At 69.6% G+C, this 56,399-nt stretch carries 54 protein-coding genes; 20 read left to right on the top strand and 34 right to left on the bottom strand.

Annotated features, from left to right (window positions below; translation table 11 throughout):
• The first annotated feature begins 171 nt into the window (after positions 1–171).
• The gene (locus BFN01_RS02430; protein ID WP_071641169.1) at positions 172–573 is read left to right on the top strand and encodes a phage holin family protein; all 402 of its coding nucleotides are present in this window, start codon (positions 172–174) and stop codon (positions 571–573) included.
• Between the two features lie 20 nt (positions 574–593).
• On the opposite strand, the gene BFN01_RS02435 is transcribed toward BFN01_RS02430, so the two are convergent.
• On the bottom strand, positions 594–1,898 hold the full coding sequence (locus tag BFN01_RS02435; RefSeq protein WP_071641171.1) for a hypothetical protein: 1,305 nt from the start codon (positions 1,896–1,898) through the stop codon (positions 594–596).
• Positions 1,895–2,155, bottom strand: a complete 261-nt coding sequence (locus BFN01_RS02440) for a hypothetical protein (RefSeq protein ID WP_071641173.1) — start codon at positions 2,153–2,155, stop codon at positions 1,895–1,897. Before BFN01_RS02440 ends, BFN01_RS02435 begins: the two co-directional genes overlap by 4 nt.
• A 113-nt stretch (positions 2,156–2,268) precedes the next feature.
• Between BFN01_RS02440 and BFN01_RS02445 the strand changes: the two genes are divergently transcribed.
• Positions 2,269–2,781, top strand: a complete 513-nt coding sequence (locus BFN01_RS02445; RefSeq protein ID WP_071641175.1) for a low molecular weight protein-tyrosine-phosphatase — start codon at positions 2,269–2,271, stop codon at positions 2,779–2,781.
• Between the two features lie 37 nt (positions 2,782–2,818).
• A complete protein-coding gene (purB, locus tag BFN01_RS02450; protein ID WP_071641177.1) occupies positions 2,819–4,192 on the top strand; it encodes an adenylosuccinate lyase in 1,374 nt (457 codons plus the stop codon).
• A 6-nt stretch (positions 4,193–4,198) separates the two neighbouring features.
• Here purB and BFN01_RS02455 read toward each other — a convergent pair whose 3' ends face one another.
• Positions 4,199–5,623, bottom strand: a complete 1,425-nt coding sequence (locus tag BFN01_RS02455) for an MFS transporter (RefSeq protein ID WP_071641179.1) — start codon at positions 5,621–5,623, stop codon at positions 4,199–4,201.
• Between the two features lie 102 nt (positions 5,624–5,725).
• Here BFN01_RS02455 and BFN01_RS02460 point away from each other — a divergent pair, with 102 nt between their 5' ends.
• Positions 5,726–6,811 carry a sorbosone dehydrogenase family protein gene (locus BFN01_RS02460; protein ID WP_071641181.1) on the top strand — a complete coding sequence of 362 codons (1,086 nt, stop codon included), beginning with the start codon at positions 5,726–5,728 and terminating at the stop codon, positions 6,809–6,811.
• A gap of 6 nt (positions 6,812–6,817) precedes the next feature.
• Here BFN01_RS02460 and BFN01_RS02465 read toward each other — a convergent pair whose 3' ends face one another.
• The 4 genes from BFN01_RS02465 to BFN01_RS02480 form a co-directional block, all read right to left on the bottom strand.
• Positions 6,818–7,213 carry a hypothetical protein gene (locus BFN01_RS02465; protein ID WP_071641183.1) on the bottom strand — a complete coding sequence of 132 codons (396 nt, stop codon included), beginning with the start codon at positions 7,211–7,213 and terminating at the stop codon, positions 6,818–6,820.
• Positions 7,210–7,881, bottom strand: a complete 672-nt coding sequence (locus BFN01_RS02470) for an acyl-CoA synthetase (protein ID WP_071641185.1) — start codon at positions 7,879–7,881, stop codon at positions 7,210–7,212. Before BFN01_RS02470 ends, BFN01_RS02465 begins: the two co-directional genes overlap by 4 nt.
• 199 nt (positions 7,882–8,080) lie before the next feature.
• Entirely contained in the window at positions 8,081–8,488 is a 408-nt protein-coding gene (locus BFN01_RS02475) for a hypothetical protein (protein WP_071641187.1), read from the bottom strand.
• 196 nt (positions 8,489–8,684) lie between these two features.
• On the bottom strand, positions 8,685–10,175 hold the full coding sequence (locus BFN01_RS02480; RefSeq protein WP_071641188.1) for an MATE family efflux transporter: 1,491 nt from the start codon (positions 10,173–10,175) through the stop codon (positions 8,685–8,687).
• A gap of 179 nt (positions 10,176–10,354) precedes the next feature.
• On the opposite strand from BFN01_RS02480, the gene BFN01_RS02485 reads away from it, so the two are divergent.
• Both BFN01_RS02485 and BFN01_RS02490 read left to right on the top strand, forming a co-directional pair.
• The gene (locus BFN01_RS02485; RefSeq protein WP_071641190.1) at positions 10,355–11,329 is read left to right on the top strand and encodes a DNA topoisomerase IB; all 975 of its coding nucleotides are present in this window, start codon (positions 10,355–10,357) and stop codon (positions 11,327–11,329) included.
• A 73-nt stretch (positions 11,330–11,402) separates the two neighbouring features.
• A complete protein-coding gene (locus BFN01_RS02490) occupies positions 11,403–12,170 on the top strand; it encodes an alpha/beta fold hydrolase (protein ID WP_071641302.1) in 768 nt (255 codons plus the stop codon).
• 3 nt (positions 12,171–12,173) lie between these two features.
• Here BFN01_RS02490 and BFN01_RS02495 read toward each other — a convergent pair whose 3' ends face one another.
• Entirely contained in the window at positions 12,174–12,362 is a 189-nt protein-coding gene (locus BFN01_RS02495) for a hypothetical protein (RefSeq protein ID WP_071641192.1), read from the bottom strand.
• A 32-nt stretch (positions 12,363–12,394) separates the two neighbouring features.
• On the opposite strand from BFN01_RS02495, the gene BFN01_RS02500 reads away from it, so the two are divergent.
• The 4 genes from BFN01_RS02500 to BFN01_RS02515 are packed head-to-tail and all read left to right on the top strand — an operon-like array spanning position 12,395 to position 15,857.
• The gene (locus tag BFN01_RS02500; RefSeq protein WP_071641194.1) at positions 12,395–13,312 is read left to right on the top strand and encodes a DnaJ domain-containing protein; all 918 of its coding nucleotides are present in this window, start codon (positions 12,395–12,397) and stop codon (positions 13,310–13,312) included.
• Positions 13,313–13,372: 60 nt separating this feature from the next.
• Positions 13,373–14,029, top strand: coding sequence for a histidine phosphatase family protein (locus BFN01_RS02505; RefSeq protein WP_071641196.1), 657 nt, complete (start codon positions 13,373–13,375; stop codon positions 14,027–14,029).
• 11 nt (positions 14,030–14,040) lie between these two features.
• Positions 14,041–15,327, top strand: coding sequence for an NAD(P)/FAD-dependent oxidoreductase (locus BFN01_RS02510; RefSeq protein ID WP_071641304.1), 1,287 nt, complete (start codon positions 14,041–14,043; stop codon positions 15,325–15,327).
• Positions 15,328–15,371: 44 nt separating this feature from the next.
• Positions 15,372–15,857: a MarR family winged helix-turn-helix transcriptional regulator gene (locus BFN01_RS02515; protein ID WP_071641198.1), complete on the top strand. Its 486-nt coding sequence runs from the start codon at positions 15,372–15,374 to the stop codon at positions 15,855–15,857.
• A 52-nt stretch (positions 15,858–15,909) separates the two neighbouring features.
• Here BFN01_RS02515 and BFN01_RS02520 read toward each other — a convergent pair whose 3' ends face one another.
• From BFN01_RS02520 to BFN01_RS02530, 3 genes are all read right to left on the bottom strand, one after another.
• On the bottom strand, positions 15,910–16,848 hold the full coding sequence (locus tag BFN01_RS02520; RefSeq protein WP_071641200.1) for a VOC family protein: 939 nt from the start codon (positions 16,846–16,848) through the stop codon (positions 15,910–15,912).
• 63 nt (positions 16,849–16,911) lie between these two features.
• Entirely contained in the window at positions 16,912–18,525 is a 1,614-nt protein-coding gene (locus BFN01_RS02525; RefSeq protein WP_071641202.1) for a DUF5671 domain-containing protein, read from the bottom strand.
• Entirely contained in the window at positions 18,522–19,004 is a 483-nt protein-coding gene (locus BFN01_RS02530) for a hypothetical protein (protein WP_071641203.1), read from the bottom strand. Before BFN01_RS02530 ends, BFN01_RS02525 begins: the two co-directional genes overlap by 4 nt.
• 54 nt (positions 19,005–19,058) lie before the next feature.
• On the opposite strand from BFN01_RS02530, the gene BFN01_RS02535 reads away from it, so the two are divergent.
• Positions 19,059–20,246, top strand: a complete 1,188-nt coding sequence (locus tag BFN01_RS02535; protein WP_071641205.1) for an AI-2E family transporter — start codon at positions 19,059–19,061, stop codon at positions 20,244–20,246.
• 40 nt (positions 20,247–20,286) lie between these two features.
• On the opposite strand, the gene BFN01_RS02540 is transcribed toward BFN01_RS02535, so the two are convergent.
• Positions 20,287–21,048: a YqjF family protein gene (locus BFN01_RS02540; protein WP_256221005.1), complete on the bottom strand. Its 762-nt coding sequence runs from the start codon at positions 21,046–21,048 to the stop codon at positions 20,287–20,289.
• An 87-nt stretch (positions 21,049–21,135) separates the two neighbouring features.
• On the opposite strand from BFN01_RS02540, the gene BFN01_RS02545 reads away from it, so the two are divergent.
• The gene (locus BFN01_RS02545) at positions 21,136–21,633 is read left to right on the top strand and encodes a DUF427 domain-containing protein (RefSeq protein ID WP_071641210.1); all 498 of its coding nucleotides are present in this window, start codon (positions 21,136–21,138) and stop codon (positions 21,631–21,633) included.
• A gap of 9 nt (positions 21,634–21,642) precedes the next feature.
• On the opposite strand, the gene BFN01_RS02550 is transcribed toward BFN01_RS02545, so the two are convergent.
• From BFN01_RS02550 to BFN01_RS02585, 8 genes are all read right to left on the bottom strand, one after another.
• The gene (locus BFN01_RS02550) at positions 21,643–22,290 is read right to left on the bottom strand and encodes an LON peptidase substrate-binding domain-containing protein (RefSeq protein WP_071641212.1); all 648 of its coding nucleotides are present in this window, start codon (positions 22,288–22,290) and stop codon (positions 21,643–21,645) included.
• 48 nt (positions 22,291–22,338) lie between these two features.
• A complete protein-coding gene (dnaB, locus tag BFN01_RS02555) occupies positions 22,339–23,733 on the bottom strand; it encodes a replicative DNA helicase (RefSeq protein WP_071641214.1) in 1,395 nt (464 codons plus the stop codon).
• 391 nt (positions 23,734–24,124) lie between these two features.
• Positions 24,125–25,153 (bottom strand): LacI family DNA-binding transcriptional regulator, encoded by a 1,029-nt coding sequence (locus BFN01_RS02560; RefSeq protein ID WP_071641306.1) that lies wholly within the window; start codon positions 25,151–25,153, stop codon positions 24,125–24,127.
• Between the two features lie 97 nt (positions 25,154–25,250).
• Positions 25,251–26,690: a GH1 family beta-glucosidase gene (locus tag BFN01_RS02565; RefSeq protein ID WP_083428599.1), complete on the bottom strand. Its 1,440-nt coding sequence runs from the start codon at positions 26,688–26,690 to the stop codon at positions 25,251–25,253.
• A gap of 1 nt (position 26,691) precedes the next feature.
• Positions 26,692–27,612, bottom strand: a complete 921-nt coding sequence (locus BFN01_RS02570) for a carbohydrate ABC transporter permease (protein WP_071641216.1) — start codon at positions 27,610–27,612, stop codon at positions 26,692–26,694.
• Complete coding sequence (locus BFN01_RS02575) at positions 27,609–28,631, bottom strand: carbohydrate ABC transporter permease (protein ID WP_071641218.1); 1,023 nt, start codon at positions 28,629–28,631, stop codon at positions 27,609–27,611. Before BFN01_RS02575 ends, BFN01_RS02570 begins: the two co-directional genes overlap by 4 nt.
• Before the next feature lie 77 nt (positions 28,632–28,708).
• Positions 28,709–30,004: an extracellular solute-binding protein gene (locus tag BFN01_RS02580; RefSeq protein ID WP_256221006.1), complete on the bottom strand. Its 1,296-nt coding sequence runs from the start codon at positions 30,002–30,004 to the stop codon at positions 28,709–28,711.
• A 210-nt stretch (positions 30,005–30,214) separates the two neighbouring features.
• Entirely contained in the window at positions 30,215–31,036 is an 822-nt protein-coding gene (locus BFN01_RS02585; protein ID WP_256221007.1) for a Gfo/Idh/MocA family protein, read from the bottom strand.
• Between the two features lie 323 nt (positions 31,037–31,359).
• Between BFN01_RS02585 and BFN01_RS02590 the strand changes: the two genes are divergently transcribed.
• Positions 31,360–32,376 (top strand): hypothetical protein, encoded by a 1,017-nt coding sequence (locus BFN01_RS02590; RefSeq protein WP_071641226.1) that lies wholly within the window; start codon positions 31,360–31,362, stop codon positions 32,374–32,376.
• A gap of 84 nt (positions 32,377–32,460) precedes the next feature.
• A complete protein-coding gene (locus tag BFN01_RS02595; RefSeq protein ID WP_071641228.1) occupies positions 32,461–33,879 on the top strand; it encodes a chaplin family protein in 1,419 nt (472 codons plus the stop codon).
• Positions 33,880–34,130: 251 nt separating this feature from the next.
• On the opposite strand, the gene rplI is transcribed toward BFN01_RS02595, so the two are convergent.
• From rplI to rpsF, 4 genes are all read right to left on the bottom strand, one after another.
• Positions 34,131–34,583 carry a 50S ribosomal protein L9 gene (gene rplI / locus BFN01_RS02600; protein WP_071641236.1) on the bottom strand — a complete coding sequence of 151 codons (453 nt, stop codon included), beginning with the start codon at positions 34,581–34,583 and terminating at the stop codon, positions 34,131–34,133.
• Positions 34,584–34,594: 11 nt separating this feature from the next.
• Positions 34,595–34,849 carry a 30S ribosomal protein S18 gene (rpsR, locus tag BFN01_RS02605; protein ID WP_071641238.1) on the bottom strand — a complete coding sequence of 85 codons (255 nt, stop codon included), beginning with the start codon at positions 34,847–34,849 and terminating at the stop codon, positions 34,595–34,597.
• Positions 34,850–34,910: 61 nt separating this feature from the next.
• Positions 34,911–35,405, bottom strand: coding sequence for a single-stranded DNA-binding protein (locus BFN01_RS02610; protein WP_071641239.1), 495 nt, complete (start codon positions 35,403–35,405; stop codon positions 34,911–34,913).
• 5 nt (positions 35,406–35,410) lie between these two features.
• Entirely contained in the window at positions 35,411–35,803 is a 393-nt protein-coding gene (gene rpsF / locus BFN01_RS02615) for a 30S ribosomal protein S6 (protein ID WP_071641240.1), read from the bottom strand.
• Between the two features lie 272 nt (positions 35,804–36,075).
• On the opposite strand from rpsF, the gene BFN01_RS02620 reads away from it, so the two are divergent.
• Positions 36,076–37,266, top strand: coding sequence for a hypothetical protein (locus BFN01_RS02620; RefSeq protein WP_071641242.1), 1,191 nt, complete (start codon positions 36,076–36,078; stop codon positions 37,264–37,266).
• A gap of 86 nt (positions 37,267–37,352) precedes the next feature.
• Here the strand turns inward: BFN01_RS02620 and BFN01_RS02625 are convergent, their stop codons facing one another.
• The 3 genes from BFN01_RS02625 to BFN01_RS02635 form a co-directional block, all read right to left on the bottom strand.
• On the bottom strand, positions 37,353–37,748 hold the full coding sequence (locus BFN01_RS02625; protein WP_083428600.1) for a DUF779 domain-containing protein: 396 nt from the start codon (positions 37,746–37,748) through the stop codon (positions 37,353–37,355).
• Between the two features lie 72 nt (positions 37,749–37,820).
• Positions 37,821–39,368, bottom strand: a complete 1,548-nt coding sequence (locus BFN01_RS02630) for an aldehyde dehydrogenase family protein (protein WP_071641244.1) — start codon at positions 39,366–39,368, stop codon at positions 37,821–37,823.
• A 191-nt stretch (positions 39,369–39,559) separates the two neighbouring features.
• The gene (locus tag BFN01_RS02635; RefSeq protein WP_071641250.1) at positions 39,560–40,894 is read right to left on the bottom strand and encodes a GAF domain-containing protein; all 1,335 of its coding nucleotides are present in this window, start codon (positions 40,892–40,894) and stop codon (positions 39,560–39,562) included.
• A 214-nt stretch (positions 40,895–41,108) separates the two neighbouring features.
• On the opposite strand from BFN01_RS02635, the gene BFN01_RS02640 reads away from it, so the two are divergent.
• On the top strand, positions 41,109–42,143 hold the full coding sequence (locus tag BFN01_RS02640) for an NAD(P)-dependent alcohol dehydrogenase (RefSeq protein WP_071641252.1): 1,035 nt from the start codon (positions 41,109–41,111) through the stop codon (positions 42,141–42,143).
• A gap of 28 nt (positions 42,144–42,171) precedes the next feature.
• Here BFN01_RS02640 and BFN01_RS02645 read toward each other — a convergent pair whose 3' ends face one another.
• The 3 genes from BFN01_RS02645 to BFN01_RS02655 all read right to left on the bottom strand — a co-directional run bounded on the left by BFN01_RS02645 (position 42,172) and on the right by BFN01_RS02655 (position 46,295).
• Complete coding sequence (locus BFN01_RS02645) at positions 42,172–43,599, bottom strand: CCA tRNA nucleotidyltransferase (RefSeq protein WP_071641254.1); 1,428 nt, start codon at positions 43,597–43,599, stop codon at positions 42,172–42,174.
• Between the two features lie 66 nt (positions 43,600–43,665).
• The gene (locus BFN01_RS02650) at positions 43,666–44,724 is read right to left on the bottom strand and encodes an LLM class flavin-dependent oxidoreductase (RefSeq protein WP_071641258.1); all 1,059 of its coding nucleotides are present in this window, start codon (positions 44,722–44,724) and stop codon (positions 43,666–43,668) included.
• Between the two features lie 29 nt (positions 44,725–44,753).
• Positions 44,754–46,295, bottom strand: a complete 1,542-nt coding sequence (locus BFN01_RS02655; protein WP_071641260.1) for a methyltransferase — start codon at positions 46,293–46,295, stop codon at positions 44,754–44,756.
• A 58-nt stretch (positions 46,296–46,353) separates the two neighbouring features.
• On the opposite strand from BFN01_RS02655, the gene BFN01_RS02660 reads away from it, so the two are divergent.
• From BFN01_RS02660 to trxA, 4 genes are all read left to right on the top strand, one after another.
• The gene (locus BFN01_RS02660) at positions 46,354–48,465 is read left to right on the top strand and encodes a DUF6049 family protein (RefSeq protein ID WP_071641263.1); all 2,112 of its coding nucleotides are present in this window, start codon (positions 46,354–46,356) and stop codon (positions 48,463–48,465) included.
• On the top strand, positions 48,462–50,084 hold the full coding sequence (gene murJ, locus BFN01_RS02665) for a murein biosynthesis integral membrane protein MurJ (RefSeq protein ID WP_071641265.1): 1,623 nt from the start codon (positions 48,462–48,464) through the stop codon (positions 50,082–50,084). Before BFN01_RS02660 ends, murJ begins: the two co-directional genes overlap by 4 nt.
• A gap of 155 nt (positions 50,085–50,239) precedes the next feature.
• On the top strand, positions 50,240–51,214 hold the full coding sequence (trxB, locus tag BFN01_RS02670; protein WP_071641266.1) for a thioredoxin-disulfide reductase: 975 nt from the start codon (positions 50,240–50,242) through the stop codon (positions 51,212–51,214).
• Between the two features lie 92 nt (positions 51,215–51,306).
• Entirely contained in the window at positions 51,307–51,630 is a 324-nt protein-coding gene (gene trxA / locus BFN01_RS02675; protein ID WP_071641267.1) for a thioredoxin, read from the top strand.
• An 82-nt stretch (positions 51,631–51,712) separates the two neighbouring features.
• Here the strand turns inward: trxA and BFN01_RS02680 are convergent, their stop codons facing one another.
• The 4 genes from BFN01_RS02680 to BFN01_RS02695 form a co-directional block, all read right to left on the bottom strand.
• On the bottom strand, positions 51,713–52,003 hold the full coding sequence (locus BFN01_RS02680) for a tryptophan synthase subunit alpha (RefSeq protein ID WP_177243789.1): 291 nt from the start codon (positions 52,001–52,003) through the stop codon (positions 51,713–51,715).
• A gap of 9 nt (positions 52,004–52,012) precedes the next feature.
• A complete protein-coding gene (locus tag BFN01_RS02685) occupies positions 52,013–53,476 on the bottom strand; it encodes a sugar porter family MFS transporter (RefSeq protein WP_083428601.1) in 1,464 nt (487 codons plus the stop codon).
• A gap of 193 nt (positions 53,477–53,669) precedes the next feature.
• Positions 53,670–54,653: a ParB/RepB/Spo0J family partition protein gene (locus BFN01_RS02690; protein ID WP_083428602.1), complete on the bottom strand. Its 984-nt coding sequence runs from the start codon at positions 54,651–54,653 to the stop codon at positions 53,670–53,672.
• Positions 54,653–55,534, bottom strand: a complete 882-nt coding sequence (locus BFN01_RS02695) for a ParA family protein (RefSeq protein ID WP_305728264.1) — start codon at positions 55,532–55,534, stop codon at positions 54,653–54,655. Before BFN01_RS02695 ends, BFN01_RS02690 begins: the two co-directional genes overlap by 1 nt.
• Between the last annotated feature and the right edge of the window lie 865 nt (positions 55,535–56,399).

Consider the following 56,399-nt stretch of genomic DNA (forward strand, 5'->3'; position numbering starts at 1 on the left):
GCGTCCGGCCCCGCCTGCTTGCCCTGGCGGTACGGCGGCAGGGCGGCGATCTCGGGACGGATGCGGGGCAGGGTCGGCTCGGTCACGGGATCAGTCTAAGAGCGGCCGTCGCCGTGCAACGCCGCCGTCCCGTCCCTTCGCGCAAGAGCGGATGCGTGACAGGATCAGCACATGCGATTCCTCATCCGCGTCGTCATCAACGCCTTCGCCGTCTGGGTCGTCACGCTGATCTCGGTTCTCGGAGTCGGCATCCGGCCGTTCGCCCCTGGCGGCGACCTGCAGGTCGCGCTGACCCTGCTCGCCGTCGGTGCGGTCTTCGCGCTGGTCAACTCGATCATCGGCACGGTGATCCGCATCGTGGCGTTCCCGCTGTACATCCTCACGCTCGGCCTGATCTCGTTCGTCATCAACGGCCTGCTGCTCTGGATCACCGCGTGGATCACCAGCGCGTTCAGCTGGGGGCTGACCGTCGAATCGTTCTGGTGGGGTGTGGTCGCGGCTTTCCTGATCTCGGTCATCAACGCGATCCTCGGCGGCATCCTGCGACCGCAGGAGAAGAAGAAGCGCCGCTGATCGGCGCACCCGCCCTGGGCTCACGGCCGCGTCGCCTGGAACTCCATACGCTCGACCGAGACGATGTCACCGGCCTCCGCCCGGAGACTCGCGTGCAGACTCCTCACGCGCGCGTCACCCGAGGCGTCCGCCCGGGAGATCGTCTCGTCGTAGGCATCGCGGAAGTGCGAAGGAACCGAGCTGAGCTCGTTCTTCGTCGCGTACTCGCGCGAGACGGTGATGCTCTGCGGCGATCCGGTCGCATGTGCCGGGCCGCCCGCGGTCAAGCCGGCGCCGACCGGGTCGTCGGTGTGGAAGATGCGGATGAGGGTCTGATCCGCGCCCAGTGACGGCACGGCAGGGCTCCCGACGATCATCACCCGGGGCGTCTGGTACATGCCGCTCATCGCCACGGCCCCGGCGATCGCCGCGCCCTGCGAGTATCCGACCAGGTCCACGCGCGCCCCCTCCTCCGCACCCGCCAGCCGGAGCGCCTCGACGGTCGCCGCGTACGCCGCGCTCTGCTCGCGGTCGACGTAGAGGTCCCAGTTCGATCCCATGTCCCACGGGTCGCTGCCGCCGCTGGTCATTCGGCGCGTGCCGTCGATGTAGGCGACGAATGAGACCGCACCACCGGCGTGGGTGCGCTTCTCGACGGCGACCTGTGCTGCGCCGCCGGGCAGACGCGTGACGAGCTGCGTGAGCGTCACGGCCGATCCCGTGACGGATGACGTCGACACCCGCCGGACGGCGACGGGCGGTGCGGCCCCCGTGATGACGGTGCCGCGCGGGACCGTTCCGGCCGCCGCCGTGCCGTCGCGGAGCATGCCGACGAGCATCCGCATCGGAAGCGCGGCGTGCATGCTGTAGGCGCCCCACGCGATCGAATCCAGCGACTGGTCGAAGAGGCCCGTCGTGGATGATGCCTGCCACGTCGAGGTGAGGGTGAGTGCCATGGTGTCCAGCTGCTCGTTCGAGGCGAGCAGCTCATCGATGCGGGTCTGCAGGCGGTCGGCTTCTGTCGGCCGCCTGATCGAGAGCATCTCCTGCTCGGCGCGCAGATCGGCCAGTTCGAAGGCATCCGCCATGATCGCCGTGCCCGCGGCATCGGCGGCGAGATCCGCACTCTCGTCTGCGAGCCTGTGCGCCGTCACCCACAGCGCCGACAGATCGATGCACGTCGGCGCGCTGCGCGTCGCGGCGAGCACCCGGTGCGCGCGGCGGACGCTCTCCCCGGCGTCGGCCAGCCGCGCGGCCACCGCGGCCATCCGATCGGACACCGCCCGCATCTGGTCGGGGTCGACGGCGATCGCTCCCCCGCCGGTGATCTGCAGGTCGCCGCTCATGTGATCCCCCGGAGGCAGTCATCGCGATGCGCGACGACCTCCGCGCTGTGCGCGTCGGCCTCGCGGCGTCGTTCGATGAGCGAGGCGCGCAGGATCTCGACGGCATCCGCTCGCCAGTGGGAGTCGGCGATCAGCCGCGACAGCTCGATGCGCACCTGCGTGAGCGTGTCGAACGCATCGTCGAGCAGGCGCACGCCGCCGAGGAGGGCGGCCATCTCGTCAGCCGACGATGCGCCGGGAGGGGTGATCGTGAGCATGTCTCCAGGGTGCGCGGCTCTGCGCGCCCTGACCCCCGCGAATCCCGGCAGCTGTGCACAAGTCGACAGGATCCGCGATTGGGGACGGAGGTGGTTGCGGGCACAATGGTGTGATGACCGACCCGGATCCCTTCCGCGTCATCTTCGTCTGCACAGGCAACATCTGTCGCTCCCCGATGGCCGAAGTGGTGCTTCGTGCGCTCTCCGCGCAGAACGGGCTCGGCGCGCGCGTCATCTCGCGCAGCGCCGGCACCGGCGACTGGCACGTGGGCGAGCGCGCGGACGGTCGCACGCTCGACGCCCTCAGTCGGCGCGGACTCGACGGGTCGCACCATCGCGCCAGGCAGTTCAGCGCTGCAGCCTTCTCGGAGAACGATCTGATCGTCGCGCTCGATCGCACCCACGAGCGCATTCTGCGGGCCTGGGCCCACAACGAGGACGATGAGGGCAAGGTCACTCTGCTGCGCGCGTTCGACCCGCACGCGTCGAGCATGGACGTGCCGGATCCTTACTACGCCGGCCCTGCGATGTTCGATTCGGTGCTCGGTATGATTGAGACCGCCACCCGCGGCCTCTTCGCCCAGCTCGAACCGGCTGTGCGGGCATCCCATCGCCGTCTCGCGTGACGCGGGACCCTGAGCAGGAGGACCTGCCCTGACTTCTCTGCCCTCGCTCCCGACCCAGCCGCTCAGCCCCCTCGACGGTCGCTATCAGGCCGCCGTCTCCGGCCTCGCCGACTACCTGTCCGAGGCAGGGCTCAACCGCGCCCGCGTCGAGGTCGAGGTGGAGTGGCTGATCGCGCTGACCGACCGGTCGCTGTTCGAGACGTCGCCGCTGGCGGATGCCGATAAGGAGCGACTGCGCGCGCTGTACCGCGACTTCGGTCAGGCCGAGATCGACTGGCTGGCCGAGAAGGAGGCCGTCACGCAGCACGATGTGAAGGCCATCGAGTACCTCGTGCGCGATCGCCTGCAGACGCTGGGCCTGGATGCCATCGCCGAGCTCACCCACTTCGCGTGCACCAGTGAGGACATCAACTCCGCCTCCTACGCCCTCACCGTCAAGCGCGCCGTCGAGCAGGTGTGGCTGCCCGCCCTCGACCTCGTGATCGCGAAGCTGCGCGAGCTGGCCGTCGAGCACGCCGACGCGGCCATGCTGTCGCGCACGCACGGACAGCCCGCGACCCCGTCGACCATGGGCAAGGAGCTCGCCGTCTTCGCATGGCGCCTCGAGCGCGTGCGCGGCCAGATCGCGGCATCCGACTACCTGGCGAAGTTCTCCGGCGCGACCGGCACGTGGTCGGCGCACCTGTCGGCCGATCCGGATGCCGACTGGCCCACGATCGCCCGCGAGTACATCGAGGGCATGGGCCTGGGGTTCAACGTGCTCACCACGCAGATCGAGTCGCACGACTGGCAGGTCGAGCTGTACGACCGGGTGCGCCACGCCGGCGGCATCCTGCACAACCTCGCCACCGACATCTGGACGTACATCTCGCTGGGCTACTTCGCGCAGATCCCCGTCGCCGGCGCGACCGGTTCGTCGACGATGCCGCACAAGATCAACCCGATCCGGTTCGAGAACGCCGAGGCCAACCTCGAGCTGTCGGGCGCGCTGCTGAACTCCCTCTCTCAGACCCTCGTCACGAGCCGTCTGCAGCGCGACCTCACCGACTCCACCACGCAGCGCAACATCGGCGTCGCGTTCGGGCACTCGCTGCTCGCGCTCGACAACCTGCGCCGCGGGCTGAACGCGATCTCGCTGCGCCGCGAGGTGCTGCTCGACGACCTCGACCACAACTGGGAGGTGCTCGCCGAGGCCATCCAGACCGTCATCCGCGCCGAGGTGGTCGCCGGCCGCTCGACGATCAGCGACCCGTATGCGCTGCTCAAGGAGCTCACCCGTGGTCACCGCGTGGGCGCGGCGGAGCTGGCGGAGTTCGTCGGGAAGCTCGAGATCGGGGATGCCGCGAAGCAGCGCCTGCTCGCGCTGACTCCGGCGACGTACACCGGCATCGCCGAGCGCCTGGCTCGCTGAGCCCGGTCACACCGCGTCGGGGTCGGGCACGCCGTCGCGGGGCATGAGGACCGCCGCGAGCAGGGTCAGCGCCGCGAAGACGGCAGCGCCGACGAACACCCACGTCGACGCCCAGACGACCGTGGCGGCGTCGCCCGCACCCTCGCCCGCGTCGAGCAGCGAGTTGGAGATGGCGCCGAGCACGGCCACGCCGACCGCGCTTCCGGCCGACCGGGCGAAGCCGTTCATTCCCGTGACGGCCGCCCGCTCTCCCCAGCCGACCGCGGCCTGAGCGCCGATCAGCGTCGGGGCGGCCGTCCACCCCAGCCCGAATCCGAGCACGAAGGCGACGACCGCGAACAGCAGCGGGTTCGGCCACGGCGCGATGAGCACCAGGCCGGCCGCCGCGACGGTTGTGATGGACATGCCGATCAGCACCGTGCGCCGGAATCCGATGCGCAGATACAGCCTGCCGACGAGGGATGCCGCGAGCGGCCAGCCCATGCTCAGTGCAGCGACCGCGAGGCCGGAGACCAGGGGGATGGCCCCGCCGGCGCCCTCGAGGTACGCGGGCCCGAAGGTCGTCACGCCGACGGTGAGCGCACCGACCCCGAAGGCGACAGCCGTGCAGGTGAGGATGAGCCGCCGGGTGATGAGCGCGAAGTCGATGATCGGCTCGGCTGCGCGCTTCTCGACGAAGGCGAAGACGACGAGCAGCAGCCCGCCCCCGATGAAGCAGATCGCACTCTGCCACGACAGCCATGCCCAGGCGCTGTCGCCCTCGAGCAGTCCGAGGATGATCCCCGTGAGGCCGAGCGTCAACAGCACCGCGCCGAGGTAGTCGATGCGGTGCCGGTGCCGTTCCACCTGCTCGTGATACCTCGTCACCAGCATCCATCCGGCCAGCAGGCACAGCGGCACGTTGATGAAGAAGATCCACCGCCAGGCATCCAGCTGGGCGAAGATGCCGCCGAGCGACGGGCCCACGACCGACGAGATCGCCCAGACACTGGCCATGTAGCCCTGCACCTTGGCCCGCTCGCCGACCGTGTAGATGTCACCCACGATCGTCATGGCCATCGGGCCCACGGCCCCGGCGCCGAGACCCTGCACGACACGGAACAGGATGAGCGTGACCATGCTCCACGCGAACCCGCAGAGCACCGATCCCGCCAGGAACAGGCCGATCCCGATCAGGATGATGGGCTTGCGACCGATGGTGTCGGCGAAGCGCGAGTAGATCGGCACGCTCACCGCCTGCGCGAGGAGGTAGACCGAGAACAGCCACGGGAACAGCTGGTAGTCGCCGAGATCTCGCACGACCGTGGGCACCGCGGTGGCCAGGATCGTCGTGTCGATCGCGATGAGCCCCGTGGCGAGCATGAGCGCACCGAGCACGGGCCCGCGCTCCGATCGCAGACCGACGGAGGCGCGATCGACGGAGACGGTCATGACAGGGCCAAGGCGCCGCGTGGCGGATGTATTCCCGCCGAGGGTGGATCGACGGCGCGAAGTGACGGATGCTGGAGGGCACACGCGTGAGAGGAGCGGCCGATGAGACGACGCGTCGCACCGGCGCTGGTGCTCGGCGCTCTCGTTCTCGCGGGCTGCTCGGCCCCCGGCATCCCGACCCCGCCCGCCGTCGACCCGACCGACACGGCGAACACCGAGCCGATCACGCTCGTGTCGGGGCTGGCGGCGCCGTGGTCGGTGGTGCGCCTCGACCGCGGCGGGGCGCTGATCTCGCAGCGCGACGGCGGCGAGGTGCTCGAGCTGACGGCATCCGGAGACCTGCGCGAGGCCGGGATCGTGCCCGGTGTCGTGTCGGGTGGCGAGTCGGGCCTGCACGGCCTCGCGCTGCTCGTCGATGGCGAGACGCGCTGGCTGTACGCCTATCACGGTGCGGCGGACGACAACCGGGTCGTGCGGATGCCGCTGACCGGCGAGCCCGGCTCGCTGACGCTGGACGTCGACGCGGCCGAGGTGGTGGTCGCCGACATCCCGCGGGCATCGAATCACGACGGCGGGCGGATCGCCTTCGGACCGGACGGGATGCTGTACATCGCCACCGGCGACGCGGGGCAGCGTGATCGTGCTCGGGATCGGGACTTCCTCGGCGGAAAGATCCTGCGGGTGACGCCGGAGGGCGAGCCGGCGCGCGGCAACCCGTTCGGCACAGCGGTGTACAGCCTCGGCCACCGCAACGTGCAGGGACTCGCGTGGGGTGATGACGGCACCCTGTGGGCGAGCGAGTTCGGGCAGGACACGTGGGACGAGCTGAACCGCATCGAGGCGGGCGGCGACTACGGCTGGCCCGACCACGAGGGGTTCGGGCGCGCCGACGACACGATCGATCCGGTCGCCGTGTGGGCGCCAGACGAAGCGAGCCCCAGCGGCATCGCCGTGATCGACGACGTCGTGTACGTCGCTGGTCTGCGCGGTGCGCGGCTCTGGCTGTACGACACGACGACACCGAGCATCGAACCCTGGGCGGTCTACACCGGCCGATTCGGCCGGCTCCGCGACGTGGTCGCCGGTCCCGGCGGCACCTTCTGGGTGCTGACGAACAACACCGACGGTCGGGGATCACCGGGGCGCGACGACGATCGGCTGCTGCAGCTCACGCTGCCGGAGGGATGAGGCGGGTCAGGATGCCGTGGCCGGACCGTCGCCGCCATCACGACGCTCGCCGCTCCGCGGTGCGCCGGTCTGGCCGCTCTCGGGGGCGGACGACGACGGGTCGTGGTCGAGGAGCACCGGGCGATCGATGGTCCTGGTGACGTCTGCGGGGTCGACCGCGAGCATGAGCATGGCGAGCCCGAGGAGGGTGACGATGAACGAGGCGCCGCCGATGACCAGTCCCAGGCCCAGCGGGGTGAGGCCCTCGTAGGTGCCCTTGGCGATGGAGAGGTTCACGCGCTCGGTGAACGCCCCGGTCGAGACGAGGGTCACGACGGTCGCGAAGACGCCGGCGGCGAGGGCGATGCCCACGAGGTGCAGCGGGCGCAGGATCTCTTTGCGCGTCGGCTTGTGGTCGGTCATGCCTCTCCTCCGTGGTCGGCCAGGCGGTCGGCCCCGGCAGTCGTCTCGCTCGTCGTCGCGGTGCTCGTCGCGGCGGGTGCGAGCCCCGCGATGCCGAGGAACACCGCCACGATCGCGGCGTAGCCGCCGAACAGTCCCACGCCGATGATGATGCCGGTGAGCGACATGGCGTGCCCCTCGACGGCGTAGTTCTGCACGAATCCGACGGGCACGATCAGCAGCAGCGCGGCGAGCAGAAGCCCCAGCCCGCCGACCGTGATCGCGTCGCGAGAGCCCTCCTGGCCCCGCGACCGGATGCCCGAGATCAGCTCGACGAGACCGGTCAGCGCCGCCCAGGTGATCACGAGCACGAAGAACAGCGCGTCCGTGCGCCAGGTCGGGATGCTCGCGGCCATGCCGAGGACCAGGGTGATCGCGCCCATCAGCACCGAGGGCCAGCGCTGGCCCGGGCCGTGGACGATGATCGCGGCGACGATCAGCACGAGGGACGTGACGATCGCGAAGCCGCCGAACACCGCCAGGCCGACGGCGGCGGAGTGATCGGGAGAGAACGTGATCATGAGGGCGGCGACGGCCGCCATCAGTGCGCGAGCGAGCTGCACGGTGCGCGCGGTGAACGGGCGCACCGCAGCGGGGCGCGCGGTGCGCGAGCGGGAAGCGGCGGGCATGACAGTCCTCAGATCGGTGACCCGACCAGTCTACGTCGCGCGACCCCTGCACCGCCTCGACGGTGGTGGGGCCGCCGCGCGGGCCGCGCCGCGGGCATCCGCGATGGCATCCGGGGTCACTTCGGTACGGCGACGCGTGCGAAACCGTGCCTGATCGACCTCGCAACGCCGAGTCGCCTCAGCGTCGACCGGGCCCGGATCAGGAGGCGACGCGGACGGTCTCGGCGCCCGCCCGAGCCGGTGCGCTGCGCCCCGTGATGCGCGCCGCGGCCGGCTTGGCCGTCCCCGGCACGGCATCTGCGGGGGCGGCTGCGGCGGCCGGCGCGGCGCGCGGCCTGCGCGCCGCCCGCAGCAGCACTCGCCCGAGCACGCCGACGACGAAGGCGGCGGCGAGCGCGCTCAGCGAGACGACCACCGGGGTCCACACCGTGGCGAACGATGCGCAGAGGCTCAGCAGCGCACCCAGGATCCAGACGCCGGCGGCGCCGCCCGCGAGCCCAGCCGACCCCCGTGCGAAGGCGAGAGCGAAGATGAGTGCGCAGACCACCGCCAGAACCGCGCCGGCGTTGCCGATGGGCACGAGCACGGATGCCAACATGTTGGCCACTGCAAGACTGGACATTCCCCGACCCCCCGGTCATCCGCACGCCGCATCGCGGCGTGCTCGTGTCAGCCAGGTTACGCGCGGAGATCCGGCTTGTGCGTCAGCCAGGGGAACGATTCGGCATCATCCTGAGGGATGACGCGTGAACGGCTCGTGACGGCCCGATTCCGCGCCGTCCGCACCTCTCGGCGGCGCGCGCTCAGCGCAGGCGGCGCCCCCTCCGGGGCAGGCGCAGCGAGCTCAACCGGCCCGAGACCACAGGCACGGGGGCGGTGAACACGGCATCCACCGTCCGCGACCCCTCCGACGGGCCGATCACCGGCATGGGCGTGGTCAGCGTGGTCTCGACCGGTTCGACGGGCAGCCTGCCGAACCCGCGATGGGCGGAGACGTACGCCGGCACGAGGATCACGACGGCACCGATCCAGGCGAGCGGATTGCTGAGGGCGACGCCCGCGAAGTCCCACACCGCGCCCAGCGCGACCGCGGCGATCACACGCGCGACCAGCTCGACCACACCGGTGATGGTGGGAATGGCGACCCGGCCGACACCCTGCAGCACGCCGCGCAGCACGAACAGCACACCGAGGGCGGCGTAGCTGACGCCGTTGATGATCAGCATCTGATGGGCGAGGTCGACGACCCGATCGGATCCGTCGCCGACGAACAGGCGCACCACCGACGCACCGAACGCGATCATGATCACGCCGAGCAGCACCGAGGTGATGATGGCCATCCACAGCGCCTGGACCGTGCCCCGGCGGATGCGGTCGGGGCGGCGGGCGCCCAGGTTCTGCGCGGCGTACATCGACGAGGCCAGCCCCAGCGAGGCGAGAAGGGCGACGGCGAGGCCGTCGATGCGGGATGCGGCGGTGTACGCGGCGACGGCGTCGGCGCCGAGCGTGTTCAGCGCCACCTGCACCGCGAGGGCGCCGATCGCGATGATGGATGCCTGGAATCCCATCGGCAGGCCGAGTCGCAGGTGCTCGAGCGCGTCGGCGCGGCGCACCTTCCAGTCATCGCGGTGCACGTGCAGCACGGGCAGCTTCCGCCACAGGTATCCGAGGCAGAGCAGAACCGAGACGGCCTGCGCGATCACCGTGGCCAGGGCCGCGCCGGCGACGCCCCAGCCCAGCGGGCCGACCATGAGGATCACGAGACCGACGTTCAATCCGCACGAGATGGTGAGGAACACCAGCGGCGTGGTCGAGTCGCCGATAGCGCGGATGATGGCCGCCAGGTAGTTGAAGAACATGATCGTGCTGCCGCCGATGAACGTCACCTGGGTGAAGGTCGTGGCCTCGGCGAGCAGCTCGGACGGCGTCTGCAGCAGCTCGAGGAACGGGCGCGCGATGAGCGGCCCGAGCACCGTGAGGATCAGGCTGGTGACAGCGGTGAGCAGGGTTCCCGTGGCGACCGAGCGGCTCACCCCGCGGGCATCCCCGGCGCCGAACGCCTGCGCGGTCGGGATAGCGAACCCGCTGGCGAGACCCCACGCGAAGCCGATGATGAGGAAGATCAGGCTGCCGGTCGCGCCGACCGCAGCGAGCGAGTCGACGCCGAGCTGTCGCCCGACGACGATCGTGTCGACGAACTGGTAGAGCTGCTGCACGACGTTGCCGATGAGCAGGGGCACGGAGAAGAGCAGGATGACGCGCCAAGGGCGCCCCGTGATGAGGGTGGTGGCCATGATGATCCGGGGGAACGAGGGATGCCGGCAAAAAGACGGCGGCACCGTGGATCGTCACGGCGCCGCTCGGACAGTCTATCGAATCGTTTCGAAACGGTCGAGCCGCAGCCGCATATTTCTTTCCCTCCGTCCACGCCAGGGGCTTGCCTGCGATCGGGCCGGTTGGGTAGTCCGGATGCATGACACGCCTACGTCGAAGCGACCCGCACGCCCCGGGCATCCGGCGGATGCGTCACGGTCGCGGCTACCGGTTCCTGACGGCGGACGGCACCCCGGTCGACGATCGGGCGATGCTCGAACGTCTGCGCGCCCTCGTCGTGCCGCCCGCGTGGACCGACGTGTGGATGTGCCCGCATGCCAACGGGCACATCCTGGCGACGGGAATCGATGCCGCGGGCCGACGGCAGTACATCTACCACCCCGCGTGGCATGAGCGGATGGCGCGCGAGAAGTTCGATCGCATGCTGCAGCTCGCCGAGGTGCTGCCGAGCGCCCGCCGTGGGGTGACCCACGATCTGCGCACCGACGGCTTCGGCCGGCCGCGACTGCTCGCGGGTGCGTTCCGGATGCTCGACTCGGCCCTGCTGCGAGTGGGATCGGAGCAGTACGCCAAGGCGCACGGCAGCATCGGGCTGGTCACCCTGCGCGGATCGCATGCCAGGGTGCGCGGCGGCCGGGTCGTCGAGCTGCGCTTTCCCGGCAAGAGCGGCCAGCCCTGGGAATCCGAGGTCGATGACGCCGACCTCGCGATGCTCATCTCCGGGTTGAAACGCCGCGGCAGTCGCTCGCTGCTGCTCAGCTGGCAGGACGACACGGCCCGTGCCGCCGCGTGGCACCCGCTCCGCGCCGCCGAGATCAACGACGACGTCCGGCTGCGCACCGGCGGCGATTTCACGGCGAAGGACTTCCGCACGCTGCACGGCACCATCTCGGCTGCCGTCGCCCTGGCGCAGATCGGCCTGAAGCCCACCGCGACTGCGCGCTCGCGCGCCGCCGCCCAGGCCGTGCGCGTGGCAGCATCCGCCCTGGGCAACACTCCCGCCGTGGCCCGTGCCAGCTACATCGACCCGCGCGTGTTCGACCTGTACGACGAGGGCGTCGTCGTCGACCCGGCGCGACGGGTGGAGGGCCAGCTGGTGACGCTGTTCGGCTGACGGTGAGGCGCCGGCATCGGTGCTGCAGGAGCATGATGGTGGTGTGGTCGACATCCTCTCCGCACTCACCGAGATGCCCGAGCCCCAGTACGTCGAGGTCGGCGACGGCGTCGCTCTCGCGACGTACTCGTGGGGTGACGCGAGCGGGCCGACGGTCGTGCTCGTGCACGGGTTCGCATCGAGCACGGCCGACACCTGGGTGCACACCGGCTGGGTGCGGATGCTCGAGCGCGAGGGCTTCCGGATCCTCGGCATCGACCAGCGCGGTCACGGCGCGAGCCAGAAACCGCACGACTCGGCCGGTTACACGGTGCGCAGCCTCGCGCGCGACGTCGAGTCGGTGCTCGACACGTTCCTCATCGACGAGGCCCTGTACGTGGGCTATTCCCTCGGTGCGCGGGTCGGCTGGCAGGTCGCGCTGGACCTCGGCGACCGCATTCCGCGCGCGGTGCTGGGCGGCGTGCCCGACGGCATCCCGCTGGATCGGCTCGACACCGACCAGGTGCGCCGATATGCCACGGACGGCACGCCCGTCGCCGATCCGGTGACGCAGAGCTACATCACGCTGGCCGAGCGGGTGGCGGGCAACGACATGCACGCCCTGCTCGCCCTGGCCGAGGGCATGCGCGATTCGCGGTCGATCGACCCGGATCCCGCGCACGCCCCGCAGCAGCCGGTGCTGTTCGCGACCGGAGCGCTGGACGGGGTGCTCGAGGGCTCGCGGCGGCTCGCCGAGGCAGCCCCGCAGGCCACGTTCTTCGAGATCCCCGGCAGACATCATTTCAACGCCCCGGGGGCGAAGGCGTTCCGCGTCGCGGCGCTGGAATTCCTGCGGGGCTGAGGCTCAGCGCCGCTCGCCGCGGGAGCGGGCCATGAGCGCGCGGATGACGACGAAGACGATCACCGCGACGACGGCGACGATCGCCAGCTTCGCGATGAACCAGATCAGCGAGAACAGCACGTTCACGATCCAGAACGCGATGACGACCGAGACGACGACGGCGACGATGGTCCACAGGGTGCTCTTGGTCATGCCTCCAGCCTAGAAGAAGCGTCTAACGTGTGATGGTGACCTTCGACGGCCCGCTCTCGGCATCCGCGTACGAGGTTCTCGGTGTCACGCCCCAGGTGAGCGACGACGACCTGCGCCGCGCCTACCGGCTGCGGCTGCGCCAGTCGCACCCCGACACCGGGGGCGACGCGGCCGTCTTCGTGCGCGTGCAGCGGGCCTGGGAGCTGGTCGGCACCTCGGCCGCGCGCGCCGCCTACGACCGCGGGAGGGGGACGACGTCCTGGGCTGCGCGTCCGTCGACTCCGGGCGCGACGGGCACCCGCCCGCGCGGGCGCTCGCACGGGCAGGCGGGCGCGTGGCGCCGTCGCCGCTACCGTGAGCTGCTCGCCGAGCAGCTCGGTCACGAGGCGACGGATGCCGAGGCCTACGACCCGCTCGTCGTGCACGCGGCATCGTGGCAGGCGCGTCGGATGCTGGCCGACGCGCTGGCGGAGGAGGCCACGGCCACGGCGATCGACGAGCTCGGCATCGGGTTCACGGCGTGGTATGACGTCGCCACCGGCGAGGACGAGGAGGGGAAGCTCGATCACGTCGTGCTCAGCCCGACCGGGTTGTACGGCCTCCGGTCGGAGGACTTCGGCGGACCGGTGCGGTTCCGTCAGGGCGAGGTCATCGGCAGCCACGTCGGCGGCGCCGCCCCCATCGGCGACCTGCTCGCCCGCATGCGGATCGTGGCGCGCGCTGCACGCGTGCGGTTCGGCGGGGCGATCCTCATCCTTCCCGATGACGACCTCGACGACGCGATCACGCCGCTCGGCTCCGTCAGGGGTGTGCCGGTCGTGGTCGTGCGTCGCAGCGCGCTGCGCTCGGTGCTGCGCGCCGGAGTGCCGGGAGCGCGCGTGCTCGGCGGCAACGAGGCGTTCGACGTGCGAAGCCGATTGACGCACACGGTCCGCGTGCTCTCGCCGTGAGGCGCGTGAGAAGCCGCGCGCGCCCGCGCCCGGGGCTGCAGCGAGGGTTACGGTGAGAGCGTGGATGCCACCGACCCGCTGCCCGATCGACCCGCGCCCGACGCCCCTCGGGGCAAGCTCGTGCTGCTGCGCCACGGCGAGACCGAATGGTCGCGCACCGGCAGGCACACGGGTCTGACCGACATCCCGTTGACCGCCCACGGTGAGGATCTCGCCCGTGCGGCCGGTGAGCTGGTGCAGGGGTACGACTTCCGCCTCGTGCTCAGCTCGCCGCTGCAGCGGGCGCGCCGCACGGCCGAGCTCGCGGGGCTGGATGCCGGCATCGACCCCCTGCTGGTCGAGTGGGACTACGGCGGGTACGAGGGGCGCACGACGAAGGAGATCCGCGCGGAGCTCGGCTACAGCTGGACGACGTTCACCCATGGGGTGATCCGCGGCGAGACGCCGGGCGAGACCGTCGAGGAGGTCGCCGCACGCGCGTCGCGTGTGCTGACCCGCGTGCTGCCGGCGATGGCATCCGGAGATGTCGCCCTCGTCGCGCACGGCCACTATCTGCGTATCCTCACGGCGGTGTTCCTGCGCCAGGCACCACGATTCGCCGCGTCGATCTCGCTCGACGCGGGCTCGGTGTCGGTGCTCGGATTCGCGCGCGAGCAGCCGGCGATCCTCGCCTGGAACCACGGGCCGCACCTGCCCATGGAGCCGGCGGAATCCTGATGCGAGAGCGGATGCCAGGAGCAGACCACGATGTCATCGTCGTAGGCGCGGGCCTCGCCGGCCTGCGGGCCGCGACGGTGCTGGCCGAGGCGGGTCTGGACGTGCTGGTGCTCGATGCCTCCGACGCCGTCGGCGGTCGGCAGCGCACCGACCGCGTCGATGGCTTCCTCCTCGATCGAGGGTTCCAGGTGCTGAACCCCGCCTATCCGTCGGTGCGGCGCTGGGCCGACGCGACGGCCCTGCGACTGCAGGCATTCCCGGTGGGGGTGCGGGTACGCCGCGACAGCGCAGCCGGAGTGGGCGGGTCGACGCTGGTGACCCTGGCCGATCCTCGCAGGCATCCGCTGTCGATCGGCGAGACTCTTCGCAGCGGACTGGTCCGCCCCGCGGACGTGATCGCGCTCGCACGCTGGGCGGCCCCGGCCCTGCTCGCACCGACGCGGCTGCGTCGCCGCGCGGCGGCCGGGCACGACACGTCTGCGCGCCAGAGCTGGGACAGTGCGGGGCTGCGCGGCCCGCTGCGCACAGAGGTGGTGGAGCCGTTCCTCAGCGGGGTCCTCGCCGACGCACGCTTCGACACCTCGAACGCCTTCACCCGGTGGCTGGTGCGCATGTTCCTGCTGGGCACGCCCGGACTGCCCGCCGAGGGTATCCAGGCGCTGCCGGAGCAGCTGGCGCGGAAGGCCCGCGCGGCGGGCGCCGAGATACGCCTCGGGCATCGCGTCGATCGCGTCCGCCCCGCATCGGATCACGTCGAGGTCGATGCGGCGGGCGCGGATGCCATGAGGGCCGCCGCCGTCATCGTCGCAGTGGGCCCCGAGCGCCTGACCGCCCTCACGGGCGTCGACGCGCCGCCCACCCGCGGGCTGCAGACCTGGTGGTTCGCGCCCGAGGCCGCGCCGGCGGCATCGGGCATGATCGCCGTCGATGGACGCCGATCAGGGCCCATCGTCAACACCGCGGTGATCTCGCACGCCGCCCCGAGCTACGCGCCCGCCGGCAGGCATCTGGTCCAAGCCACATGCCTCCTCGGCCCGCAGGTCGTGGCCGGGGAGGTCGAGGTGCGTCGACAGCTGGGCGAGATCTGGGGCACGGATGCGACGCGCTGGCCGCTGCTGCGACGCGACGACATCCACCACGCGCTGCCTGCCCAGCACCCGCCGTTGCGGGCCGAGCCCACGCGGGTGGTCGATCGCCTGTACGTCGCCGGCGATCACCGGCAGAGCCCCTCCATCGACGGGGCGCTGGTGTCGGGTGATCGCGCGGCGCGCGTCCTGCTGGCCGACCGCGGCGTGTGACGCGACATTATTGAAGCGTCAACTGCTCCCGGTACCATCGCCGCATGAGCACATCACGATCGTTCACCGACGAGGAGCGCCGCACCTGGGCACCGCTCACGGCGGTGCTGGAGCTGCTGCCCAGTCGGATCGACGCGCAGCTGCTGCGCGATGCGGGGCTCACGCACTTCGACTACGCGACCCTCTCGATGCTCGCGCTCGCTGACGGCCGCCGCATGCGCATGACCGCACTCGCGACCGGCGTGAACGCGTCGCTCTCGCGCCTCTCGCACGCCGTCAGCCGGCTCGAGAGCCGCGAGCTCGTGCGCCGCGTCGCGACCCCCGACGACGCCAGGGCGACCACCGTGGAGCTCACGCCGGACGGACGTCGCAAAGTGATCAGCGCGACGCCGGAGCACGTGAGCACGGTGCGCTCCCTCGTCTTCGACGCGCTCGATGACGAGCAGCGTCGCCAGCTGCATGAGATCACCGTCACGCTGCTGGCCCGACTCGACCCCGATCAGCGGATGCTGGCCAGCCGGATGAGCTGACCACGCCGACCGACTGAGGCTCGGGAGTCGGTGCGAGGCGCGCCTGTCGGAGTCATCGCGCGAGGACCTCGTCGACGTCGGCGCCGGGCAGCGCGAGGGTGACCTGCGTGCCCCACGGGTCGGAGACGATGACGGAGCGGCCGTCGTCGGCGAACGGCAGCCGGTGTTCGCGCAGCCGCGCGATGAGCGCATCGAGGTCGTCGCGCCCGGGAACGGTGATCGCCACGTCGCCGAGGCCGAGCCCGGCAGCGCGCGGTCCCGCACCGCCGCTGTTCCACGTGTTCATCGCGATGTGGTGGTGATAGCCACCTGCCGACGCGAACAGGGCTCCGGGATAGCTGGCGACCGTCGTCTCGAATCCCAGCGCGTCGATGTAGAAGGCGCGGGCCGTGGGGATGTCCCCGACCTGAAGGTGCACGTGGCCGACCCTGCCCGCGGTCATGGCCACGCTCCGCAGCGTGTCGTCGTCCAGGTGCTGCCGAAGGTAATCGTTCGGATCGAGGTGGAGGGTCGCCATCTGCAGCTCACCGTTCTCGTAGCGCCACTCGGAGCGATCCCGGTCGACGTAGAGCTCGATGCCGTTGCCCTCCGGGTCGGTGAAGTAGAACGCCTCGCTGACCAGGTGGTCGCTCGAGCCGGTGAAGGAGCCGCGCTGATCCTGGGCGGCGCGCAGCACGACCGCAGCGAGCGCGGGCGCATCGTCGAACAGGAACGCGGTGTGGAACAGCCCGGCCTGGCGAGGATCGACGGGCGGGAGGCCGGGCGTGCTGATCAGTCGGACCATCGCCACGCGGCCGCGACCGAGCACACGGTGCACCTCGGCGCCGCGGGTCCTCTCCTCGATCGGCTCCAGGGCGAGGGCGTTCGCGTAGTACGACGACATCGTCTCGAGATCGCCGACGCGCAGCGAGACGGCATCCATATCGGTTGCGGGGTCGAGCACGCGGCCCGCGGCGGACGCGTGCTCGGTGCGGGAATCGCTGGTGCTCATATCTGCCTCCGTGGGACTGTTGTTGAACCTACAACTAAACGCCCCGGCGATTCATTCCCGCGGTCAGCCCGCCGATCCCGCCAGCGGGATCACCCGCGGCGCCTGCCCGGCACCGGCGACGACGAGGGCTCGCGTCGCGGTGAGCGCGTGCAGCCGCCGCACGATCTCGTCGGCATCCGCCTCCGTGGCGGGAGTGCGATCGTCGGATGCCTCCCACAGCGTCACCCGCACGCCGCCCAGCTCGCGGATGCGCTGGGCGAGCTGCTCGGATCCGCGAGCGGCGACCAGCACCACGCGCTCGACGCGCGGTGCCCTGCTGGTGGGCGGCGCGATCGCTCGATCGCGTCGCCAGACGACGAAGTGGTAGATGAAGACGAGCACGGTCGCGCTGAGCAGCCCGAGCGGAGCGCGGATGCGCTCGATGAGTCCGCCCTGCATGCGGGAGGCGCCACCGGCCGCGAGCAGCACCTCGAACAGCCGGAAGCCGATGAGCAGCAGGGTCACCAGCGCGACCACGGCGCTGGCGCCGAAGACGACCACCAGGTAGACGCGGCGCGCGATGTCTCCGGACTGCTCTTCGGTCACCGCGCGACCAGGACGCCAGGTGCCCCACCACGCCGCCGTGCCCACCACGAGCGCACTGAGACCGCCCAGCAGCAGGGTGCGCGTGTCGTCGGCGAGCAGCGTCGCGTCGAGCTCGGCGAGGAGAGCGTTGACCACGACTCCGAAGCCGCTGGCCGCGCCGATGAGAGCTACCCCGGACACGGCCAGCCGCGCGGCGCCGCGAACCCGCGGACCGCGCGCAGACAGCATTCGCGCATGCGCGTCGCAGATGATCGCGCCCACCAGGGCGGCGCCGGCGGCCGCACCGAGCGGCGACAGGATCTCCGCCGCGGGATCGTCGTCGAACAGCAGCCGCAGCAGGGTGAGGAGCACGGTGCCGATCCCGAAGAGCGCGGCCCCGGCGGAGCCCGCCACCACGATCACCAGCAGCACGCGGGCGAGAGCATCGGGCGTGCCGGATGCCTGCTCCCGCGTCCAGTGCCACCACCACACCACCGCGCCGACGGCCGCCCAGACCAGCGGCTGCAGCACCGCGGTGTACCACGGTCGCGAATCGAGCAACACCGGCGCGACCGGCGCGAGCGCCTGTGAGATCAGCGCGGCCAGCGCGGAACCGGCGCCGACCGCCGCCACGACGAGACCGAACAGCGCCGACAGCTCGACGCTGAGCGCCGGCAGGCGCGTCGGCGCGGTGACCGGACTGCGACGCATCCGTCGATGCCACACCCACACACCTGCCCAGACGACTGCCCCGGCCGCCTCGCTCGGCCGCCACTCCCCCTCGATGCCCGCGGCGATGGCGGATGCCGCGAGCGCGACGGCGAAGATGAGCGATGTCAGCGTCATCGCCGCCAGGTACACGGACCACACGAGCGAGGAGCGCTCCAGCGGCTCGGCCAGTCGGCGGCGCTCCCAGCGCCAGACGAGCACCGCGAGCGGGGCACCGATCAGGACGAAGGCGAGTGCCCTGGCGAGCCCGGCGGTGTCGGTGACGAGCACGGAGCCGAGCCCGATCACCCGCTCGAGCAGACCCGCCACGCCGACCGCGGCGATCGAGACGAGCGCGAAGAGCAAGGCGAAGACGATGAGCCTCCGCACCACCGCGACGGTCATGGCTGCACCTTCTCGGCGCAGATCCGGAACTGCCAGGGCGTCGTCACGAGCTTCCAGTCGCCATCGACGCGTTCGAGGTCGAACACCTCCTGGTTCTGGTACTCGTCGGGCCCGAAGGGTCCGCCGCCGACGACCTCGGAGACGATCACCTCGACCCGTGCCGTCGTGTCGCGCTCCGTGCTGCGCAGCAGCGTGATGCGGTAGTCGGCCGCGCCGGTGTCCCACCGCTCGCACTCCTCGGCTGACTCGGGGACCAGATACGCCAGTGCGGCGGCGGAGTCGCCATCGACGACCGCCTGCGCGTACCGCTGCACGACGCCCTCCGGGGAGTCGGCGGGGTACACGCTGTCGCCGTCGCGGGTGAAGATCGCGACGAGCGCCACGGCGACCACGACGACCACGACCGCGATCAGGCCGAGCATCACCGGACTCCATCGCCTTGACTGAGATCGCGGGCTCGCCGCATCGACTTCGTTCATGTGCCCATGGTGGCGCATACGACCTCGGCGGTACAGGGACCTTAGGCTCATGGCATGAGCCTGTTCCGCAGAGAGCGATCGGCGCACGTCCAGCTCGATCAGCCGACGATCGAACCCCGCGCGACGCGTCCCCCCTGGAGCCTGTGGGCAGACGGGTTCGGTCGCCTCGGCATCCGCTCGATCCAGATCCTGCTGGTGGTCGCCGTCGCCGCAGGCATCGTGTTCGTCATCCGGTACCTGACGCTGGTGACCATCCCCCTGGCGATCGCGCTGATCCTCGCGTGCGCCTTCGCCCCGGCGATGAACTGGCTGCGCCGCCGCCGCGTACCCGACCTCGCCGCGACCATGATCACGCTCTTCTCGATCGTCGCGGTGCTGACGGGCCTGAGCTGGATGATCGTCTGGGCCGTGCGGGATCAGTGGGACGACCTGTACTCGCAGGCGCAGCAGGGCATCGACCATGTGATCGAGTGGACGGACACGCTGCCGTTCCAGCTGTTCACCCCGCAGCAGATCGAGGAGTGGACGAAGACGCTCACCGACTTCGTCACGAGCGCGCAGTTCGGCTCCGGCGCGCTCGCCGGTGTCAGCGCGGTCGCGAGCTTCGTCACCGGTTTCGTGCTGCTCGTCACCATCCTCTTCTTCTTCCTCAAGGACGGCCCGCAGATGTGGGAGTTCCTGCTGCGACCGTTCCACGGCGAGGGCGAGCGCCGCGCGCGCCGGATCGGACACAAGACCGTGGGCGTGCTCGGCTCCTACGTGCGGGGTACCGCGACGGTCGCCCTGGTCGACGCCGTCGGCATCCTGATCGGCCTGCTCATCCTGCAGGTGCCGCTCGCCGTGCCACTCGCCGTCCTCGTCTTCCTCCTCGCGTTCATCCCGATCGTCGGCGCGACGCTCGCCGGCGTGCTGGCGGCGCTCGTCGCCCTCGTCGCGAACGGCTGGGTGAGTGCCCTGCTCGTCGTCGCCGTCGTCGTGCTGGTCAATCAGCTCGAGGGCAACCTGCTGCAGCCGGTGCTGATGGGACGCACGATGAAGCTGCACGCGTTCGTCATCCTGGTGGCCCTGGCGGTGGGAACCGCCCTCAGCGGACTGATCGGCGCGGTGCTCGCCGTGCCGGTGACGGCCGCGGTGTGGGGCATCATCCAGGTGTGGGACGGTGAGAACCTGCCCGCGAAGTGGGCGCGGCGGAAGCCGCGAGAGCCCCGCGCCGCGCAGAGCACCGCGGTCGAGGTCGCCTGAGGGCGATCCCGCGCCACCCGGATCCGACGGCGAGCGCGGGTCACCGCCGGTCGGGTGGGACGCGGATCGTCGAACCCGCCGCGAAGCGGGCATCCACTCCGGGGCTGAACAGCACGGACTCGGGCGGGGCGTCGACGATGCCGGGAAGGCCGGCGGCCGCGCACAGCTCGTCTTCCAGATGGCGCACGCGGGCGGGATGCAGCGTCCAGGGTTCGTGCGTGTTCGGCAGCCACAGCGTGCGCCCGAACCGGGTCTGGAACAGCCCCCAGCGAGCGGTGAGGAAGGTCGACAGGTCGTCGCGCACCGTGCGGGAGGTGTCGACGTCGACCGTGAGGTCGAAGCCCGGGCCGCGCCCGCCGAGGCGCGCGGTGTGGCGCTGCGATGTGTATCGCAGGCTGAGACCGGAGCCCTCGAGACGCCGTTTGTCGGTATGCGCGAACATGTACGGCAGGGAGAACAGGGCACGCGCGCCGATGACGGCGGGCAGGCTGGCGGCCTCCAGGGAAGCGAACACCACGCCGTGACGGCCCTCGTCGTCTATGCCGTACAGGCGCACGTTGATCTCGGTGAAGGTGCCCCAGCGCCGCGCCGGCGGCAGCGGTCCGATGCGAGCGGCACCGAGCTCGAAGGCGATCAGTCCCACCCAGGACGACCCGTCGAAGACATCCGGTCGCACGCCGCGGGGCATGAGCGGGCGCACGACCTCGGGGTCGACCCGCCAGTGCACGAAGGCGACGTCGCGCCATGCCTGAGCCGCGACGGTGCGTCCGCGCAGCGGCGGGGGCGTGGCAGAGAGGTCCATGACGTCCATTCGCACGGTCGAGAGCGGGGGCTGCCATTCTCGCACTCGGCGGGTCCGACGGCGCCTCGCCGCGGGTATCCTCGCGGTATGCGAAGGCCCGAGCCCGAACCCGTCCGCGCCGGCGAGGAGTCGGTGTGGGACTATCCGCGGCCACCGCGCGTCGAGCCGGTGTCGCTGCGGATCACGATCCGCCTGGGCGGTGTGCTGATCGCCGACACCGTCGACGCGGTCCGCGTACTCGAGACCAGCCATCCGCCGGTCTACTACCTGCCCGCCGATTCGTTCCTCGAGGGTGCGCTCGTGCCGACGGAGGGGTCGTCGTTCTGCGAGTTCAAGGGCGGGGCGGCGTACTTCGACGTGCACGGTGGATCACGGATCGTCAGCCGGGCCGCGTGGACGTACCCGCAGCCTGCGCGCGGCTTCGAGTCGCTGCGCGGGCGGGTCGCGGTCTACGCAGGCGAGATGGATGCCTGCACCGTCGGCGACGAGCAGGTCACTCCGCAGCCGGGCCGGTTCTACGGCGGCTGGATCACCTCCCGCATCCGCGGTCCGTTCAAGGGGGAACCCGGGTCGATGGGGTGGTGACCCGGCGGGTCAGGCGGTGAGCCCGGATTCGCCGTCGTCGCGGCAGCCGTCGAACGTGGCGGTGAGGATCTGCTCGGCCTCGAGCGTGAGATCGATGAGGCGGGCGAGCAGACCGGCGAGGGAGCTCGAGCGCAGCAGCTCGAGCTGATCGATGGGCCCCAACGGCGCGATCGCGGCGAGCTGCCATGACGACTCCAGCGGATCGTCGGAGATCTCGATGTTCGGATCCCATCGACTGCCCGAGCTGAGCGCAGCGCGCGTGAGCACACGACGGACATGCTTCTCGGCTTCGGCGCGCAGCGGGGCGAGTGCCGGATCCCAGGTCAGTTCGGCGATCGTGTGCACCTCGGCGGTCGGGTACGCCTCGTCGTTCCACCACGCGCCCACTTCGATGCGCTCTCCCCCCACGACGAGCAGCTCGATGTCACGCTCGGTGGCCGCGACCTCGACGATCCGCGCCATCGTGCCGGTGTGGAACCGGGTGTCCCCTCCCCCGGCTTCTGACCCGCGCTCGATGAGCACCACCCCGAACGAGGGCTGGTGGGATTCGAGAGCTGCACCGAGCATCTTCAGATACCGCTCTTCGAAGACGCGCAGGGCGAGAGGTGTGTACGGGAACAGCACCGTCTCGAGCGGAAACATCGCCGTGGCTGCCATCGCGCCAGTAAACCACTCCGACGGGGCTGCGTCACCCGGCTGCGACGCTCAGTTGAAGTCGCCGCCCCCGCCACCGCCGAAGTCACCCGGCGCCATGTCCTTGAACCGCGAGTAGTGCCCCTGGAAGGCGACGGTGATCGTCGCGGTGGGGCCGTTGCGGTGCTTGGCGACGATCAAGTCGGCCTCGCCGGGGCGGATGTCCTTGTCGTACGCGGCCTCGCGGTGCAGCAGGATCACCATGTCGGCGTCCTGCTCGATCGAGCCGGACTCGCGCAGGTCGCTGATCGCGGGCTTCTTGTCGGAGCGCTGCTCGGCACCACGGTTCAGCTGCGACAGCGCGATCACCGGCACCTGCAGCTCTTTCGCGAGCAGCTTGAGCGCACGCGAGAACTCCGAGACCTCCTGCTGACGCGACTCGACGCGCTTGCCGCTCGTCATCAGCTGGAGGTAGTCGATGACCACCAGTCGCAGGCCTTCGCGCTGCTTGAGCCGACGGCACTTGGCACGGATCTCGACGAGGGTCATGTTCGGGCTGTCGTCGATGTACAGCGGGGCGTCGTTGATCCGTCCGCGGGTGGCCGCGACGGTCGTCCAGTCCCGCGGGTCGAGGGTTCCCTTGCGCATGTTCTGCAGCGGGATGGCGCCCTCGGCGCTGAGCAGGCGCATCGCGATCTCGCTCTTGCCCATCTCGAGCGAGAAGAAGATCGACGGCTCGTTGTGGCCGATGGCCGCAGCCCGGGCGAAATCCAGGGCGAGCGTTGATTTACCCATAGCGGGCCTCGCGGCGACGACGATCATCTGTCCGCCGTGCAGGCCGTTGGTCAGCTCGTCCAGCTCGCGGAACCCCGTCGGGATGCCGGTCATCGTGCCGTCACGGCCGTTGGCCGCCTCGATCTCCTCGACGGCCGCGTCGACGGCGACGGTGAGCGGCACGTAGTCCTCGGCCGTCTCGGAGCCGGTCACCGAGTAGATCTCGGCCTGGGCGTTGTTGACGATGTCGGCGGCGTCGCCCTCGCCCGCGTAGCCGAGCTGCACGATGCGGGTGCCCGCGTCGACCAGGCGCCGCAGGATGGCTCGCTCCGCGACGATGCCCGCGTAATAGCCGGCGTTCGCCGCGGTCGGCACGATCGAGGTGAGGGTGTGCAGGTAGTCGGCCCCGCCGGCGCGCCCCAGCTCGCCCGTCTTGATCAGCTCGTCGGTGACGGCGACGACGTCGGTGGGCTCGCCGTGCGAGTACAGCGAAAGGATCGCCTCGAAGATGAGCTCGTGCTTGGGCACGTAGAAGTCGGCGCCCTTGAGCATCTCGATCACATCGGCGACGGCATCCTTCGACAGCAGCATGCCGCCCAGTGCGCTCTGCTCTGCCAGGAGATCATGCGGCGGGGTGCGCTCGGGGCTGCGAGAGCCACCCAGACGCTCGTTCGAGATATCTGCGATCGACACCGTGCTCCTCCCGGCCGGCACGACTGGACACACGTCACCGGCGCTTGCGACCGGCGGGCAGTCGGCCTCGGGCACAAGAAGAACATGCACCACCGACATCCGGTCTCCCCCAAGGTAGAAGCCGGGTTATCCCCATGCAACCGGGGCTGTGGATAACTCTGTGGAGAGTGTGCGAAGAACTCTGGAGTGTCTGTGCAGAACGGGTGTGGACAACTCGGTGGAGAGATTTGATATCTCGGACTTTTCTCTAGGCTGATCAGGTTTTCTTCTATTCCCCAGCCTGTGGAGGAAATCCCGCTTCAACGTGAGATTGAAGGTTCCGGCGCGTCGCTCCTGATGTGCAGAACCTGGGGAAAGTCAAGCTCGATCCCGCCCGGGCGCGCCGCGCCCGTCAACAGCCTGTGGACTCGCGGACCACGAGGTCGAGCGGCAGCGCCGCTTCGGCATCCAGCTGCTCCCCGCGGATCAGCCGCACGACCGTCGCCATCATCGCCGCACCCTTCGCGGCGGTGTGCAGATCGACCGTCGTGAGCTGCGGAGACGCGCTCGTCGAGAAGACGTTGTTGTCGACGGTGGCGACGGCGACGTCGTCCGGAACCCGGATGCCGCGCTCCTTGAGCACACCCAGCGCGCCGGCAGCCATCTGTGCCGACGCGACGAACAGGGCGTCCATCTGCACCCCCGCGTCGAGCAGCCGACGCGCGGCCGCCGCTCCCCCACTCGGGGTGTAATCGCCCTCTTCACTGGCGATCTCCTCGAGACCCGCCGCCGAGACCGCGTCGCGCCACCCTTGCAGGCGCTCCTGCCCGGCCGTCGTGTCGAGCGGTCCGCTGATCGTGGCGATCCGCCGCCGACCGCGATCGATGAGGTGCTGGGTCGCGAGTGCACCGACCGCGGTGTTGTCGACGTCGACGACGTGGATCTCCTCGCCCGTCTCCCCCGGCGGGCGCACCCCGAAGACGACGGGCAGCGTGCGCGCCAGCTCGCGATACGACGAGGAGGCACTGTGGTGCGAGAGGATCAGCGCACCGTCGACGTTGCCGCGCCGAAGAAGCTGGTGCGTCTTCTCCGGGTCGTTCTCCGACTCGATCAGCAGGGTGAGGGAGTACTCGGTCGATGACGCGTACATCGCGGCGCCCTGGATCACCTCTGCGAAGTACGGGTCGGCGAAGAACTCCGCCGTGCGCTCGGGGATCATCATCGCGACGGTCTGCGTGCTGCGGCGCGCGAGGCTGCGCGCCGCGCGATTCGGCACGTATCCGACCTTCGCGATCGCCGCGTTCACGCGCGCGACGGTGCTCTCGGTGACCCGGGGCGATCCGTTGATGACCCGCGATGCGGTCGAACTCGACACTCCGGCTAGTGCCGCGACCTCCTCGAGGGTCGGCACCCAGGGCTGCGCGCTGCGAGACGCGTTCATCGTCACTCTTCGTCTCCTGCTGCGCATCCGGCGCGATCGTGAGCACCTCGCTGTCGAGGATGGATGTCTTCACCGTACGCCACGCCGGCGCGGCGTCTCACTCCGGGATCCGGCGCTCCTCGATGAGCCGCGCCAGCCACAGACCGCTGTCCTTCACGGTGCGCTCCTGCGTCTCGTAGTCGACGTGCACGATGCCGAAGCGCTTGCTGTAGCCGTAGCCCCACTCGAAGTTGTCGAACAGCGACCAGACCATGTACCCGCGCAGGTCGACGCCCTGCTGCAGAGCACGATGAGCCGCCGTGAAATGACGGCGCAGGTAGTCGAGCCTGGCGTCGTCGTGCACGCGATCGCCGCTGAGCTCGTCGTCGAAAGCCGCACCGTTCTCTGTGATGACGAGCGGGAGTCCCGGATGCTCGCGGCTGAGCCTCAGCAGCAGCTCCTCGAGTCCGTCGGGAGCGATGTTCCATCCCATCGCCGTGTACGGGCCGTCCTGCGTGAGGAACTCCACGTCGTCGCTGCCCGGCCAGGCCGAGCCGCCGACGTCCTTGTGCCCGTCCGCTCGCTGCCGCGGGGCGATGCCGTCCCACATCCGCACACGCGTCGTGGAGTAGTAGTTCACGCCGAGGAAGTCGATCGGCTGCCGGATGATCTCGGTGTCGCCGGGCCGCACGAACAGCCAGTCGGTGACCGCCGCGGTGTCGTCGATGAGATCGTCGGGATAGCCGCCGACGAGCATGGGATGCGTGAACGACCGGTTGGCGAGGGCGTCGATACGGCGCACGGCCTCGGAGTCCGGGCCGTCTGCTCCGCGGATCACGTGGAAGTTGAGCGTCACCGACACCCGCGCGTGCGGCACCACCTCTCGCAGCACCTGAACGGCGAGGCCGTGGGCGAGGTTCAGGTGGTGCACGGCCCGCAGTGCGGCGACGCCGTCGGTGCGGCCGGGAGCGTGCGCGCCCGACCCGTAGCCGAGGAACGCACTGCACCACGGCTCATTCAAGGTCGTCCAGACATGCACGCGCTCACCGAGCGCCTCCGCGACGTGACGGGTGTACTCGGCGAACCGGTAGGCGGTCTCGCGGTTGGTCCATCCACCGGCATCCTCGAGCGCCTGCGGCAGATCCCAGTGATAGAGAGTGGCGATCGGACGGATGCCGCGGGCGATCAGACCGTCGACGAGACGTTCATAGAACGCCAGGCCCGCCTCGTTCACCGGACCGGACCCCGTCGGCTGGATGCGCGGCCAGGAGATCGAGAACCGATACGCCTCGATCCCCAGGTCGGCCATGAGATCGAGATCGGCGTCGAGCCGGTTGTAGTGGTCGACGGCCACATCTCCCGTGTCGCCGTCGACGACCCTGCCCGGTGTCGCGCTGAAGGTGTCCCAGATCGACGGGCCTCGCCCGTCTGCGGTGGCCGCGCCCTCGATCTGGTACGCGGCGGTGGCCGCACCGATCAGGAACCCGGCGGGGAACTCCAGCCCGACATCCCGGTAATCGGGGCTGTCTCTGGTGTGCGCCTGCATCTCGATGGTCATGTCAGCCTTTCACTGCGCCTTGCATGATTCCGGTCACGAGCTGGCGGCCCGCGACGAAGAAGAGGATGAGGAGGGGGATCACCGAGAGCACGGCCCCGGCGAGCACGAGGGCGTTGTCCGGGTTCTGTCCCCCGGCTGCGCTCAGCGCCGCCAGCGCGGTCTGCACCGTGGGATTTCGCGGTGTGAGGGCGAGCAGCGGCCACAGGTAGTCCGTCCACGCGGCCATGAAGCTGAACAGACCGAGCACCGCCATGGCGGGACGCGCCGCGGGCAGCGCCACGTGCCAGAAGGTGCCCCACATGCTCGCACCGTCCATCCGCGCGGCTTCGATCAGCTCGTCCGGGATCACGTCGACGAGGTACTGCCGCATGAAGAACACCCCGAAGGCGGTGACCATGCCGGGAACGATGACCGCCTGCAGCGAGCCCACCCAGCGCCACTCCGCCATCAGCATGAACAGCGGGATGATGCCCAGCTGGGTGGGTATCGCCATGGTGGCGATCACTGCGACGAGCAGTCCGCTGCGGCCGCGGAAGCGCAGCTTCGCGAAGGCGTACCCGGCGAGGGTCGAGAAGAACACCACCGACAGGGTGATCGCGGCCGAGATCACCGCGCTGTTGATCAGCGACAGCAGGAACGGAACCGTCTCGAACACCTCGGCGGCGTGGGACAGGAAGTTCGGCCCCGGCAGGACCGCCGGCGGTACGAGGTTGGTGTCGGACGACTGACGGGACGAGATGACGAACGACCACCACAGCGGGAACGCCGAGCCGGCGAAGTACGCGATGAGCAGGGCGTACGTGAGCATCCCTGGGCGCTCGTAGGCGCGCACGCGGCGAGCGCGGCGCTCGGATGCCGTCGTGCGGCGCTCTGCCCTGGCATCCGTCTCCGGCGCCGGTGCGGGGGTGAGGAGGGCGGTCATGATGCTCCCTGCTGGGTGTGAGCCGGAACCGGCGTCTGCTTTCGGGACGGGACTCGCGTCTTGCGCACCGTGGAGGTCTTCTCGTCGGCGGTGCGGATCGCTCGGGTGATCATGAAGCTGAGCAGCCCGACGAGCATGATGACGAGGAACAGGATCCACGCCGTCGCGGACGCGCGGCCGAAGTCGCGCATGGGGAAGCCGAGCTGGTACAGGTAGAGCACGATCGTCTGGAACTGCCGGTCGCTGCCGCCGTAGGTGCGGCCGTCGAAGAGCTTCGGCTCGGTGAAGATCTGCAGCCCGCCGATGGTCGCCGTGATGACGACGAAGATCAGCGTCGGACGGATCAGCGGGAGGGTGATCGACCAGAACTGACGCAGCCTGCTGGCTCCGTCGATGGTGGCCGACTCGTACATGTCGCGCGGCACGGCCTGCATGGCCGCGAGCAGGAGCAGGGCGTTGTATCCGGTCCAGCGCCAGTTCACCATGGTGGCGATCGCGACGTGCGACGGGAAGACGTCGAACGACCAGCGGATCGGATCGAGACCGAGCAGCTCGAGCAGACCGGCGACAGGCCCGTGGTACTGGTTGAAGACCTGCAGGAAGATCACCGTCACCGCGACCGGTGCGACGATGTAGGGCAGCAGGATGCTCATCCGCCAGAACGTGCGACCGCGGATCGCCTGGTTCAGCAGCGCAGCGACGACCGTGGCGATGACGAGCTGCGGTATGGCCGAGAGCAGGAAGATGCTGAACGTGTTGCCGAACGCGTTCCAGAAGAACGGGTCGTTGAGGACGTCGACGTAGTTCTGCAGCCCCACGAAGTCGCCCTGGCCCTTCAGCAGATGCCAGTCGTAGAGCGACACGTTGAACGTGTAGACGATGGGGAAGACGCCGATCAGCGCGAACAGGATGAAGAACGGCGCGATGTACAGGTACGGGGAGAAGGTGTGGTCGAGACGACTGACCTTCTGACGGAACGTGAGTTCCGTGCGGGCGGCTCTGCCGGTTGTGCTGCTCATCGTTGAACCAATCGCGGGATCGAGTGCGGGGTGGATGCTCGGGCGGCTCGGCGACGTGCGTCGAGCCGCCCGGGCGGTCAGCTGGGGATCTGGTCGAGCAGTTCCATGGCGGCGTCCCAGGCCTTGTCGGGATCGGTGACCTCGCCCTGGCTGACGCGGTCGAAGATCGGCCCGAAGACGTTGTCCTGGATGTTGGAGTCCTCCGGTCCCTTGACCTGAGCGACGACACCCTTCGAGCGCTCGGCGAAGATCTGGCCGATCGGCGCGTCGTTGAAGAAGGGGCTGGTGGTGTCGGCGACGAGCTTCTGACCCTCGGTCGTGCTCGGGTACGGCCCCGCCTTCTCGAAGGCCGATGCCTGCTGCTCGGGCGATGCGAGCCAGAGCGCGAGCTTGGCGGCCTCCTCCTTGTGCTCCGACGAGGATGCGACGCCGAGGAACGCACCGCCCCAGTTGGCGGCGCCGCCGGGAAGCACGTTCGCGAAGTCCCAGCCGCTGTCGGTGGTGCCCTCGTCGTAGTAGCCCTGCACGATGCCGAGCATCCAGCTCGGGCACATGTAGACCGCGAAGTCGCCGGCCTTGGCCTCGGGCCCGACCTCCCAGCCGGGAAGGCCTGCGCCGAGCCCGGCCTTCTCAGCCTCGACGATCTTGGCGAAATGCTCCTTCAGCACATCGTTGTCCTCGATGTTGAGCGTCTCGCCGTCCTTCTTGTAGTAGCCCTCTTCCTGCTGGTTGACGAACGAGTTCCAGAAGAACCGCGGGCTGTGGTAGAAAGCCTTGCCTGTCTTGTCGACATACTCCTCGCCGACCTCGAAGAAGCGATCCCACGTGGCGTCCTCACCACCGAAGTAGGCGGCCACCTCTTCCCGTTCGCTGGGCAGGCCGGCGGCCTCGAACAGATCGCCGCGGTAGCACAGGCCCTGCGGCCCGATGTCGAGGCCGGCGCCGATGACCTGACCGTCGGCCGTGGTGCCCTGCTCGTACTTCCAGTCGAGCCAGGAGTCCTTGACGTCTTCGATGCCGTAGTCGCGCAGGTCGACGAACGCGTCGGACACCTCGGCGATCGTGCCGAGCCAGCCCTCCTCGATCGCGACGATGTCGCTGAGCCCGGTGCCTGCGGCGATCTTCGCGTAGGCGTCGTCGCGGGCTGCGCCGCCCCCCTCGAGGTTGGTCGCCTCGATCTTGATGTTCGGATTCTGCTTCATGTACTCGGCGTACTTCGCGTCGACGCCCATGGTGCCGAAGGTCGTGATCGACAGGGTGATCTGGTCGTCACTCGCTTCGGCGCCACCCCCCGTCGAGCATCCGGTGGCGATGAGGGCCACGGCGGCGACGCCGGCGACGGACGCGGCGATCTTGCTTCGTGCTGATTTCACGGTCACTCCCTTGTGTGCGCTTCGGGCGAAGCATGCAAGCGCTCCCATGATTTACGTGGGAGCGCTCCCAGCGGCTTCTGCGTTCACGATACGCCGGGTTTTTGCGACCTGTCAAGAGGTTCATGGGCGCGCTCCCACGGAAGACCCGCAACCGCACGCCGGAACGCCCGGGCCTAGCCGGTGTGCGCGCGGGAGACCTCGCAGGCCTCGTCAGGCTGTGATCGCCAGCCGGCGACGCGCCTCGTCGATGGTCGCCAGCACGTCGATCGAGGTCCGCAGCGGGTGCAGCGGAGACTCGCGAAGCCCGTCATCGATGTGCTGCGCGACGGCCGCGGCCTGCCAGGCCATCCCGTCGCGGTGGGTCAGACCGGAGACGTCGACGAAGCGGCCGCGTGCGTCGCCGTGCTCTGCCGAGAATCCCCCGGGGAAGACGAACGACGGATCGACCTGCAGTCCGCCGTGCGATCCCGAGACGGATGCCGAGCCGGGCGACGTCACCCGGATGCTCGTGCTCAGCAGCGCCTGAGCGCCCGACGCGTAGTCGAGAACGAGCGCGCTCTGCTGATCGACGCCCGAGGCGGTGAGGGTGCCGCGGGCCGTGACCGCGGTGGGCGCCCCCAGCCACAGGTGGCTGAGCCAGACGGGGTAGACGCCGAGGTCGAGCAGTGCGCCCCCGCCCAGCGCCGGATCGAAGAGACGTCCGCCGGCACGCGGGTCGGCGGCGAACCCGAGATCGGCGATGACCAGTCGCGGATCGCCGATGACGCCGTCCTCGTGCAGGTGCAGCATGACATCCGTCTGCGGAAGGAAGCGGGTCCACATCGCCTCCATCGCGAAGACACCGGCCGCGCGGGCAGCGGCGGCGATGTCGCGCGCCTCGTCGGCGGAGACGGCGATCGGCTTCTCGATGAGCACGTGCCTGCCGGCGGCGATCGCATCGAGCGCGAGGCGACGGTGCTCACTGTGCGGCGCCGCGATGTAGACGATCTGCACCTGCTCGTCGTCGTACAGCGCGGCGTAGTCCTCGTGCACGCGGGCGATGCTGTGCCGCCGCGCGATCGACCGATCGTGAGGCGACGGCGATCACCCGCTGGTCGGTGTGCGTGTGCAGGGCATGCACGAAGTCGGTGGCGATGCCGCCGGGCGCGATGACACCCCAGTTCAGAACCGGTCCGCCCCGAAGCGGTGCCGTTCGCGGAGTGGGCATGGTGAGCAGCGGCGCGGTCATGAGTCCCGAACCTAGTGCACGACGACGAGCGGGCTTCCCGGCCGACTCGAGGGGTGGACGGTTTCGAGGTGGTCGGGTATCGTCCTGGGCACGATCGGAGAATTCTCGGATTGCACGGGGGCTGAGCATGAACGTCGAGACGACAGGGGTCCGCAGAACTGCGGTGTACCTCTGGGGCGCGTTCTTCGTGCTCGCGTGGGCGCTTCTCAGCGCGGTGCTCTCCGGCAGCGAGGCTCGAGCGGATGACGAGACCCCGGCGCCCCTGTCAGGACTCACGTCGCTGGTGGGCGACACGCTGGGCGGTGTGGTCGCCCCGGTCGCGAAGGCGGCGACCTCGACCGTCGAGCAGGTGGCCGCTCCGGTCACTTCGACCGTCCAGCAGGTCGTGGAGAAGACGACGACGACCGTGGCCTCGGTTCCGGTCGTCGGCGCGCCCGCGGCGCAGGTGATCGCGCAGACCGGCGACACCGTGTCGACCGTGACGAAGACCGTCGAGGACGTCGCGGCGTCCGCTCCGGTCAGTGCGATCGTCACCCCGGTGACGGATGCTGTCCGCAGCGTCCCCGTGGTGGGTTCGGTCGTCGACGGACTCGGCGCGACCGACCTCGTGGACGAGGTGGCGACGGGCGTCGACAGCGTTCTCGAGATCGTTCCGCCTGTGATCGGCACCACGGTCGACCCCGTCGTCGGCGGGCTTCAGCCGGGCATCCCGAGCACCGACGATGCCGTGGTTCCCGACCTCGAGGTCCCGCTCGATGCCGACGGCTCCCCGGCGGATCCCGGCGCGGACAGCGGGTCGGGGTGGGCTGTCGAGCCTGCGTCGGTCGTCGCCGTGACGCCTGTGGCGCAGCCGTCGGCATCCGCCCTGCCCGCCGTGATGCGGGATGCCGGTGCGATACTCCCTCGTGATTCCCACGCTCAGCCGACCGTTCCGTCGGGAGAGCAGCCCGGTGCGCCCTCGAGCTCTCCCGGCGTCGCCGCTCCGACCTGCGCCGCCGGCGGCAGCGGGCCTGCGCCCGGTACGAGTTCCGACCGCCCTCCCTCCGCACGTCTCGATCTCGGGGCGTCTTCCCGGACGGGCATCCCCGTGGATGCTGCTCTGCCGGATTCTCCGGCGGGCAGCACCGACGTCTCTCCTGACTGACGAGAGGGCAGCCGATTCTGCATCGGCACGCCCGGATCACACGACCGTGTGATCTTCCTCTCGCACAGATCAGGAGTAATTCTCATGCGCACTATCGTCAAGCACGCCTTGTGGGGCGCGCTCATCGCCGGCGGCGTCTCGCTGCTCGGCGCCACGGCCGCGAACGCGGCCGAAACGAATGGGGAGGACGGTCTTCTCTCGGGGACGCAGATCCTCGCACCGGTCACCGCGCCGGTCGACGTGGTCGGGAACGCCGTATCGCTGCTCGGCGACGCGGCCGCCGGCTCGATGCCGGAAGCCGCGCCCGCGGCTCAGGCACCGGCTCCCGCTGCGGCTCCCGCGGCTCCCGCTGCTCCCGCTGAGACCAGCGGCGACAACGGCGTGGTCTCGGGCACTCAGGCGCTCATCGACGTGGCCGCACCGGTGACCGTGTCGGGGAACGCCGTGAGCTTCCTGGGCTCGTCCTCCGCTCAGTCGGATGCCGCAACGCCCGCAGGCGCACCTGCACCTGCACCTGCGGCGGTCAGCACGTCGGGGTCGGACGGGATCCTGTCGGGCACGCAGGGCCTCGTCTCGGTGACGGCACCCATCACGGTGACCGGCAACGGCATCTCCGTGCTCGGGGACGCCACCGGCGCCCAGGGATCGGACACCGCCTCGGAGCCCGCTTCGGCGCCGGTGACCGACGCCACCACGAGCGGAGACGACGGGATCGTCAGCGGCACGCAGGTGGTCGCACCCATCACCGCACCCATCACGATCGGCGGCAACGGCATCTCCCTGATCGGCGACGCCACGGCTGCAGACGGAACCACGGGCACATCGGCACCCACCGAGGCACCCGCGACCGACGCCACCACGAGCGGAGCCGACGGGATCCTCGGCGGCACGCAGGTGCTCGCACCCATCACCGCACCCATCACGGTGACCGGCAACGGCATCTCCGTCCTCGGCGACACCACGGCAGCCCAGGGATCGGACAGCATTCCGACGACCGGTGCGCCCGCAGCCGACCCCACCACAGATGGAAGCGGTGGGATCCTCGGCGGCACGCAGGTGCTGCTTCCGATCACCGCGCCCATCACGATCGGCGGCAACGGCATCTCTCTGATCGGCGACAGCACGGTGGAGGTCCCGGGAACCACTCCCGGCGACACCGATGCCGGTACCGACCCCGGTACTGATCCCGGGACTGACCCGGGAACCGATCCGGGGACCGAGCCGGGCACCGATCCCGGCACCGACACGGGCACTGACCCGGGGACCGTCCCCGGCACCGACCAGGGAAGCGAGCCCGGCGCCGACCAGGCGACGGATGCCGGCATCGTCCCCGCGGCCCTCGTGACGTCGCCGCGCGCTGCGTCCGTGATCCCCGCCGCGAGCGGCACCCGGGCGCTGGCCATGACCGGTGGTGGTGAGATGGCCCCGGCCCTTGCCCTGCTGGCCGGTCTGATGCTGTTCATCGGTGGCGCGCTGGTCCGACGCGCCCGCGCAGCGGCCTGACAACAGCCGGTGCGGCGGATGCGACATGACAGCGCATCCGCCGCACCGGCATGCCCACCGGCATCCGTCGACCGGCATCCGACGCTCCGACGCTCCGACGCTCCGACGGTGCGGGGTCGAAAACGCACGCGAGCGCCCGCGGAAGCGTACGTATTCGACCTCGCACCACCCGACAGGGGCGAACTCATCGGGCGCGCATGCAGAAGGCCCCCGGCATCCGGAGATGGCGGGGGCCTGCTGGTTCAGCGAGATTACTTCGCGGCGGTGACCTGAAGGGTGATCACGGCGGTGACGTCGTCGTGCAGACGAACCGTCGCCTCGTGCTCGCCCGTCGTCTTGATCGGCGAGGTGAAGTGCACCTTGCGCTTGTCGATCGAGCCGAGGCCCTCAGCGGCGACGGCGTCGGCCACGTCGGCCGTCTTCACCGAGCCGAACAGGCGACCCTCGGCGCCGGCCTTGACGGCCAGACGCACCTTGGTGCCCTCGAGCTTGTTCTTGAGTGCGGTCGCCTCGTCGAGGTCGTGGATCTGGCGGGCCTTGCGGGCTGCCTGGATCGATTCGACCTGCTTCTGGCCACCACGGGTCCACGCCACGGCGTAGCCCTTGGGGACGAGGTAGTTGCGGGCGTACCCGTTCTTGACCTCGATGACGTCTCCGGCGCTACCCAGCCCGGCGACCTCGTTCGTGAGAATCAGCTTTGCCATGTCCGTACCCCTCAGCGGCCAGCGCCGGCGTAGGGCAGGAGAGCCATCTCGCGAGCGTTCTTGATCGCCTTGGCGATCAGACGCTGCTCCTGCACGGAGACACCGGTGATACGACGGGCACGGATCTTGCCGCGCTCCGAGATGAACTTGCGAAGCGTCGCGACATCCTTGTAGTCGATGACGCCAACGCGGATGGACTTCGCGGGAGCGGTGGGCTTGCCACCCTTCCGCGGCTTGCGGCGATCGCCGCTCGACTTTCCAGCCATGTTTCTTCCTTAAGAGATGATCGGATGCCCGAGCCCTTCGACAGGCTCAGGGACCCGGAATTCAGAACGGGGTGTCGTCGCCGAAGCTGCCCGGAGTGCTCCAGGCGTCAGCGCTCGAGGAACCGGGGGTCGACCACGGCTCGTCCGAGACCTGCTGCTGCTGCGGACGCGACTGTCCACCGCCACCGTTGGATGCGGCCCGCGTGACCTGTGCCGTCGCGTATCGCAGCGACGGACCGATCTCGTCAACCTCCAGCTCGATCGAGGTGCGCTGGTTGCCTTCGCGGTCCTGGTAGGAGCGCTGACGCAGACGGCCCTGCGCGATGACGCGCATGCCCTTCGTCAGGGAACCTGCCACGTGCTCGGCGAACTCGCGCCACACCGACGCGCGGAGGAACAGAGCTTCGCCGTCCTTCCACTCGTTGGCCTGACGGTCGAACGTGCGCGGGGTCGAGGCGATGGTGAAGTTCGCCACCGGCAGTCCGTTCTGCGTGTAACGCAGCTCGGGGTCTGCGGTGAGGTTGCCCACCACGGTGATGACGGTTTCGCCGGCCATGAGCGTCAGGCCTTGGCTTCGGCAGGCTCAGCCCGGCGCGCGGCCGTCTTGGGCTTGCGAGCAGCCTTGTCGGCGGCGCGCTTGGCCTCGGCGGCGACCATGGCCTGTGCCTCTTCGGCACGCAGAACCTTGGTGCGGAACACGAGCTCGCTCAGCTTCAGCTGACGGTCGAGCTCGACCGTGGCCTCGCTGGTGGCGGTGAAGTTGACGACGGCGTAGATGCCCTCGTTCTTCTTGTTGATCTCGTAGGCGAAACGACGCTTGCCCCAGATGTCGACCTTGTCAATCGAGCCACCATCGTTGGTGATGACCTTCAGGAACTTGTCGAGGTTGGGGGCAACCTGGCGCTCGTCCAGCTCGGGGGTCAGAATGACCATGAGCTCGTACTGGTGCGTCACTTACCCACCTCCTTCGGACTAGAACGGCTCCCGGGACTTTCCCGGAAGCAGGAGGGTGTGTAGCACGTCGTCTGTCGCGGCTTCCCGAATGGATGCCGACGGGCAGACAACCACAACAGTCTACCGGATCGATGACGATGCCCCGGACCGGTCGCCGATCGGCTGCTTCAGCGCCTGCTTCATCGCCGGCTTCATCGACGGCGACATCGACGGCGACCAGGGGACGGGTAGCGTTCAGGTATGGAGTGGATCGCCGAGCGAGCGGAGGGTCGATGACGGCTCCTGCACCACAGCAGCACCCGTTCGAGACCAGGCCGTTGACAGAACCCGTCGACCCCCGAGCGGTGAACGAGTTCTGGCGTGCGGTCAAAGCGCAGAACCCGACATCCGGGACGCAGATCGTCATCGGTGTGATCTTCGCGGTGGTCTTCGGCCTGGTGTTCCTGCCGGTCATCGGCTTCGCGCTGTTCGGAATGATCTCGGGCCTGGCGTCGGGAGACCCCGGCGTCGGCGCGCTGTTCTCACTGCCGGCGCTGATCCCTGTGGTGCTCGCTGCGGTGGGCATCCCGCTGTTCATCGTCTCCCGTCGCCGCACGCGCGAGAGCACCTACCGGATCGCCCGGTTCGCCGAAGCCAACGCGATGACCTTCCGCCCGTTCGTGGCCGACCCGCCGCTTCCCGGCATGATCTTCCATCGAGGCGACGCACGGATGGCCTCGCAGCTCGTGCGCGGCCACCATCCGCGCTTCGTCGAATTCGGCAACTACACGTACACCACCGGTTCCGGGAAGAACAAGACCACGCACAGCTGGGGCTACGTCGCGGTGAAGCTCGACGTGCCGCTGCCCAACATCGTGCTCGACGCGCTGGGCAACAACTCCCTCGGCTCGAACCTGCCGTCCACCTTCTCGAAAGACCAGAGGCTCTCGCTCGAGGGGGACTTCGACCAGCACTTCACGCTGTACTGCCCGAGCGGATACGAAGCCGACGCCCTCTACCTCTTCACCCCCGACATCATGGCCAGGTTCATCGATCACGCGGCGCAGCTCGACGTGGAGATCGTCGACGACTGGATGTTCCTGTACATGCGCCGACCCGCCTCGACCACGGACGTGAGCACCTGGGCATGGCTGTTCGGCACGGTCGGTGCGCTGATGACGAAGTTCGACCAGTGGGCCCGCTGGCGCGATGACCGTCTGCGGTTCGCGCAGGGGGCGCCGGCGCAGCATCCGTCTGCCCAGACACCCGCGGCCGCGGGGCCGCACCACCCGCCGATGCCCCCGACGGCGCTGCCCTTCGCGCCGCCGGCCGGCATGCTGCGGCCACCACCCGGTGTCGCCCCTCAGGGTCGACGCCTGCGCACCGGCTTCTCGTGGGTGACGGTGGTGGTCATCGTCCTCATCGTCGGCGTCGCGATGCTGCCGCAGCTGTTCGGGCTGCTGTCGCTCCTCTTCATCCGCTGAGTCCGGGGCGCGCTGCCCGGGGTGGTCCCGTATGGCCGCCTCCACACGCCCGACGCGGCCACATGGGCCCACCCACGGGCCGGATGCTATGCCGGCGCCAACCCGAAGTACTCGAGCTCGGCGGCGTTCAGCATCCGGGATCTGATCAGGAACCGCATGCCGGTGGGGCCCTCGACACTGAACCCCGCACCGCGGCCCGGCACGACGTCGATCGTGAGGTGCGTGTACTTCCAGTACTCGAACTGCGACTCCGACATGAACACCTCGATCGGGTCGAGACCGTCGACCTCGAGCCGGCCCAGCAGCACGTCGCTGGGGCCGGTGATGAACATGCCGACCGGGTAGCACATGGGTGACGAGCCGTCGCAGCATCCGCCCGACTGATGGAACATCAGGGGTCCGTGCTGCGTCGTCAGCTCACGCAACAGCTCGGCGGCCGCATCCGATACATCCACCCGTTGGTATCTGCCGATACTCACCATCATCCGCTCCTCTCGAATCCGTCGGTCTCGGGCGGACGTCACGCGACGCCCGCCCGAGACCGTGGATGCCGATCAGAAGAAGCCCATCGGCCCTTCCGCGTACGACACGAGCAGATTCTTGGTCTGCTGGTAGTGATCGAGCATCATCTTGTGGTTCTCGCGACCGACGCCCGACTGCTTGTACCCGCCGAACGCGGCGTGCGCCGGGTACTGGTGGTACGTGTTCGTCCACACGCGACCCGCCTCGATGGCGCGTCCGGCGCGGTACGCGGTGTCTCCGCTGCGGCTCCAGACACCGGCGCCCAGGCCGTACAGCGTGTCGTTGGCGATCGAGATCGCGTCGTCGAAGTCGCTGAAGCTCGTGACCGACAGCACCGGACCGAAGATCTCCTCCTGGAAGATGCGCATGTCGTTCGTTCCCTCGAAGACCGTCGGCGCGACGTAGAAGCCCTCGCTGAGGTCGCCGCCGAGGTCGACCCGCTCGCCGCCGGTGAGCAGCTTCGCGCCCTCCTGCTTGCCGATGTCGATGTAGCTGAGGATCTTCTCGAGCTGGTCGTTCGACGCCTGAGCGCCGATCATCGTGGCGGGATCGAGCGGGTTGCCCTGCACGACCTTGCCGACACGTTCGAGCCCGTCGGCGAGGAATCCGTCGTAGATCGAGCGCTGGATGAGCGCGCGCGACGGACAGGTGCAGACCTCGCCCTGATTGAGCGCGAACATCGTGAATCCCTCGAGCGCCTTGTCGTAGTACGGGTCTTCGGCGCGGGCGACATCCTCGAAGAAGACGTTCGGCGACTTGCCGCCGAGCTCGAGGGTGACGGGGATGAGGTTCTGCGACGCGTACTGCATGATCAGCCGGCCCGTCGTGGTCTCACCGGTGAACGCGACCTTGCGGATGCGCTTGTGCTGAGCGAGCGGTGCGCCGGCCTCGATGCCGAACCCGTTGACGATGTTCACGACACCTGCGGGCAGCAGATCGCCGATGATCTCGAACAGGAACAGCAGCGACGCCGGAGTCTGCTCGGCCGGCTTGATGACCACGCAGTTGCCGGCGGCGAGAGCGGGGGCGAGCTTCCACGTGGCCATGAGGATCGGGAAGTTCCACGGGATGATCTGGCCGACGACTCCCAGCGGCTCGTGGAAGTGGTACGCGACGGTGTTCTCGTCGAGCTGGCTGATGCCGCCCTCCTGCCCGCGCAGCACGCCCGCGAAGTAGCGGAAGTGGTCGATCGCGAGCGGGATGTCGGCGGCGAGCGTCTCACGCACCGGCTTGCCGTTCTCCCACGTCTCGGCGACCGCGATCATCTCGAGGTTCTCCTCGATGCGGTCGGCGATCCTGTTGAGGATCACGGAGCGCTCGGCGGGCGAGGTGCGCCTCCACGACTCGAACGCCTTCCAGGCGACATCCACCGCGCGGTCGACGTCTTCCGCCGTGCCGCGGGCGACCTCGGTGAACGGCTTGCCGTTGACGGGGCTGATGTTCTCGAAGTACTGGCCCTTGGCCGGTTCGACGAACTCGCCGCCGATGTAGTGGCCGTAGCGGGCACGGTAGTTCGCGACCGCGCCGGGCTGGCCGGGGGCGGCGTAGGCGGTGGACACGTCTTCTTCGACGATGGTCATCGGTGACTCCTTCGACGGGCCGCGGCCTCGATGCTGCGCGGCTGTTGGATACGAAGGTAGGTCGCCGGACGTTGCACCCGGGTGCGCAACGTTGCAGTCGGTTGCGGCGGACCCTTCCGGCTTTCGAATCGCTCAACTGGCCGGAACGGGCGGCCGGCAGCGACAAGGTGAGCGATTCGAACGGATGTGGGTCACCCGGCGTCGAGACGCTCGATCCGCGCGACCAGGCCTGCACGTCGCGGCGAGCGGGCCGGCAGCATCTCGAGGCACAGCCGCAGCGCCTCGGCGTCGTTCTGCCCCTCGGGGATCTCCCCGTAGGCGAGGAGCACGTCGAGGCTGGCCTCGGTGACCATCGCCTCGTGCAGCGCCGCGCGCACGGTGTCGCGGAACTCCTCGACGCCGGGAGCCGTCGATTCGGGCAGCACCGCGCCGGTGTAGGCACTCAGGGCCACCCGGTGCGCCCCTCGGTCGAGGAGCGAGAGCACGTTCTGCGCGTCGGTCTCGAGCGGTGCCGTGAGCCGGTAGGGGCGTGACTGGGGCACGAGATCGGGTGAGACGCGCTCGAGGATCTTGCGCAGCCGCACCATCTCCGGCCGCAGCGTGTCGGCCGTCGCGGAGTCGCCGTAGACGAGCTCGGTGAGCCGTTCAGCCGAGAGCCCGTGGCGGTGCACGGCCAGCATGAGCAGGATCTCGGCGTGCCGCGCGCTGAGCTCCACGACCGTCTCGCCGTCATCGGCCATCAGCTCGAGCCGCGCGCGATCGCGGGCCAGCACCTGCAGCCGGGCGCGCCCGGTGGAGCGACGCACTCGCCCGGACGATCGCCCCGCCCCGCTGCGCCCCGCCCCGCTGCGCGCCCGCAGCCGGGCGACGAGCAGTTCGGATTCGACGGCTCGAGCCGTGGCATCCACCAGCATCCGCGCCTGCGGCGTGACCGCCTCCGCCCCACCCGTGACGTCGATCACACCGAGGACGCGCCGCGTCTCGGGGTCGAATACGGGCGCGGCCGTGCACGACCAGGGCTGCACGAGGCGGTTGTAGTGCTCGGCGTGGTGGATCTGCACCGACTCGCCGAGGGCGAGGGCGGTGCCAGGGGCCGAGGTGCCGACCATCTGCTCCGACCAGTTGGCGCCCTCGACGAATCCCATCTCGCCCGACAGCAGGCGCTGGCGCAGATCTCCCTCCACCCACAGCAGGCGCCCGGCGTGATCGCCGACGGCGACGACGACGCCGGAGTCCTCCGCGCTGCCTGGCAGCAGCAGCGAGCGGATGAGATCCATCACCGAGGCGAGCGGATGCCCGGAACGATACGCTTCCAGCGTCTCCTGACCGAGTTCCAGGGGCGGCCGGCCCTCGGCGCCCACGCGGCTCTGCCAGGCGCGCTCCCATGAGGCGCGCACCAGCGGTCGCACCTGCTGCAGGCGGGTGTCGTCGAGGTTGCCGGCGACGAGCTCCTCGTGCGCGCGCTCGATCAGAAGTCGCGACACCTCAGGGAAGGCATCGCGCGATGACGACCACGGTGAAGGCATGGACGCTCCGATCAGCGCTGACGGGTGTGCCCAGTGTAGATCGGATGCCCGGCGATCACACCCCTCGGTTGGCCCCGCGCGTGCACCATCGGACCCGGCTCGCGCACAGCGATATTCCCGGCCGGCCGGGGTTCCGGCGGGCCCGCCGATAGGGGATGCTGAAGACGCACACGGTCGCGATCGCCGCCGTGGTCTCACACGAAGGGGTAGCACGATGAAGGCCATCCAGTACCGCACGATCGGACAGGGACCAGAGCTGGTCGAGATCGAGACTCCCGAGCCCGGGCCGGGTCAGATACGCGTCAAGGTCACGGCCGCGGGCCTCTGCCATTCCGACTGGTTCGTGATGGGCCTGCCGGCCGAGCAGTACATCTACGGTCTGCCGCTCACGCTGGGGCACGAGGGGGTCGGCATCGCGGACAAGCTCGGCGACGGCGTGGAGGGCATCGAGCTCGGCGCCTCCTATGCCATCTACGGACCGTGGGGATGCGGGCAGTGTCACGCCTGCGCGCGCGGCGCAGAGAACTACTGCACGCGAGCTGCGGAGCTCGGCATCCAGCCTCCCGGGCTCGGCTCCCCGGGCGCGATGGCCGAGTACGTGATCATCGACGATGCCCGCCATCTCGTCCCGATCGGCGACATGGACCCGGTCGAGACCGTGTCGCTGACCGACGCGGGACTCACCCCGTACCACGCGATCATGTCGTCGAAGGACAAGCTCGTCGCCGGCACGACCGCCGTGGTCATCGGCACCGGCGGTCTGGGACACGTGGGCATCCAGGTGCTGCGCGCGGTCACCTCGGCGACCGTCATCGCCCTCGACATCGCCGACGAGAAGCTGGCGCTGGCTCGCGACGTCGGAGCCCATCACGCCCTGATGTCCGACGACTCGGCCGTCGACGAGATCCGGCGGCTCACGAACGGGCGAGGCGCCGAGGCGGTGTTCGACTTCACCGGCGTGCAGCCGACTCTCGACATCGCGCGCCAGGTCGTCGCCGTCGACGGCGACATCCAGATCGTCGGGATCGGTGGCGGGCTGCTGCCCACCGGGTTCTTCTCCACCCCCTTCGGCGCGTCGGTGCGGGCCCCGTACTGGGGCACGCGCAGCGAGCTGATGGAGGTGCTGTCCCTCGCGCAGACCGGTTCGGTGGGCGTGCACGTCGAGCGCTACTCGATGGAGCAGGCCGTGGACGCGTACACGCGACTGCACGACGGCAAGGTGCAGGGTCGCGCGGTGGTCGTGCCCTGACACCCGTGCGGTCCGGATGCCGCGCAGCTCAGCCGCGCGCGGCCCACCATTCGCGCAGACGCTGCTCCGCGGCATCCGGGCCGATCACACCCTCATCCAGCCGCACCTCGAGCAGGAAGCGGTACGCGTCGCCGACCTCGCGCCCCGGGGTGATGCCCAGGATCTGCTGGATCTGGTTGCCGTCGAGCTCGGGACGGATGCTGTCGAGCTCCTCCTGCTCGCGCAGCTCGACGATGCGCCGCTCGATGTCGTCGTAGGCGGAGGCCAGGCGAGCGGCCTTGCGCCGGTTGCGGGTGGTCACGTCGGCGCGCACGAGGATGTGCAGGCGCTCGACGACGTCGCCGGCGTCGCGGACGTATCGCCGCACGGCGGAATCGGTCCAGGCGCCCTCGGCGTAGCCGAAGAAGCGCAGGTGCAGCTCGATCAGCTTGGCGACCGCATCGGTCGTGGCGCTGTCGAAGCGCAGGGCCTGCAGGCGCTTTCGCGCCATGCGCGCACCGACCACGTCGTGATGGTGGAAGGTGACCCCTCCGCCGTTCTCGAGCTTGCGGGTGCGCGGCTTGCCGATGTCGTGCAGCAGAGCGGCCAGGCGCAGCGGCACGTCGGCTGCGGCGCCCGGGTTGCGGGACTTCTCGAGCTCGATCGCCTGACGCACCACGGTCAGCGAGTGCTCGTAGACGTCCTTGTGGTGGTGGTGCTCGTCGACCTCGAGTCGCAGCGCACTCACCTCGGGCAGGAACTCCTCGATCAGTCCGCTCTCGACCAGCACCCGGATGCCGCGGACCGGGTCGTCGGTCTGCATGAGCCGCACGAGTTCGCCCTGCACGCGCTCGGGGCTGACGATCGTCAGCGTCTCGCGCAGCTTCTCGACGGCGGCGAAGGTGGCATCCTCGATCGAGAAGCCGAGCTGGGCGCTGAAGCGCGCCGCCCGCAGCATCCGCAGCGGGTCGTCGCCGAAGCTGATCGCCGGGTCGATCGGCGTGCGCAGGATGCCAGAGACGAGGTCCTCGACGCCGCTCGTCGGATCGATCAGCTTGACCGCCGGAACCTGCAGCGCCATGGCGTTGACGGTGAAGTCGCGCCGCAGCAGGTCTCCGTCGATGGTGTCGCCGAACTCGACGACCGGCTTACGGGTGACGCCGTCGTAGCTGTCGGCACGGTACGTGGTGATCTCGACCTGCTCGCCCTGCACCCGCGCGCCGATGGTGCCGAAGGCGCGGCCGATGTCCCACTGGGTGCTGGAGATCGGGGTGACGATCCGGAGGATGTCGTCGGGGCGTGCGTTCGTCGTGAAGTCGAGGTCGTGCGTCTCGCGGCCGAGCAGCGCGTCGCGCACCGGACCGCCGACGACGGCGAGGTCGAAGCCCGCATCCGCGAAAACGGTCGCGAGGGTGCTGACGACGGGGTTCGCGGCGAGCGCGCCGAGTCGGGACAGGCCCTCGGCCATATTGAGCATGGATTCAAGGGTACCGGCGCCGCGCGCGCTCACCGGTTCCGCACGCGCCCGAGACGCGGACGGCGGTCAGCGAATCGGGTCGCCCTGCACCGGCCCCTCGGTGTTCGGCTTCCAGCCCAGCGCGGGGGCGACGTGCTCGGCGAAGGCCTGCAGCACGTGCAGGTTGTACTCCGGGCCGAGCTGATTCGGGATGGTGAGCATGAGCGTGTCCGCCGCCATCACGGCCTCGTCGGCCTTCAGCTGCTCGATCAGCTCGTCGGGCTCGGCCGCGTACGTCTTGCCGAACGTGGAGCGGTAGCCGTCGATGATGCCGACCTGGTCGCTGTTCTCGCGGGAGCGCAGACCGAAGTACGCCCGGTCGCGGTCGCTGACCAGCGGGAACACGCTGCGGCTCACCGACACCCGTGGTGCGCCGGTGTGGCCGGCATCCCGGTATGCGGCACGGAACAGGTCGATCTGCTCGCGCTGCAGCTCGTGGAACGGCTGGCCGGTCGCCTCGGTGAGCAGGGTCGAGCTCATCATGTTCAGGCCCATCCGCCCGGTGGCCTCGGCCGTCGCCCGCGAGCCGGCGCCCCACCAGATGTGCTCCCGCAGGGTGGGCGACTGCGGCTCGATGGCGAGGTAGTGACCTGCTCCGACCATGCGCGGGTCGCCCGGAGCGATGCGCTCGCCGTCGATCACCTTGAGGAAGAGGTCGAACTTCTCCCGCGCCAGCACGCTGCCGCGCTCGGTGTCCTCCTCATCGCGGAAGCCGAAGGTCTCGTAACCGCGCAGTGCCGTCTCGGGTGACCCGCGGCTCACACCGAGGGCGATGCGGCCGTCGGCGATGAGGTCGAGCGCGGCGGCCTCCTCGGCGAACTGGAACGGGTTCTCGTAGCGCATGTCGATCACACCGGTGCCGACCTCGATGCGCTTGGTGCGCGCGGCCATGGCCGACAGCAGCGGCATGGGCGAGGCCGCCTGGCGCGCCCAGTGGTGCACGCGCACGTAGGCGCCGTTGACGCCCATCTCATCGGCGCCCTCGGCGATCTCGATCGTCTGGCGCAGCATGTCGCCGGCGGTGCGGGTCAGGGAGCCGGGCACGTCTGCGTAGTGCCCGAAGGAGAGGAAGCCGAATGCCTTCATGTCGTATGCAAACGCATGAAAGACGGCGGCTATTCCCCCGCGGGAAGCAGCAGCCCGTCGATCACCAGGCGGCGGATGCGCGGCTCGATGTCGGCCCAGAGATCGGCGAGCGGCACGTCGAACAGATCGGAGAGCGCGGCCACGATCTGCCCCACGGTCAGCTCGCCGTCGCACGCTCCGACGAAACCGGCGAGCGCGCTGTCGACGCCGATCGTGCGCGCGAATCCGCCGCCCTGGCGCAGCTCGATGACGCTCGGGTCGTCCTCCCCTGGCATGAGGTGCCGCGCCTCGGTCACGTCGGGCGCGACGATCAGGCGGTCCGGGATGCCGTCGGCCAGCGCGTCGTGTGCGGCGAGACCCGCCCCGAGCGCGCGGCCCAGGTTCGACACGGGCTGCGAGATGCTCTCGAAGCGGCGGAGCACGGCGGCACCCGGCGCCGGACGGCGCAGCAGGATGTACCCGAAGCCGACCGCCGTCACGCCGCGGTCGGCGAAGTCGTCGAGCCAGGCGGTGAGCAGGCGGGTGAAGTCGGCATCGCGCGGCAGCGCGCCCCCATCGCGGATCCACAGTTCGGCGTATCCGAGCGGCGTGAGCTCTTCGCGCTGGATCACCCACGCATCGAGATCGTCGTCGACCCACGAGCGCACACGGTCCAGCCCCCGCGCACCGGCGCGGGACTCCCAGTTGCCGAGCAGCTGCGCGATGCCGCCGGGGGCGAGATGCGCGGGCGCGCGGCGCAGGAACTCCTCGACGAGGGCATCCCCGACCAGGCCGCCGTCACGGTACTCGTACTCGGGCACCCCGGTCGCGCGCGGCGTGATCACGAACGGCGGATTCGACACGACCAGGTCGAACCTCTCCCCCGCCACCGGCTCGAAGAGACTGCCGAGGCGGAACTCGATGTTGTGCACGCCGTTGAGCTGCGCGTTCAGCTCGGCGTAGGCGAGAGCGCGTGCCGAGATGTCGGTGGCCACCACCCGCACCGCGTGCCGCGACACCAGCAGAGCCTGGATGCCGCATCCGGTGCCCAAGTCGAGCGCCCGCTCGACGGGCACGGGGATGATCAGCTCGCCCAGCGTGCGCGACGCACCGCCGACGCCGAGCACGTGATCGGCGGGCAGTGCCGTGCCGAGGGCGATCTCGTCGAGGTCGCTGGCGATCCACCACTCGCCCACCCCGTCGGCATCGACGAACGACTGGGGGCGGATGAGGGCCTCGGGGTGCACGCTCTCACCGTCGACGCGGACGAGGCCCAACGCGACCGCTCCTGCCACGCCCACCCCGGGCAGCGCGCGCTCGACGGCGTGCTGCGGCTGCGGCATCCCGAGCACCCACAGTCGGCCCAGCGTGGGAAGCACGTCGTCGCGGGAGTCCAGTGCGCGCAGGATCGGCTCCCGCAGCCCGCGGCCGAGCGCGTCGTCGGCTTCCTCGCCCCACAGCGACCGCAGCGGCTCGGAGCGGAAGTCGGCTGCGTCCAGGTCCGCGGCGAGCGCCCGTGACAGAGAGGAGTCGGGGCGGGGCTGGGCGCGTTCGGGCACGGCGGTCACTCTACGCGCCTTCAGGGTTCCCATGCCGGTGCGGCCTAGAATCGGGGGCGTCGTCGGTGCTGGCATCCGGCGACCCGCAATCATGATCTCGACACTCCATCGCGAAGGCAGACGCCCGCGCGCGCGGCGGCTGCTGGGCCGCCTCGCCGCGGCACTCGTCGTCGGCTCCCTCGGCCTCTCCGTCGCACCCGCCCCGGCCGCCGCCGAGGATGCCGAGCAGCCGGCCGAGTCGGCCGTGGAGATGTTCCTCTCGGTCGGCGACACCGGCCAGGTCGCGCCCGGCACGCCCCTGCTCGGCAGCGTGACGATCGAGAACCCCACCGACGGCGACCTCACCGCGGGCAGCGTCAGCGTCGAGCTGAACACCACGGCCCTCGCCGACGGCGCCGCGCTCGATGCCTGGCTCGACGGCGACGCCGTCGGCGGCGCCTTCCGCACCGTCGCGGTCGAGAGCTCACCCGCGGTCGGCGACGGATCTGCCGAGACGATCGACCTGACCGTCGAGCCCACCGCGCTGGGCGAGCTGGCCCCCGGTGTCTATCCGCTCAAGGCTCGACTCACGGGCACGATCACCACTGATGCGGGCGCGAAGAGCATGCCGTTGAGCGTCACGGCCGGATCGGTGCTGGTCGTCCCGGCGCCCTCCGACGCGCGCACGGCCGTGATCGTGCCGGTCACGGCGACACCCGAGAACGGCGCCCTGCTCACCGCCGACGAGCTGACGACGCTCACCTCCGACGGCGGATCGCTCGCCGAACTGATCGACGCCGTCTCGGGCACCAGCGCGATCCTGGCGATCGACCCGGCGATCCCCGCATCGATCCGCGTGCTCGGCGACCGCGCTCCCGCGAGCTCCACCCAGTGGCTGGACCGGTTCGAGGCGCTGCCGAACGACATGTTCACCCTGCAGTTCGGCGACGCGGATGCCACGGTCCAGGCCCAGGCCGGTCGCTCAGAGCTGCTGGGGACCCCGGACCTGACCCCGCTTCTCGACCCCGCGGACTTCCCCGCCGTGGATCCGAAGCTGGAGCCGACATCGGAGCCCACCCCCACTCCCCTCCCGACGGCGGAGCCCGACCTGCCCGAGAGCGGCGAGCTGACGGCCGTGCGCGGTGCCCAGGGCAGCATCCTCTGGCCGCGTCCGTCGGTGACCGGGCAGGATCTCGCCGCGTTCGCCACGTACCTCGGCGACAAGACGACGACGATCCTGCCCTCCACGTCCGTGCAGAACGATGCGGCCGTGCACAGCGCGGTCGACGCACACGACCTGCTGATCACCGATGCGGCGGCATCCGCTCGGCTGTCCGCCGCCGTCGAGCGCACCGATTCCGCCTCCGCGGACGCCGAGATGGCCGCGGCCGCCGGGCACCTCTTCTTCGCCGAGCAGCGCAGCGCGCTCACGGCTGTCGCGCTGGAGCGATCCGAGACCCGCTCCGCCGAGGCGCTGCGCACGGCCCTCGTCTCGTTCGCCACCCCGGGCGCGACGCTGAGCACGCTGCGCGCGGGGGAACCGGCATCCGTCTCGCTCGCCGACACGACGCCGGGCGCGCGCGTCGGCGAGCTGAACAGCATGATGGCCGCCGCAGACCGGCTCACCGCGTTTGCGACGATCCTCGAGGAGCCGGCCGTCCTGCTCGTGCCGGACCGCATCCGCATGCTCAGAGTGATCGGGGTCGGCCTCGACGACGAGGAGTTCACGGAGCGTGCGGCCGCCCACGCCGCGCGCGTGACGACGACCCTCACGTCGGTGAACGTCGTGCAGCCGAAACCCGTGCAGCTGTTCACCTCGGCGGCACCGCTGCCGGTCTGGGTGCGCAACGACCTGCCGTGGCCGGTCTCGGTCACCCTGTACAGCACGCCGTCCGACAACCGTCTCGACATCCAGCCGGCGACCGAGGTGACCGCGCTCGCCTCGAGCTCGACGCGCGTCGACGTGCCGATCGAGGCGCGCGTCGCAAGTGGCCGCGTCGACGTGAGCTTCTGGCTCGAAAGCCCGACGGGCGTGCCCATCGGGCAGCCGGAGGTCGCCGACGTCACGCTGCGCGCTGACTGGGAGGGCATCGGCCTCGGCATCCTCGGCGGCGTGATCGTCGTGCTGCTGATCCTCGGGAGCGTGCGGATGGTGCGTCGGCGCAGAGCGGATGCCCGGCACCGAACCCAGGGGCCGAACGGGTCCGCAGAAGGAGAGCAGTGACAAGTCTCGGCCGCGCCAGCGCCATTCTCGGTGCAGGGACGCTGATCTCGCGCATCACCGGTCTCGTCCGCACGATCGTGCTCGTCGCCGCGATCGGCACGATCGGTCAGGCGGGCGATGCCTTCGGGGTCGCGAACCAGCTGCCCAACAACGTGTTCACGATCATCCAGACGGGCATCCTCACCGCGGTGATCATCCCGCAGATCGTGAAGTCCGCCAGCCACGCCGACGGCGGTGAGGGCTACATATCCAAGCTGTTCACCCTCGGCACGGTCGTCTTCCTCGGCGCGACGGCCGCGGCGATGCTCGCCGCCCCCTGGCTCGTCGGGCTGTACGCCTCGAACGGATTCAGCCCCGACCAGCTGGCCCTCGGCACCGCCTTCGCGTACTGGTGCCTGCCGCAGATCTTCTTCTACGGCCTGTACGCCCTGATCGGCGAGACTCTCAACGCCAAGCGCGTCTTCGGGCCGTACACGTGGACCCCCGTCGCGAACAACATCATCTCCATCGCGGGCTTCCTCGTCTTCATCGCGCTGTTCGGCGGCAATCAGAGCCGCGTCGACGTCTGGGATCCGACCATGATCGCCGTGCTCGGCGGCACCGCGACGCTCGGCATCACGGTGCAGGCCCTGCTGCTGCTCTTCGCCTGGCGACGCACCGGGCTGCGCCTGCGCCCCGACTTCCGGTGGAAGGGCGTCGGCCTCGGGCAGGTCGGCACGCTCGCCGGGTGGACCTTCCTCATGGTGATCGCCGGCCAGATCGCCGGACTCATCCAGACGCGCGTGGTCACCGACTCGTCGGGCGACCACCCGTCGGTGTTCATGATGCAGGCCGCCTGGCTGGTGTTCATGCTGCCGTACTCGATCTTCGCGATCTCGATCGGCACCCCGTACTTCACGCAGATCGCCGAGCACGCGCACGCGAACCGGCGCGACGAGGTGCGCAGCGACGTCGCCCGGTGCATCCGGGTCGTGTCGCTGTTCATCATCGGCTCGGGCATCGCCCTCGCCGTCGCCGCGGTGCCGGCCACGCGCATCTTCACCGAGAGCCCCGCGGATGCCGTCGCCGCGGCGCCCGTGCTGGTCTGCTACCTCATCGGACTCCTGCCGCTGTCGGTGCTGTTCATCGTGCAGCGCGCGTTCTACGCCTTCGGCGACACCCGCACACCGTTCGTGTTCACCCTCGTGCAGGTGAGCCTGATCATCGGCTTCTCGTACCTCGCCGCCGCGGTGGCCCCGCTCAGCCAGCTCGCCGCGGCCGTCGCGCTCGGACAGTCGATCGCCGGCCTCGTGCAGACGGTGATCGCGGTGCTCATCCTGCGCCACCGCCTGGGCGGTCTCGAGCTGCCGCAGACGCTGCTCTCTCTCGGTCGTTTCGTGATCGCCGCGGTGCCCGCCGGACTCGCCGGGTGGGGGACGTACCTGCTGCTCGGCGCAGACGCGGGCTGGACGGCAGGGCAGACCGGCTCCACGTTCGTCGACAAGCTGCTCGGCGCGGTCGGAACAGGTGTCATAGGGCTCGTCGCCGTGATCGTCTACGCCCTCGTCCTGCTCCTGCTGCGGGCACCGGAGATGAGCGCGGCCCGCGGACTGATCAGGCGGATCCTGCCCGGACGCTGACCCCCCTCCGGGTCGCCCCGACCGGGCATCCGGATTCGTCGTTCCACCGAGCACACCCGCCCCGCGCAGGGGAATGCCGCGCGGCTACCATGGGTTGAAGCAGACGACGCGGATCATCCCGCGCCTGCCGGACATCCGCAGCCTTAGGAGAGCACATGCGTCAGGTCATCATCATCGGCTCCGGACCAGCCGGATTCACGGCCGCGATCTATGCGGCGCGCGCCAACCTCACGCCGCTGCTGGTCGCCAGCTCCGTCGAGGTCGGCGGCGAGCTGATGAACACGACCGACGTCGAGAACTTCCCCGGATTCCCCGAGGGGATCCAGGGTCCGGATCTGATGGCCAAGATGCAGGCGCAGGCCGAGAAGTTCGGTACCGAGGTGCTCTACGACGACGTCACCGAGCTTCAGCTCGACGGACCGGTCAAGAAGGTCACCCTGGGCAGCGGCGCCGTTCATGAGGCGGCCACGATCATCTACGCCACCGGCTCTGCCTACCGCAAGCTCGGCATCGAGGGCGAGGAGCGCCTCTCCGGCTACGGCGTCTCGTGGTGTGCGACATGCGACGGCTTCTTCTTCCGCGAGAAGGAGATCGCGGTCGTCGGCGGCGGCGACTCGGCCATGGAGGAGGCGACCTTCCTCACCCGCTTCGCATCGAAGGTGTACGTCATCCACCGCAAGGACTCCCTGCGCGCATCGAAGATCATGCAGGAGAGGGCGTTCGCCAACGAGAAGATCGAGTTCGTCTGGAACAGCACCGTCGACGAGATCCTCGGCGGCGACTCGGTGACCGGCGTACGGCTGCGCTCGACTGTCGACGACTCGACCCGTGAGCTCGCCGTCGACGGCGTCTTCGTCGCGATCGGCAACGACCCGCGCACGCACCTCGTGCACGACAAGCTGCAGCTCACCGATGCCGGAACGATCTGGGTCGACGGTCGCTCGTCGCGCACCTCGGTCCCCGGTGTGTTCGCCGCCGGTGACGTGATCGACCCGACATACCGTCAGGCTGCCACTGCCGCGGGATCGGGTGTCGTCGCCGCGCTCGATGCCGAGCACTTCATCGCCGACCTCGAAGACGCCTCGGTCGAAGAGCCGGCCGCCGTGGCCGCCGAGATCATCGTCGGCTGAGACCGCACCCCGCCGCCGCTCTGCGCGGTCGCGGGAACAGAAACCGGCCATCTGACGTTTGACCAGATGGACACCGAACAAGGAGACAATCCATGACTGCCAAGGCAACCACTCAGGCCACCTGGGAGCAGGACGTTCTGCAGGCCGACGGACCCGTGCTGGTCGACTTCTGGGCCGCGTGGTGCGGGCCGTGTCGCATGGTCGCGCCCGTGCTCGACGAGATCCAGGCCGAGAACCCCGACAAGATCACCATCCTCAAGCTCAACGTCGACGAGAACCCCGATCTGGCCATGAAGTACCAGATCACCTCGATTCCGGCGATGAAGGTGTTCCAGGGCGGTGAGGTCAAGACGACCATCATCGGCGCCAAGCCGAAGTTCGCGCTCGAGCAGGAGCTCGCCCCGTTCATCGGCTGATCCCCCGGTCTTCAGAAGAGCCCGTCACCTCACGGTGGCGGGCTCTTCTGCATCCCTGCGGTCGAACGCACCCACGGCAGCGCTACGCCGCCAGCATCCGCCAGACCGTCGTGCTCAGTTCCGGGTACTCGTGCGCGATGCTGCGCAGCACGCTGTCGTTCCAGCGAGGATCGCGCGGATTGCCGCCCCGATCCTCGTACACGTCGGTGCGCAGCAGAAGCACGACGAGCTCATCGACCGACGGCAGCTCCGACATGAAGTCCCAGGGATCCTCTCCGCTGCGCAGACGCTCGTGCACCAGCACCGAGCGCTCGTCGCCCGCCTCCGCGCGCAGCACTTCGAGGCTTGCTCGGCGGGGGAACGAGGGGATCACCAGACAAGTCTACGAGCGTGGCGCACGGGTGCGGCGCTCGACCTTGCCATCCTCCGTCATCGATTCGAGCTCCTTGCCCTTCGTCTCGGCGACCTTGAAGTACACGAAGAAGAACGAAAGCAGGGCGAAGAACGCGTAGAAGCCGTACGCGAAGGTGAGGCCGATCTCGGCGAACGCCGGGAAGGTCGTCGAGATGAAGAAGTTCGCCGCCCACTGCGCGGCCGCGGCGACGGCGAGAGCGCCGGCGCGGATCGAGTTGGGGAACATCTCGCCCAGCAGCACCCACACCAGCGGCCCCCAGGTGGCGCCGAAGAACACCACGAACGCGTTCGCGCTGATCAGAGCGACCGTCGACCACGGGTCGGGCAGTGAGACCGCGCCCTCGGCATCCAGAGTTCCGAACGAGAAGGCGACCGCCATCAGTCCCAGCGTCACCGCCATGCCGATCGATCCCACCATGAGCATCAGACGGCGACCGACGCGGTCGACCAGCAGGATGGCGATGATCGTCACGACGATGTTCGTCACCGAGGTGATGACCGTGATCGTCAGGGCATCCGACTCGTCGAAGCCGACCGACCGCCACAGCGTCGTGGAGTAGTAGAAGATCACGTTGATGCCGACGAACTGCTGGAAGATGCTCAGCAGGATGCCGACCCAGACGATCGGCTTGAGGCCGAAGCGGTTCCCGCGCAGATCGCTGAGCGACTCGGTGCGCTCGGTGTTGATCGTGCCGGAGATCTCGGTGATCTTCGCCTTCACGTCGATCGTGCCGGTGACCAGGGTCAGCACCTCGGCTGCCTTGTCGACGTTGCCGCGGGCGACGAGGTACCGGGGCGACTCCGGCAGTCGCATCGCCATGATCCCGTAGACGACGGCGGGGATCGCCTCGGCGATGAACATCCAGCGCCAGGCGTCGAGCCCCCACAGCGGCTCGGCAGCCCCACCTGCGACGCCCGCCAACAAGGCATCCGAGAGCAGCGCGACGAAGATTCCGGTCACGATCGCGAGCTGCTGCAGCGACCCGAGCCGTCCTCGCACATGCGCGGGCGAGACTTCGGCGATGTACGCCGGGGCGATCACCGAGGCGGCGCCGACACCCAGACCGCCGACGACGCGCCAGATGATGAGATCGATCACGCCGAAGGCGAGTCCCGACCCGATGGCGGAGACGAGGAAGAGCACGGCGGCGATGAGCATCGTGGGGATGCGACCGAACCGGTTGGCCAGGGGACCAGCGAACCACGCGCCGACCGCGCAGCCGATGAGCGCTGATGAGACGGCGAGGCCCTTGAGGCCCACGCCCAGATCGAATGCCCCCGCGAGGGCGTCCACCGCGCCGTTGATCACCGCGGTGTCGAAGCCGAACAGGAATCCTCCCAGCGCGGCGGCGATACTCACCCCGATGACGCGTCCGCGGATGCCGTTCGCTGTGCCTGATCGTGTCGTGCCCGAGCTGTTTGCCTGTGCCATGATGCCCCTCCTCTGCCGGTGTTCCGGATGCTACCGAAGCAGGTCGGGTGCAGAAAGGGGCGTGCGAAGGCGAGCGAAAAGCGGTACAGAACGGTGTGCGCTCCGAACCGCCGGCGGGCCTGCGCGCTCAAGAACAGGTGAGCACCGGGTCACCCCGGTGCTCACCTGTCTTGAGCGCGGACGCCGATTCGGGTCAGCGCGTTCCGAACTCCTCTTCGCCGAGCTCGGCGAGGATGCGGTTGAGATCCTGGATCGACGCGAATTCGATCTTGAGCTGGCCTTTTCGTGCACCGAGAGCGATCTGGACACGTGTGTTCAGACGATCGCCGAGCTTGTGCGAGACCTCGTCGAGGTACGCGCGGCGCGCACCGGCGGTGGGCTTGCTCGTCGACGCACCCGTGGCCGATACGGTCTTCGCGGCGGCTTCCGTGGCTCGCACCGAGAGGTCTTCGTTCACGACCTTGTCGGCGAGGCGCTGCATCTGCTCGGGCGTCTCGGCCGAGAGGATCGCACGAGCGTGACCGGCCGAGAGAACCCCGGCCGCCACGCGCTGCTGCACGGGCAACGGCAGACGCAGCAGCCGAATGGTGTTGCTGATCTGCGGACGCGAGCGCCCGATACGCGCGGCGAGCTCTTCCTGCGTGATCCCGAAATCCTCCAGCAGCTGCTGATAGGCGGATGCCTCCTCGAGCGGGTTCAGCTGCGATCGGTGCAGGTTCTCGAGGAGCGCGTCGCGCAGCAGGTCCTCATCTGCCGTTTCCCGCACGATCGCAGGGATCGTGGTCAGGCCGGCCTCACGGGCGGCGCGGGTGCGCCGCTCCCCCATGATCAGCTCATACTCGCCGTCGGCGTTCTGCCGAACGATGACCGGCTGCAGGACCCCGAATTCGCGCACGCTGTGCACGAGTTCGGCGAGGTGGTCCTCGTCGAAGTGCGTACGAGGCTGGCGGGGGTTGGGGACGATGCTGTTCGGGTCGATCTGGATCAGACGGATGCCGGGGACCTGCGACAGCTCCGCATCTTCAGCGGCGGGGCTCCCCTGCTCGAACGCTGCGGGCACAGCATCCGTCTTCACCTTCGACGCGCCGGGGAAGAAGACGTCGACCGGCCGCTCAGCCTGATCCGTCGTCGGGATGAGTGCGCCGATTCCCCGACCGAGTCCAGTGCGCTTGGCCATCATGCTCCCTTGTTCTGCGCGGCGGATTCCTTGCGCTGCGCGATCTCGACTGCTGCTTCCCGGTAGGCCACGGCTCCCGCCGACGTGCCGTCATACGAGATGACGGTCTGTCCGAAGCTGGGAGCCTCAGACACCCGCACGGAACGTGGGATGACGGCGTTGAGCACCTGCTGCGGGAAGTGTGTGCGCACCTCTTCGGCGACCTGCTGGGCGAGGCGCGTGCGCGCGTCATACATCGTGAGCAGGATGGTCGACAGGTGAAGCTCTGGATTGAGGTGCTTCTGGATCATCTGGATGCTGCCGAGCAGCTGGCTCAGACCCTCGAGAGCGTAGTACTCGCACTGGATGGGGATGAGCACTTCGGATGCCGCCGTGAAAGCGTTGATGGTGAGCAGCCCGAGAGAGGGCGGGCAGTCGATGATGACGAAATCAACCGGATCGTCGCGCAGGAACTCCTCCAGTGCGCGACGCAGACGGAATTCTCGCGCGACCTGCGATACCAGCTCGATCTCCGCGCCCGCGAGGTGAATCGTGCTCGGCGCACAGCGAAGGTTCTCGGATTCCGGGCTGTCTTGAACGATCTCACTGAACGGGAGATCGTTGATGAGGACGTCGTAGATGCTCTTGGTGTCAGCCGAGTGCTTCACTCCGAGGGCCGTCGATGCATTTCCCTGCGGATCGAGGTCGATCACCAGTACTTTCGCGCCGAGATCGGCGAGGGCGGATGCCAGATTGACGGCCGTCGTGGTCTTCCCGACACCGCCCTTCTGGTTCGACACCGTGAAGACGCGGGTCTCGCCGCTGAACTGAACCTCGATCGTCTTGAGGGCCTTACGTCTCGTGGAGAGGTCTGCCAGTTCCCGAGCAAGCGGGGTATCCATCCCGAAATCGTTGTTCGGCGATGCGTTGTCGGATGGTTTCACGTGAAACATCGACTCCTTTCGGGACCGTCCTCCACTCTACGTGATCCCTCCGACTCCCCCACTCGCCGCGCCATCAGCCACCATCCCCGCGCCCCCCGCTCATTGAGCAAGGAGCGCAGCGACGAGTCAAAATGCCCGGCGTTCCACGTGAAACACTCGCTCTGCCAAGTCCCGCGCGCTCACCGCCCACCCGATACGCAACTGGCAACCACCGGTCATTGAGCGAGGAGCGCAGCGACGAGTCAAAATGCCCTCGTTCCACGTGAAACACTCGCTCTGCCAAGTCCCGCGCGCTCGTCGCCCACCCGATACGCAACTGGCGACCACCGGTCATTGAGCGAGGAGCGCCAGCGACGAGTCGAAATGCCCCCCGTTCCACGTGAAACACACCTCGGGGATCCCGCGCGCTCACCGCCTACCCGATACACAATTGGCGACCACCGGTCATTGAGCGAGGAGCGCAGCGACGAGTCGAAATGCCGCGTTCCACGTGAAACACACCTCGGGGATCCCGGTATCACCCGCTCACCCGCTAAGCACCGGGTGGGAACCGCTTCCGCCATGTCCGGTCATTGAGCGAGGAGCGGAGTGACGAGTCGAAATGCCCTCGTTCCACGTGAAACACCCGCTCCGCGGTCCCCCGCGGTCAGCACCCGCCCTATGTGCACCCGTAGCTGCGCCCGTCCGCGCACTCGGCAATAGGCGCAACGGTGGTCCCAGTTTCCCTCCGCGTCGGCCACCACCGGATTGAGCGAGGACCCCACCGACGAGATCATGTCGCCGCATTGGCCACCACCGGTCATTGAGCGAGGAGCGTAGCGAC

It is taken from the genome of Microbacterium sp. AR7-10 (assembly GCF_001878835.1).
Classification (GTDB): Bacteria; Actinomycetota; Actinomycetes; order Actinomycetales; family Microbacteriaceae; genus Microbacterium; species Microbacterium commune.

Excerpts from the sequence above, each read along its gene's own strand:
- BFN01_RS02430 (WP_071641169.1), top strand. The coding sequence starts at position 172 with ATGCGATTCCTCATCCGCGTCGTCATCAACGCCTTCGCCGTCTGGGTC.
- BFN01_RS02435 (WP_071641171.1), bottom strand. The coding sequence starts at position 1,898 with ATGAGCGGCGACCTGCAGATCACCGGCGGGGGAGCGATCGCCGTCGAC.
- BFN01_RS02440 (WP_071641173.1), bottom strand. The coding sequence starts at position 2,155 with ATGCTCACGATCACCCCTCCCGGCGCATCGTCGGCTGACGAGATGGCC.
- BFN01_RS02445 (WP_071641175.1), top strand. The coding sequence starts at position 2,269 with ATGACCGACCCGGATCCCTTCCGCGTCATCTTCGTCTGCACAGGCAAC.
- BFN01_RS02455 (WP_071641179.1), bottom strand. The coding sequence starts at position 5,623 with ATGACCGTCTCCGTCGATCGCGCCTCCGTCGGTCTGCGATCGGAGCGC.
- BFN01_RS02460 (WP_071641181.1), top strand. The coding sequence starts at position 5,726 with ATGAGACGACGCGTCGCACCGGCGCTGGTGCTCGGCGCTCTCGTTCTC.
- BFN01_RS02465 (WP_071641183.1), bottom strand. The coding sequence starts at position 7,213 with ATGACCGACCACAAGCCGACGCGCAAAGAGATCCTGCGCCCGCTGCAC.
- BFN01_RS02470 (WP_071641185.1), bottom strand. The coding sequence starts at position 7,881 with ATGCCCGCCGCTTCCCGCTCGCGCACCGCGCGCCCCGCTGCGGTGCGC.
- BFN01_RS02480 (WP_071641188.1), bottom strand. The coding sequence starts at position 10,175 with ATGGCCACCACCCTCATCACGGGGCGCCCTTGGCGCGTCATCCTGCTC.
- BFN01_RS02485 (WP_071641190.1), top strand. The coding sequence starts at position 10,355 with ATGACACGCCTACGTCGAAGCGACCCGCACGCCCCGGGCATCCGGCGG.
- BFN01_RS02490 (WP_071641302.1), top strand. The coding sequence starts at position 11,403 with ATGCCCGAGCCCCAGTACGTCGAGGTCGGCGACGGCGTCGCTCTCGCG.
- BFN01_RS02495 (WP_071641192.1), bottom strand. The coding sequence starts at position 12,362 with ATGACCAAGAGCACCCTGTGGACCATCGTCGCCGTCGTCGTCTCGGTC.
- BFN01_RS02500 (WP_071641194.1), top strand. The coding sequence starts at position 12,395 with ATGGTGACCTTCGACGGCCCGCTCTCGGCATCCGCGTACGAGGTTCTC.
- BFN01_RS02510 (WP_071641304.1), top strand. The coding sequence starts at position 14,041 with ATGCCAGGAGCAGACCACGATGTCATCGTCGTAGGCGCGGGCCTCGCC.
- BFN01_RS02515 (WP_071641198.1), top strand. The coding sequence starts at position 15,372 with ATGAGCACATCACGATCGTTCACCGACGAGGAGCGCCGCACCTGGGCA.
- BFN01_RS02520 (WP_071641200.1), bottom strand. The coding sequence starts at position 16,848 with ATGAGCACCAGCGATTCCCGCACCGAGCACGCGTCCGCCGCGGGCCGC.
- BFN01_RS02525 (WP_071641202.1), bottom strand. The coding sequence starts at position 18,525 with ATGACCGTCGCGGTGGTGCGGAGGCTCATCGTCTTCGCCTTGCTCTTC.
- BFN01_RS02530 (WP_071641203.1), bottom strand. The coding sequence starts at position 19,004 with ATGAACGAAGTCGATGCGGCGAGCCCGCGATCTCAGTCAAGGCGATGG.
- BFN01_RS02535 (WP_071641205.1), top strand. The coding sequence starts at position 19,059 with ATGAGCCTGTTCCGCAGAGAGCGATCGGCGCACGTCCAGCTCGATCAG.
- BFN01_RS02540 (WP_256221005.1), bottom strand. The coding sequence starts at position 21,048 with ATGGACCTCTCTGCCACGCCCCCGCCGCTGCGCGGACGCACCGTCGCG.
- BFN01_RS02545 (WP_071641210.1), top strand. The coding sequence starts at position 21,136 with ATGCGAAGGCCCGAGCCCGAACCCGTCCGCGCCGGCGAGGAGTCGGTG.
- BFN01_RS02550 (WP_071641212.1), bottom strand. The coding sequence starts at position 22,290 with ATGGCAGCCACGGCGATGTTTCCGCTCGAGACGGTGCTGTTCCCGTAC.
- BFN01_RS02560 (WP_071641306.1), bottom strand. The coding sequence starts at position 25,153 with ATGAACGCGTCTCGCAGCGCGCAGCCCTGGGTGCCGACCCTCGAGGAG.
- BFN01_RS02565 (WP_083428599.1), bottom strand. The coding sequence starts at position 26,690 with ATGACCATCGAGATGCAGGCGCACACCAGAGACAGCCCCGATTACCGG.
- BFN01_RS02570 (WP_071641216.1), bottom strand. The coding sequence starts at position 27,612 with ATGACCGCCCTCCTCACCCCCGCACCGGCGCCGGAGACGGATGCCAGG.
- BFN01_RS02575 (WP_071641218.1), bottom strand. The coding sequence starts at position 28,631 with ATGAGCAGCACAACCGGCAGAGCCGCCCGCACGGAACTCACGTTCCGT.
- BFN01_RS02590 (WP_071641226.1), top strand. The coding sequence starts at position 31,360 with ATGAACGTCGAGACGACAGGGGTCCGCAGAACTGCGGTGTACCTCTGG.
- BFN01_RS02595 (WP_071641228.1), top strand. The coding sequence starts at position 32,461 with ATGCGCACTATCGTCAAGCACGCCTTGTGGGGCGCGCTCATCGCCGGC.
- rplI (WP_071641236.1), bottom strand. The coding sequence starts at position 34,583 with ATGGCAAAGCTGATTCTCACGAACGAGGTCGCCGGGCTGGGTAGCGCC.
- rpsR (WP_071641238.1), bottom strand. The coding sequence starts at position 34,849 with ATGGCTGGAAAGTCGAGCGGCGATCGCCGCAAGCCGCGGAAGGGTGGC.
- BFN01_RS02610 (WP_071641239.1), bottom strand. The coding sequence starts at position 35,405 with ATGGCCGGCGAAACCGTCATCACCGTGGTGGGCAACCTCACCGCAGAC.
- BFN01_RS02620 (WP_071641242.1), top strand. The coding sequence starts at position 36,076 with ATGACGGCTCCTGCACCACAGCAGCACCCGTTCGAGACCAGGCCGTTG.
- BFN01_RS02625 (WP_083428600.1), bottom strand. The coding sequence starts at position 37,748 with ATGGTGAGTATCGGCAGATACCAACGGGTGGATGTATCGGATGCGGCC.
- BFN01_RS02630 (WP_071641244.1), bottom strand. The coding sequence starts at position 39,368 with ATGACCATCGTCGAAGAAGACGTGTCCACCGCCTACGCCGCCCCCGGC.
- BFN01_RS02635 (WP_071641250.1), bottom strand. The coding sequence starts at position 40,894 with ATGCCTTCACCGTGGTCGTCATCGCGCGATGCCTTCCCTGAGGTGTCG.
- BFN01_RS02640 (WP_071641252.1), top strand. The coding sequence starts at position 41,109 with ATGAAGGCCATCCAGTACCGCACGATCGGACAGGGACCAGAGCTGGTC.
- BFN01_RS02645 (WP_071641254.1), bottom strand. The coding sequence starts at position 43,599 with ATGCTCAATATGGCCGAGGGCCTGTCCCGACTCGGCGCGCTCGCCGCG.
- BFN01_RS02650 (WP_071641258.1), bottom strand. The coding sequence starts at position 44,724 with ATGAAGGCATTCGGCTTCCTCTCCTTCGGGCACTACGCAGACGTGCCC.
- BFN01_RS02655 (WP_071641260.1), bottom strand. The coding sequence starts at position 46,295 with ATGGGAACCCTGAAGGCGCGTAGAGTGACCGCCGTGCCCGAACGCGCC.
- BFN01_RS02660 (WP_071641263.1), top strand. The coding sequence starts at position 46,354 with ATGATCTCGACACTCCATCGCGAAGGCAGACGCCCGCGCGCGCGGCGG.
- trxB (WP_071641266.1), top strand. The coding sequence starts at position 50,240 with ATGCGTCAGGTCATCATCATCGGCTCCGGACCAGCCGGATTCACGGCC.
- trxA (WP_071641267.1), top strand. The coding sequence starts at position 51,307 with ATGACTGCCAAGGCAACCACTCAGGCCACCTGGGAGCAGGACGTTCTG.
- BFN01_RS02685 (WP_083428601.1), bottom strand. The coding sequence starts at position 53,476 with ATGGCACAGGCAAACAGCTCGGGCACGACACGATCAGGCACAGCGAAC.
- BFN01_RS02690 (WP_083428602.1), bottom strand. The coding sequence starts at position 54,653 with ATGGCCAAGCGCACTGGACTCGGTCGGGGAATCGGCGCACTCATCCCG.
- BFN01_RS02695 (WP_305728264.1), bottom strand. The coding sequence starts at position 55,534 with ATGGATACCCCGCTTGCTCGGGAACTGGCAGACCTCTCCACGAGACGT.